At 66.6% G+C, this 56,406-nt stretch carries 54 protein-coding genes, 1 pseudogene and 1 riboswitch (2 of these 56 running past the window's edge); of the genes and pseudogenes, 23 read left to right on the top strand and 32 right to left on the bottom strand.

Features of this window, described 5'->3' with window-relative positions; all coding sequences use genetic code 11:
* Positions 1 to 123: the final stretch of an AraC family transcriptional regulator gene (locus L5G33_RS13165; protein WP_236998626.1), read on the top strand. 600 nt of this gene lie to the left of the window's left edge; only the last 123 of its 723 coding nucleotides appear in the window; its start codon lies off the left edge, out of view; its stop codon occupies positions 121 to 123.
* Between the two features lie 15 nt (positions 124 to 138).
* Here L5G33_RS13165 and L5G33_RS13170 read toward each other — a convergent pair whose 3' ends face one another.
* The gene (locus L5G33_RS13170) at positions 139 to 3,180 is read right to left on the bottom strand and encodes a hypothetical protein (protein WP_236998627.1); all 3,042 of its coding nucleotides are present in this window, start codon (positions 3,178 to 3,180) and stop codon (positions 139 to 141) included.
* A gap of 160 nt (positions 3,181 to 3,340) precedes the next feature.
* Here L5G33_RS13170 and L5G33_RS13175 point away from each other — a divergent pair, with 160 nt between their 5' ends.
* Positions 3,341 to 4,180, top strand: a complete 840-nt coding sequence (locus tag L5G33_RS13175) for an alpha/beta fold hydrolase (protein WP_236998628.1) — start codon at positions 3,341 to 3,343, stop codon at positions 4,178 to 4,180.
* A 3-nt stretch (positions 4,181 to 4,183) separates the two neighbouring features.
* Here the strand turns inward: L5G33_RS13175 and L5G33_RS13180 are convergent, their stop codons facing one another.
* A complete protein-coding gene (locus L5G33_RS13180) occupies positions 4,184 to 5,554 on the bottom strand; it encodes an FAD-binding oxidoreductase (protein WP_236998629.1) in 1,371 nt (456 codons plus the stop codon).
* 138 nt (positions 5,555 to 5,692) lie between these two features.
* On the opposite strand from L5G33_RS13180, the gene L5G33_RS13185 reads away from it, so the two are divergent.
* From L5G33_RS13185 to L5G33_RS13205, 5 genes are all read left to right on the top strand, one after another.
* Entirely contained in the window at positions 5,693 to 6,385 is a 693-nt protein-coding gene (locus tag L5G33_RS13185; protein WP_236998763.1) for a trypsin-like serine protease, read from the top strand.
* A 70-nt stretch (positions 6,386 to 6,455) separates the two neighbouring features.
* Positions 6,456 to 7,913, top strand: coding sequence for a DUF3375 domain-containing protein (locus L5G33_RS13190; RefSeq protein ID WP_236998630.1), 1,458 nt, complete (start codon positions 6,456 to 6,458; stop codon positions 7,911 to 7,913).
* The gene (locus L5G33_RS13195; protein WP_236998631.1) at positions 7,910 to 8,509 is read left to right on the top strand and encodes a DUF4194 domain-containing protein; all 600 of its coding nucleotides are present in this window, start codon (positions 7,910 to 7,912) and stop codon (positions 8,507 to 8,509) included. Before L5G33_RS13190 ends, L5G33_RS13195 begins: the two co-directional genes overlap by 4 nt.
* Positions 8,506 to 11,874, top strand: coding sequence for an ATP-binding protein (locus tag L5G33_RS13200; RefSeq protein WP_236998632.1), 3,369 nt, complete (start codon positions 8,506 to 8,508; stop codon positions 11,872 to 11,874). The genes L5G33_RS13195 and L5G33_RS13200 overlap by 4 nt, the downstream gene beginning before the upstream one ends.
* 18 nt (positions 11,875 to 11,892) lie before the next feature.
* Positions 11,893 to 12,756 (top strand): SCO6745 family protein, encoded by an 864-nt coding sequence (locus L5G33_RS13205; RefSeq protein WP_236998633.1) that lies wholly within the window; start codon positions 11,893 to 11,895, stop codon positions 12,754 to 12,756.
* Here the strand turns inward: L5G33_RS13205 and L5G33_RS13210 are convergent.
* On the bottom strand, positions 12,716 to 13,120 hold the full coding sequence (locus tag L5G33_RS13210) for a hypothetical protein (RefSeq protein WP_236998634.1): 405 nt from the start codon (positions 13,118 to 13,120) through the stop codon (positions 12,716 to 12,718). The genes L5G33_RS13205 and L5G33_RS13210 overlap by 41 nt on opposite strands.
* A gap of 106 nt (positions 13,121 to 13,226) precedes the next feature.
* On the opposite strand from L5G33_RS13210, the gene L5G33_RS13215 reads away from it, so the two are divergent.
* Positions 13,227 to 14,378, top strand: a complete 1,152-nt coding sequence (locus tag L5G33_RS13215; protein ID WP_236998635.1) for an acyl-CoA dehydrogenase family protein — start codon at positions 13,227 to 13,229, stop codon at positions 14,376 to 14,378.
* Positions 14,379 to 14,383: 5 nt separating this feature from the next.
* On the opposite strand, the gene L5G33_RS13220 is transcribed toward L5G33_RS13215, so the two are convergent.
* Both L5G33_RS13220 and L5G33_RS13225 read right to left on the bottom strand, forming a co-directional pair.
* Entirely contained in the window at positions 14,384 to 14,866 is a 483-nt protein-coding gene (locus tag L5G33_RS13220; protein ID WP_236998636.1) for a PPOX class F420-dependent oxidoreductase, read from the bottom strand.
* 11 nt (positions 14,867 to 14,877) lie between these two features.
* Positions 14,878 to 15,819 carry an intradiol ring-cleavage dioxygenase gene (locus L5G33_RS13225; RefSeq protein WP_236998637.1) on the bottom strand — a complete coding sequence of 314 codons (942 nt, stop codon included), beginning with the start codon at positions 15,817 to 15,819 and terminating at the stop codon, positions 14,878 to 14,880.
* Between the two features lie 143 nt (positions 15,820 to 15,962).
* Here L5G33_RS13225 and L5G33_RS13230 point away from each other — a divergent pair, with 143 nt between their 5' ends.
* The 5 genes from L5G33_RS13230 to poxB all read left to right on the top strand — a co-directional run bounded on the left by L5G33_RS13230 (position 15,963) and on the right by poxB (position 24,124).
* The gene (locus L5G33_RS13230) at positions 15,963 to 16,952 is read left to right on the top strand and encodes an NYN domain-containing protein (protein WP_236998638.1); all 990 of its coding nucleotides are present in this window, start codon (positions 15,963 to 15,965) and stop codon (positions 16,950 to 16,952) included.
* A 99-nt stretch (positions 16,953 to 17,051) separates the two neighbouring features.
* The gene (locus L5G33_RS13235) at positions 17,052 to 17,750 is read left to right on the top strand and encodes a DUF6319 family protein (RefSeq protein WP_236998639.1); all 699 of its coding nucleotides are present in this window, start codon (positions 17,052 to 17,054) and stop codon (positions 17,748 to 17,750) included.
* Entirely contained in the window at positions 17,743 to 18,906 is a 1,164-nt protein-coding gene (locus L5G33_RS13240) for an MFS transporter (RefSeq protein WP_236998640.1), read from the top strand. Before L5G33_RS13235 ends, L5G33_RS13240 begins: the two co-directional genes overlap by 8 nt.
* A 36-nt stretch (positions 18,907 to 18,942) precedes the next feature.
* Positions 18,943 to 22,332 carry a DEAD/DEAH box helicase gene (locus L5G33_RS13245; RefSeq protein WP_236998641.1) on the top strand — a complete coding sequence of 1,130 codons (3,390 nt, stop codon included), beginning with the start codon at positions 18,943 to 18,945 and terminating at the stop codon, positions 22,330 to 22,332.
* Positions 22,333 to 22,390: 58 nt separating this feature from the next.
* Positions 22,391 to 24,124: a ubiquinone-dependent pyruvate dehydrogenase gene (poxB, locus tag L5G33_RS13250; RefSeq protein WP_236998642.1), complete on the top strand. Its 1,734-nt coding sequence runs from the start codon at positions 22,391 to 22,393 to the stop codon at positions 24,122 to 24,124.
* Positions 24,125 to 24,135: 11 nt separating this feature from the next.
* Here the strand turns inward: poxB and L5G33_RS13255 are convergent, their stop codons facing one another.
* From L5G33_RS13255 to L5G33_RS13265, 3 genes are read right to left on the bottom strand one after another with little or no spacing between them, the layout of a single operon-like run.
* On the bottom strand, positions 24,136 to 25,557 hold the full coding sequence (locus L5G33_RS13255; protein WP_372476908.1) for an acyl-CoA synthetase: 1,422 nt from the start codon (positions 25,555 to 25,557) through the stop codon (positions 24,136 to 24,138).
* A complete protein-coding gene (locus tag L5G33_RS13260; protein WP_236998644.1) occupies positions 25,557 to 26,786 on the bottom strand; it encodes a deoxyguanosinetriphosphate triphosphohydrolase in 1,230 nt (409 codons plus the stop codon). The genes L5G33_RS13255 and L5G33_RS13260 overlap by 1 nt, the downstream gene beginning before the upstream one ends.
* Before the next feature lie 34 nt (positions 26,787 to 26,820).
* A complete protein-coding gene (locus L5G33_RS13265; protein ID WP_236998764.1) occupies positions 26,821 to 27,315 on the bottom strand; it encodes a cold-shock protein in 495 nt (164 codons plus the stop codon).
* A 219-nt stretch (positions 27,316 to 27,534) separates the two neighbouring features.
* Here L5G33_RS13265 and L5G33_RS13270 point away from each other — a divergent pair, with 219 nt between their 5' ends.
* The gene (locus tag L5G33_RS13270; protein WP_236998645.1) at positions 27,535 to 28,518 is read left to right on the top strand and encodes an ATP-binding cassette domain-containing protein; all 984 of its coding nucleotides are present in this window, start codon (positions 27,535 to 27,537) and stop codon (positions 28,516 to 28,518) included.
* Between the two features lie 2 nt (positions 28,519 to 28,520).
* Entirely contained in the window at positions 28,521 to 29,333 is an 813-nt protein-coding gene (locus L5G33_RS13275) for an ABC transporter permease (RefSeq protein ID WP_236998646.1), read from the top strand.
* Here the strand turns inward: L5G33_RS13275 and L5G33_RS13280 are convergent.
* The 5 genes from L5G33_RS13280 to L5G33_RS13300 form a co-directional block, all read right to left on the bottom strand.
* Positions 29,312 to 32,422: an ATP-binding protein gene (locus L5G33_RS13280; RefSeq protein ID WP_236998647.1), complete on the bottom strand. Its 3,111-nt coding sequence runs from the start codon at positions 32,420 to 32,422 to the stop codon at positions 29,312 to 29,314. The genes L5G33_RS13275 and L5G33_RS13280 overlap by 22 nt on opposite strands.
* A gap of 4 nt (positions 32,423 to 32,426) precedes the next feature.
* Positions 32,427 to 33,203 carry an ABC transporter ATP-binding protein gene (locus L5G33_RS13285; protein WP_236998648.1) on the bottom strand — a complete coding sequence of 259 codons (777 nt, stop codon included), beginning with the start codon at positions 33,201 to 33,203 and terminating at the stop codon, positions 32,427 to 32,429.
* Positions 33,200 to 34,228, bottom strand: a complete 1,029-nt coding sequence (locus tag L5G33_RS13290; protein ID WP_236998649.1) for a FecCD family ABC transporter permease — start codon at positions 34,226 to 34,228, stop codon at positions 33,200 to 33,202. The genes L5G33_RS13285 and L5G33_RS13290 overlap by 4 nt, the downstream gene beginning before the upstream one ends.
* On the bottom strand, positions 34,225 to 35,265 hold the full coding sequence (locus tag L5G33_RS13295; RefSeq protein ID WP_236998650.1) for an ABC transporter substrate-binding protein: 1,041 nt from the start codon (positions 35,263 to 35,265) through the stop codon (positions 34,225 to 34,227). Before L5G33_RS13295 ends, L5G33_RS13290 begins: the two co-directional genes overlap by 4 nt.
* Positions 35,266 to 35,323: 58 nt before the next feature.
* Positions 35,324 to 35,508: riboswitch (cobalamin riboswitch) on the bottom strand.
* 69 nt (positions 35,509 to 35,577) lie between these two features.
* Positions 35,578 to 36,339, bottom strand: coding sequence for a hypothetical protein (locus L5G33_RS13300; protein WP_236998651.1), 762 nt, complete (start codon positions 36,337 to 36,339; stop codon positions 35,578 to 35,580).
* Between the two features lie 198 nt (positions 36,340 to 36,537).
* Between L5G33_RS13300 and L5G33_RS13305 the strand changes: the two genes are divergently transcribed.
* Together L5G33_RS13305 and L5G33_RS13310 are read left to right on the top strand one after the other, a co-directional pair.
* Positions 36,538 to 37,443, top strand: a complete 906-nt coding sequence (locus L5G33_RS13305; RefSeq protein WP_236998652.1) for an alpha/beta fold hydrolase — start codon at positions 36,538 to 36,540, stop codon at positions 37,441 to 37,443.
* A complete protein-coding gene (locus L5G33_RS13310; protein ID WP_236998653.1) occupies positions 37,440 to 38,291 on the top strand; it encodes an SDR family NAD(P)-dependent oxidoreductase in 852 nt (283 codons plus the stop codon). The genes L5G33_RS13305 and L5G33_RS13310 overlap by 4 nt, the downstream gene beginning before the upstream one ends.
* A gap of 6 nt (positions 38,292 to 38,297) precedes the next feature.
* Here L5G33_RS13310 and L5G33_RS13315 read toward each other — a convergent pair whose 3' ends face one another.
* Positions 38,298 to 39,710 carry a WS/DGAT/MGAT family O-acyltransferase gene (locus L5G33_RS13315; RefSeq protein WP_236998654.1) on the bottom strand — a complete coding sequence of 471 codons (1,413 nt, stop codon included), beginning with the start codon at positions 39,708 to 39,710 and terminating at the stop codon, positions 38,298 to 38,300.
* Between the two features lie 74 nt (positions 39,711 to 39,784).
* Between L5G33_RS13315 and L5G33_RS13320 the strand changes: the two genes are divergently transcribed.
* Positions 39,785 to 40,396, top strand: coding sequence for a pyridoxamine 5'-phosphate oxidase family protein (locus L5G33_RS13320; RefSeq protein ID WP_236998655.1), 612 nt, complete (start codon positions 39,785 to 39,787; stop codon positions 40,394 to 40,396).
* Positions 40,397 to 40,492: 96 nt separating this feature from the next.
* On the opposite strand, the gene L5G33_RS13325 is transcribed toward L5G33_RS13320, so the two are convergent.
* The 3 genes from L5G33_RS13325 to L5G33_RS13335 all read right to left on the bottom strand — a co-directional run bounded on the left by L5G33_RS13325 (position 40,493) and on the right by L5G33_RS13335 (position 42,527).
* The gene (locus L5G33_RS13325; protein WP_236998656.1) at positions 40,493 to 40,864 is read right to left on the bottom strand and encodes an iron chaperone; all 372 of its coding nucleotides are present in this window, start codon (positions 40,862 to 40,864) and stop codon (positions 40,493 to 40,495) included.
* A gap of 86 nt (positions 40,865 to 40,950) precedes the next feature.
* The gene (locus tag L5G33_RS13330) at positions 40,951 to 41,106 is read right to left on the bottom strand and encodes a hypothetical protein (protein WP_236998657.1); all 156 of its coding nucleotides are present in this window, start codon (positions 41,104 to 41,106) and stop codon (positions 40,951 to 40,953) included.
* Positions 41,107 to 41,135: 29 nt separating this feature from the next.
* Complete coding sequence (locus L5G33_RS13335; protein ID WP_236998658.1) at positions 41,136 to 42,527, bottom strand: glycine--tRNA ligase; 1,392 nt, start codon at positions 42,525 to 42,527, stop codon at positions 41,136 to 41,138.
* 208 nt (positions 42,528 to 42,735) lie between these two features.
* Between L5G33_RS13335 and L5G33_RS13340 the strand changes: the two genes are divergently transcribed.
* Positions 42,736 to 43,140 (top strand): hypothetical protein, encoded by a 405-nt coding sequence (locus L5G33_RS13340; RefSeq protein ID WP_236998659.1) that lies wholly within the window; start codon positions 42,736 to 42,738, stop codon positions 43,138 to 43,140.
* 142 nt (positions 43,141 to 43,282) lie between these two features.
* Here L5G33_RS13340 and L5G33_RS13345 read toward each other — a convergent pair.
* Positions 43,283 to 43,498 (bottom strand): annotated as a pseudogene (locus tag L5G33_RS13345) (nitroreductase family deazaflavin-dependent oxidoreductase); the annotation flags it as partial.
* On the opposite strand from L5G33_RS13345, the gene L5G33_RS19440 reads away from it, so the two are divergent.
* Genes L5G33_RS19440 through L5G33_RS13360 form a run of 3 tightly spaced genes read left to right on the top strand, consistent with a single transcriptional unit; the run spans position 43,412 to position 44,402 of the window.
* On the top strand, positions 43,412 to 43,633 hold the full coding sequence (locus L5G33_RS19440) for a hypothetical protein (RefSeq protein WP_236998771.1): 222 nt from the start codon (positions 43,412 to 43,414) through the stop codon (positions 43,631 to 43,633). The pseudogene L5G33_RS13345 and the gene L5G33_RS19440 sit on opposite strands and share 87 nt — an antisense overlap.
* 26 nt (positions 43,634 to 43,659) lie before the next feature.
* Positions 43,660 to 43,992 (top strand): ArsR/SmtB family transcription factor, encoded by a 333-nt coding sequence (locus L5G33_RS13355; protein ID WP_236998660.1) that lies wholly within the window; start codon positions 43,660 to 43,662, stop codon positions 43,990 to 43,992.
* On the top strand, positions 43,989 to 44,402 hold the full coding sequence (locus L5G33_RS13360; RefSeq protein WP_236998661.1) for a Fur family transcriptional regulator: 414 nt from the start codon (positions 43,989 to 43,991) through the stop codon (positions 44,400 to 44,402). The genes L5G33_RS13355 and L5G33_RS13360 overlap by 4 nt, the downstream gene beginning before the upstream one ends.
* A gap of 4 nt (positions 44,403 to 44,406) precedes the next feature.
* On the opposite strand, the gene L5G33_RS13365 is transcribed toward L5G33_RS13360, so the two are convergent.
* The 3 genes from L5G33_RS13365 to L5G33_RS13375 form a co-directional block, all read right to left on the bottom strand.
* Positions 44,407 to 44,622: a DUF559 domain-containing protein gene (locus L5G33_RS13365; RefSeq protein ID WP_308191574.1), complete on the bottom strand. Its 216-nt coding sequence runs from the start codon at positions 44,620 to 44,622 to the stop codon at positions 44,407 to 44,409.
* On the bottom strand, positions 44,613 to 44,831 hold the full coding sequence (locus L5G33_RS13370; RefSeq protein WP_236998663.1) for a hypothetical protein: 219 nt from the start codon (positions 44,829 to 44,831) through the stop codon (positions 44,613 to 44,615). Before L5G33_RS13370 ends, L5G33_RS13365 begins: the two co-directional genes overlap by 10 nt.
* Positions 44,832 to 45,043: 212 nt before the next feature.
* Positions 45,044 to 45,217 carry a hypothetical protein gene (locus tag L5G33_RS13375; protein ID WP_236998664.1) on the bottom strand — a complete coding sequence of 58 codons (174 nt, stop codon included), beginning with the start codon at positions 45,215 to 45,217 and terminating at the stop codon, positions 45,044 to 45,046.
* A gap of 211 nt (positions 45,218 to 45,428) precedes the next feature.
* On the opposite strand from L5G33_RS13375, the gene L5G33_RS13380 reads away from it, so the two are divergent.
* On the top strand, positions 45,429 to 46,223 hold the full coding sequence (locus L5G33_RS13380) for a Clp protease N-terminal domain-containing protein (RefSeq protein WP_236998665.1): 795 nt from the start codon (positions 45,429 to 45,431) through the stop codon (positions 46,221 to 46,223).
* Between the two features lie 6 nt (positions 46,224 to 46,229).
* On the opposite strand, the gene L5G33_RS13385 is transcribed toward L5G33_RS13380, so the two are convergent.
* From L5G33_RS13385 to hrcA, 11 genes are all read right to left on the bottom strand, one after another.
* Positions 46,230 to 47,033 carry an isoprenyl transferase gene (locus L5G33_RS13385; protein ID WP_236998666.1) on the bottom strand — a complete coding sequence of 268 codons (804 nt, stop codon included), beginning with the start codon at positions 47,031 to 47,033 and terminating at the stop codon, positions 46,230 to 46,232.
* The gene (recO, locus tag L5G33_RS13390; RefSeq protein WP_236998667.1) at positions 47,033 to 47,803 is read right to left on the bottom strand and encodes a DNA repair protein RecO; all 771 of its coding nucleotides are present in this window, start codon (positions 47,801 to 47,803) and stop codon (positions 47,033 to 47,035) included. The genes L5G33_RS13385 and recO overlap by 1 nt, the downstream gene beginning before the upstream one ends.
* 46 nt (positions 47,804 to 47,849) lie before the next feature.
* Entirely contained in the window at positions 47,850 to 48,680 is an 831-nt protein-coding gene (locus tag L5G33_RS13395; RefSeq protein ID WP_236998668.1) for an alpha/beta fold hydrolase, read from the bottom strand.
* Positions 48,681 to 48,746: 66 nt separating this feature from the next.
* Positions 48,747 to 49,664 (bottom strand): GTPase Era, encoded by a 918-nt coding sequence (gene era / locus L5G33_RS13400; protein WP_236998669.1) that lies wholly within the window; start codon positions 49,662 to 49,664, stop codon positions 48,747 to 48,749.
* Positions 49,661 to 51,010, bottom strand: a complete 1,350-nt coding sequence (locus L5G33_RS13405) for a hemolysin family protein (protein WP_236998765.1) — start codon at positions 51,008 to 51,010, stop codon at positions 49,661 to 49,663. The genes era and L5G33_RS13405 overlap by 4 nt, the downstream gene beginning before the upstream one ends.
* Before the next feature lie 7 nt (positions 51,011 to 51,017).
* On the bottom strand, positions 51,018 to 51,563 hold the full coding sequence (ybeY, locus tag L5G33_RS13410) for an rRNA maturation RNase YbeY (RefSeq protein WP_236998670.1): 546 nt from the start codon (positions 51,561 to 51,563) through the stop codon (positions 51,018 to 51,020).
* The gene (locus L5G33_RS13415) at positions 51,560 to 52,627 is read right to left on the bottom strand and encodes a PhoH family protein (RefSeq protein WP_236998671.1); all 1,068 of its coding nucleotides are present in this window, start codon (positions 52,625 to 52,627) and stop codon (positions 51,560 to 51,562) included. Before L5G33_RS13415 ends, ybeY begins: the two co-directional genes overlap by 4 nt.
* A gap of 104 nt (positions 52,628 to 52,731) precedes the next feature.
* Entirely contained in the window at positions 52,732 to 53,499 is a 768-nt protein-coding gene (locus L5G33_RS13420) for an alpha/beta hydrolase family protein (protein ID WP_236998672.1), read from the bottom strand.
* A gap of 3 nt (positions 53,500 to 53,502) precedes the next feature.
* Complete coding sequence (locus tag L5G33_RS13425; RefSeq protein WP_236998673.1) at positions 53,503 to 54,255, bottom strand: 16S rRNA (uracil(1498)-N(3))-methyltransferase; 753 nt, start codon at positions 54,253 to 54,255, stop codon at positions 53,503 to 53,505.
* Positions 54,252 to 55,409 carry a molecular chaperone DnaJ gene (gene dnaJ, locus L5G33_RS13430; RefSeq protein ID WP_236998674.1) on the bottom strand — a complete coding sequence of 386 codons (1,158 nt, stop codon included), beginning with the start codon at positions 55,407 to 55,409 and terminating at the stop codon, positions 54,252 to 54,254. The genes L5G33_RS13425 and dnaJ overlap by 4 nt, the downstream gene beginning before the upstream one ends.
* Before the next feature lie 31 nt (positions 55,410 to 55,440).
* Positions 55,441 to 56,406, bottom strand: partial view of a heat-inducible transcriptional repressor HrcA gene (gene hrcA / locus L5G33_RS13435; protein ID WP_236998675.1) — the 3' portion only. The gene runs 69 nt beyond the window's last position; 966 of the gene's 1,035 nt are visible here — the last part of the coding sequence; its start codon lies beyond the right edge, outside the window; it ends in the stop codon at positions 55,441 to 55,443.

A 56,406-nucleotide genomic window follows, 5' to 3' on the forward strand; every position in this document is an offset into this window, starting at 1 on the left:
CGCCTACGCGAAGGCGCATCGGTGACCCACGCCGCTCGCACAGCGGGCTACGAGACCGGTTCCGGTCTGCGGAAGGCGCTGCTCCGCGAAGCCGGGATCGACGCCGATGCACTGCGCCGATAGATCTGCTTCTGCCGCCTACTTCTTCGTGGCTGAAGCGAGCGCCGCGGCACGTACGGCGACCGCGTTCGCCGTGAGCAGGTCGGCCGACACCATTCCGGGGAAGTAGTCGGCGAGGGCCGCCCACATAGCTCGCCCCTCGTCGGTCAGGCCGCCCTTCTTGAGGCAGTCGTTGGCCTGGAGCCGCGCGACGGCGGCGAACGCCATCGACTGCATCGACAGGAGCATCCACGGGTTGGCTCCGGTGTCGACGCCGTCGAGCGCTTCGTTACGTGCGGCGATTAGGTCGTACATCTCGGGCGACGACCGACGCACGTCGCGCAGCATCGTGTTCACATGCCGCGGAGCCTCGACACTGATCGGATCGGCCATCCACTCCATGCGGTGGTGGAATGCGTCGATCGTCGCGCTGGTGCGCATGTCGAGGTCGAGGACCGGCCCCGGCACCAGACGGAAGTGCTCGAACAGCATGTCGACTTGCTCGCGCCCCATGGATTCGACGGCCATCACGTTGCGGTCGAGGACTCCGGTCCGCGGGTCGCTCATGCGACCCGTTGCGAGCAGGCGGAGCAGTTCGTCGCCGCCGCGCGTGGTCAGATACGACTGGATCTCGTCGCGATCGGATGCGGCCGGGTCGACGATCGCCGACATCGCGATGGTGCAGCCGACGTACGGGTTCGGGTGCGAGGCGCTCGCCCGGTCACTCGGCGCGAACGGTTGCTCGGCGAGACCTGAACGGATGAGCAGGGCCGGGATCCGGCGCGGTGCGACGGGACTGTCGCCGAGCGCGACGAGCGACGCGGTCGGGTCGGCGGTCAGCACATCGACCGACGGCGCGGGGCTCTCCGCGTCCGCGGCCTGCTCGGTGTCGAGGAGCATCCATGCGGCGGTCAACTCGTCTGCGGCGGGCGCCGAGGACGTCGTGGCCGGGGCCGGGGCACCCCCGTCGCGGACGACAGTGGCGATCGGGGCCTCGTCGGTGCTGCCGTCCGCGGCTTCGATGACGGCGACGAGCGTGCCGCGCACCAGGCGTCGCGCGGCTTCGACGATCTGTCTGGTCGCCAAGGCGAACTCAGTTCCCGCGTGTCCGTCGGACTCCCATTCCCGAACGATGTCGAGGTCGCCGTCGAGGAGAGCGAAGGAGACGTCGACGCCGCCGGGGACGTACACGGCGAGGCGACGGTGATCGGTGGCTTCCAGGTCGATCTCCGGCAACGCGGTCTGCCACGCGGAGGGGACGCCCGCCCGTTCGAGCCGCACCAGCGCGTGCGGCGGACGCACGACCAGTTCCAGCGAACCCGATTCCCGTGCATCCGATCTCCGTGCGTCACCAACGACCGAGACTTGAGTGACCCGTTCGACGTCGGTCGGACCGAAGACCAGTTCTGCGTCGTCGACGGCGAGTCCGTGGTCGGCGGTGAGTCCAGTGGTCGATTCGGCGAGCCCGTCGGCGGCGGGCAGCCGCACGGCGGGTTCGTTGACGGCATCGAGCCCTTCGGCGATGACGGCGACACGGCGCAGATCCAACGCGTAGGAGTCACTGACGACGATCTCGTAGGTACCCAGGAGCGGCGCGTCGACGCCGTCGAACGGATCGGCGGAGGTGATGAAGTCTTCGGCGGCCCACGGATAGTCGACGAGCCAGTTCAGGTCGCCGACCCGGCGTACCCGGACCCGCCATTCCTTGACGGCGTCGCCGTCATGCGCGGGCAGGTCGACGAGCGGACGCTCACCGAATACGGGGTCGCCGTCGCGTGTGGTGACTCCGGGCAGCGGCTCGGGCAGTTCGATGCTCGGGCTCTCGGTGGGCCGTACCCGCCGGGTGGCTCCCCTGCGTCCGTCGCGGACCACGGTCAGCTCGCGGTGTCCGGCGAGGTCGAGGGTCCGCAGGAGCCATCCGTCCCACGGGCCGTTGCGGGTGTCGGTGACGTCTATCTTCTTCCGCCCCGTCCCCGCGAAGTCGGCGTCGTTGGGGACGAGCGCGACGACCTCCCCCGCGGGGAGGGTGCGGTGGTGTGACATGACGCGCCCATCGGGAGCGAACAGCACGATCGGGTCGCCCGGCAAGACGACGGGGATGGCGCGCCTCGCGCCGTTGTCGAGGTTGACGAGCACGCATTCGCGCAGTGCGGACGTCACCGGGACCACTGCGGCCTCGTCGGTTCCGACTCGAACCTGTTCGGGGGCGTCGCCGGTCCACGCTCGCCACGTCGTCGGCTCCGCTCCGGGCGGTACGACGACGTCGAGCGTGCCTTCGGCCGCGTCGTAGCGCAGTTCGGGAAACCGAGCGACGCACAGCGCGGCCGCGTCGGGATCGCCGTCGAGGAACGGCTTGCGCGCCAACCGGTCTCGCAATGTCGCGAGGATCGTCGGCGGCAGGTCGACGGTGGCGGCGGTCAACTCGGACGCGGCCCAGGTCTCGGGTTCGGCGACACTCGCGACGAGCACCGCGCAGATCCTCGCGAGGAATGTGACGGCCGTGTCGGGCGCATGGTCGAGAAGCGCGCGGAACTCGGCGGGCAGCTGCCTGCGGCGGTGACCGAAACCGGGTTCGGTCAGGTGGTCGAGCACCACCGTGCCCTGTGGCGCACGCCCGGCCGCCACATGCTGTTCGATGACGTCGACGAGAGCGCCGAGTGCATGGGCCGGGATGCCTGCGTGCAGTTCGAGCAGCCACACCGGGTCGCGGTCGCGAAGCGCTTCGATATCGCGCAGCCCGGCGGCACGAAACATGTCGCCCGCGAAACCGGTGAGCGCGGCTTCGAACGACGGGTCTCGGTCGACCCCGAGGCAGGCGGCGAATCCGTCCCAGAAGTCGGTCGAACCGTCACGGAGTGCGGCGTGGCCGACGAGTGCGGTCGCGATGAGCGCCGGATACCCGGTGATGAGCGCGAAGTGCGCGCCCGCGGGCATCTGCGACATCAACTTCCCGAGCTGGGAGTGCACGCGTCCGATCTCGTCGACCGTCGGATCGGTTTCGACGACGAGCTCCACGTCGGCGTATCGATCGCGAATACAGTTCTCGAATTCGTTGTCCTGAAGGGCCGCCGAACCGGTCATGCGCGCTTGTTCACCACACCTTTTGCTACTCGCGCCGCCGGGAGTCGCGGCGCGTCGTGAAGCCATAAGTTACCCGTCGTGCGCGCGTGGTCTCGAACCCGGACGGCGGGCTGTGGGAAGGCTCACCCGGATGCTCGGATCTGGCAGACTCGGAACCATCATGGACACCTTCACGCGCAACGGCCTCACGTTCGACGTCACCGACTCCGGGCCCGCCGACGGCGAACCGGTCATCCTCCTGCACGGTTTCCCGCAGACCGCGTCGTCCTGGTCGCAGGTCTCGGAACTGTTGACGGCGCAAGGGTTTCGCACGATCGCCCCCACACAGCGCGGCTACTCTCCGGGGGCGCGGCCGCGTGGACGGTGGCATTACCGCACGAGCGAGTTGACCGCGGACATCGTGGCGTTGATCGAGCAGACCGGTCGTGGCCCCGTCCATGTCGTCGGCCACGACTGGGGTGCACTCGTCGCCTGGTCGCTCGCCATGAACCGCCCCGATCTGGTGCGGTCGCTGACCTCGGTGTCCGTGCCGCATCCCGGCGCGTTCCTCCGGTCGATGACACGGAGCCGCCAGGCACTCATGTCCTGGTACATGTACTTCTTCCAGGTCCCGTGGCTCCCGGAACTCGTGATCACTCGAATTCGGTCGGTGCTGCCGACGGCCCTGCGACGGACCGGCATGTCGCTCGACGAGGTCGCCGTCGTCCAACGCGAGATCATCGACGACCCAAAGTTGACGGCTGGGGCGTTGACGGGCGGTCTCAACTGGTACCGGGCCATGCTGCTCGACGGGCCTACCGGCCTCACGCGCACGGTGTCGGCGCCGACCACCCACGTGTGGAGTTCCGGCGACTCGGCGCTCGCCCGCCGCGGCGCCGAACTCGCGCACGAGTACGTGACCGGCGACTTTCGCCTCGAGATCATCGACGGCGCGTCCCACTGGCTGCCCGACCAGCGGCCCGCCGACCTCGCGGCGATCATCCTCGACCGGATCAGCTGACCTCTACAGCAGCACGCCCGGGTTCAGCAGCCCGTCGGGGTCGAGAGCGGCTTTGAGCACGGTGGTGAGCTCTATGACGTCGTCGCCGACTTGGTCGCGCAGGTAGCCCTTCTTCAGTCTCCCCACACCGTGTTCGCCGGTTATGGTGCCGCCCAACGAGATCGCCAAGCTCATGATCTGGCCGAACGCGGTGTTGGCACGAGCGGTCTCGTCGTCGTCGGTCGGATCGTGGACGATCAGCGGATGCGTGTTGCCGTCGCCCGCGTGTGCGATCACCGAGATCACCACACGGTTGTCCGCGGCTATCGCCTCGACTCCGTCGATGAGAGCGGGCAGTGACGGGAGCGGCACTCCGACGTCCTCGAGCAGGAGCGCACCGAGCCGTTCGACGGCGGGAATGGCCATGCGGCGCGCCTGGGTGAACGCTTCGGACTCGACGGGATCGGACGTCGAGAAGACTTCACCCGCACCGCAGGCGGAAAAGGCCCGTTCGATGAGTTCCACCTCGGCGGTCCCGGCAGGTCCCGGCGCGTCCGACTGTGCGACGAGCATCGCGCCCGCGTGCCGGTCGAGCCCCATCTTGAGCATGTCTTCGACCGCGTTGATCGAGACGGAGTCCATGAATTCGAGCATCGCGGGCCGGATCTGCGAGGTCACGGCGAGGACGGCCTCTGATGCGGCGTGGACGCTTGCGAACGAGCCGACGACGGTGCACGCCGACGCCTGTGGAGGCAGCAGACGCAGTGTCACTTCGGTGACGACGCCGAGCAGACCTTCGCTGCCGACGAACAGTTTCGTCAACGGCAGCCCGGCCGAGTCTTTGAGTTGCTTACCGCCGAGCCGGACGGCGCGACCGTCTGCCAAGACCACTTGCAGGCCGAGGACGTAGTCGGTGGTGACGCCGTACTTCACGCAGCACAGCCCGCCCGCGTTTGTGGCGACGTTTCCGCCGATCGAGCAGATCTCGAACGACGACGGGTCCGGCGGATACCAGAGGCCTTCCGCTGCAGCCGCGGCTTTGACCTCGGCGTTCAACATGCCCGGTTGCGAGACTGCGGTGCGCGTCGCGGTGTCGATCGTCAGGTTCCGCATCTTCTCGGTCGAGATCGTCACGGCGCCGTCGACCGCCGTCGACCCGCCCGACAGGCTCGTCCCTGCGCCGCGCGTGATCATCGGCACCCGGTGTTCGGCGCACCAGCGGACCGTGGTCTGGACGTCTTCGGTGGTGACGGGCCGGACCAGCGCGAGCGGGGTGCCCGCGTCGGGGTCGTTGGCTCTGTCGTACCGGTATGCCCCGAGGATGTCGGGGTCGGTCACCACCATTCCGGGAGCGAGGGCAGCGGACAGGCTCGACAAGTCTGAACTCGACAACATGCCGCCAACGGTATTCGCCATGTCTGTGCGACGCGTTGCTTCGCCTCACTTTGCGACGCCGTCGCCTGTGTTTGAATCGTTACCGAGCCGGCCGGGGGTCGGAACTCACTACCCGAATGGAGTTCTGTCAACGTGAAGATGATCAAACGTGTCCTGGTCGCGGTCGCCGCGGTCGCCGCCACTGTGGCGCTTGTACCCAGCGGACCTGCTGAGGCCGCACCGCGCGCCACCGTCGGCGGTGGTTCGGGAATCATCGTCGCAGGCAACGCACTGTGCACCATGACCGCGGTCGGGCATGACCGCACGGGTCGTTTGGTCGGGCTCACCGCTGCTCATTGCGGCGGCATCGGCAACACCGTCCAGGCCGAACGCAACCGTAAGGCTGGTGTCATCGGCTCCATCGTGACCCGCAGCAGCAGTCTCGACGTCGCGGTCATCGCGTTGAATTCGTCGCGCGTGAAGGCCGTCCGCCAGGTCGGCAAGGCGCGCATCTCCCGCATCGGCTCCTACCCGAAACCGTTCTCGAACGTGTGCAAAGCCGGTCGCACCACCGGGTTCACCTGTGGCCCGACCCTCGTCCACGACGGTAACGCCGCACTCAACTACGTGTGCGCCGACCACGGCGACTCGGGTGGTCCGATCATCGTCGGCGGTCGCCTCGTCGGCATGCTGAACGGCGCGCTGCGCGTCGCGGGCGCGGGCACCCCGTCGATCCCCTGCGTCGATCCCGCGTTCCCGGTCTACAGCCCGATGATCGCGACGAAGATGACCGACATCCTGGGGCCTCTCAACAAGACGTCAAGGGTCGGATCGGGTTTCCGACTCATCTGATGCCTTGAGTTGCACTTCAAGCGCGCACCGCGACTGACCCGTCGCGTCGGGCAGTCGCTACCCTGACCCAGTGCAATTCGACGAGATCGTCGCCGTGCGGAAATCCAGCGCGGCGTGGAGGCTGCTGCGCGCGGACAACGCGCCGCTGGTTCTGTCCTTCCTCGGCCGCGTGTTCGTCGACGACAACATCCGCGAGATCTCCGAGTCGGGCCTGATCAGCCTGCTCGACGACGAGCTGTATGCGCTCAACCGACGACTCGGTGAGGACACCTATCCTCGAGCGCCGAAGGCGTATCTCGACGAGTGGGCGTCGCCTGCTGCGGGCTGGCTGCGTAAGTACTACGTCATCGACAGCGACGAGCCGCACTACGATGCGACGCCCGCCGTCGAGCGCGCCGTCGCCTGGTTGGCGTCGCTGCGCGAACGTGACTTCGTCGGCACCGAGTCCCGGTTGAACACGGTCTTCGATCTGCTCCGGCAGATGGTGTACGGCACCAACACCGACCCCCAGGTTAGGCTCACCGAGCTGCGGCGACGACGTGCCGAGATCGACGCGGAGATCGACGCCGTCGAACGCGGCGAGGTGAGTGTCCTCGACGCGACACGTCGCCGCGACCGCTACCAGCAGTTCAGCGAGGTGTCCCGCGCACTGCTCTCGGACTTCCGCGAGGTCGAAGCCAACTTCCGCGCTTTGGACCGGCAGATGCGTGAACGCATCGCCACCTGGCGCGGCACCAAGGGTGAGCTCCTCGACGAGATCGTCAACAATCGCAGCATGATCGCCGACTCCGATCAGGGCCGCAGCTTCCAAGCCTTCTACGATCTGCTCCTGTCGGCGGACCGCCTCGACGAGCTCGACGAGCTCGTCCGGGACGCACAGTCGTTCTCCGAGGTCGCGGACGACCGAATGGCCAACATCCACCACGACTGGCTCGACGCTGGCACCCGCGCCCAGGACACGGTCCGCCGGCTGTCCGAGCAGTTGCGGCGATTCCTCGACGACCAGGCGTGGTTGGAGAACCGCCGCGTCATGGATCTGCTGCGCAATATCGAGGCGTCCGCGTACGGGCTCCGCGAGGACCGGATCGACGACTTCTCGCACGAGGTCGATTCCCCATCCCCCACCGTCGTCCTGCCGATGGAGCGCCCCCTGTACCGACCGACCGCGACCGTCGACGTCGACAGCGACGACATCGAGTACGGCGAGCCAGAAGGCGATTCGGACGCATTGTTCGAACAGATCCACATCGATCCGTCTCCGCTCATCGACGAGGTCCGACGACGTCTGCGCCGCCACGACCAGGTCACCCTCGCGGACGTGCTCGCCGAGTCGCCGTTGTCGCAAGGGCTCGCCGAGCTGATCACGTACATGTCGCTGGCCGACGAGAGCTTCACCAGGATCTTCGACGAGGGCACGACCCAGCACGTCAGGTGGACCGACGAGTTCGGCGACCGTCGCACCGCACGCGTCCCCCGCGTCATCTACACACGGCCACGGCCGTCGACCCCAACGGAGGAGACACCATGAGCCGCACCGTCCCCCGCGACGAGCTGAACCTGTCGTTGGCGGTGACCTCGCTGATGAAGGGCGTCGTCTACCGCGATTCGGCGGAGACTACGTGGCAGCATGTCGTCGGACTGCCCGCGCAGGTCAGCGACTATGTGGCGACGCTCGGTCTCGCCGTGGTCATCGACGAGGCGGAAGGGTATGCGTTTCTGCGGTCGCGGGACGACGACGAGCTCGCCGAACTGGGGATCCCTCGTTTGGTCGCCCGCCACCAATTGCCGCTGCACACGTCGCTGCTCCTCGCGCTGCTCCGCAAACGGCTCGCCGAACACGACACGACCGATGCGGGCAACCGGCTGATCCTGACCGGCGACCAACTGCGCGAGCTGCTCACGCCGTTCTATCCGACGACGACGAATGAAGCGCGCACGGTCGATCAGACCGACACCGCGATCCGCCGCGTCACCGATCTGGGATTCCTGCGCCGGATGCCGGGGCAGGACGGGGAGTACGAGGTCCGACGCGTCATCAAGGCGTTCGTCGACGCGCAGTGGCTCGCCGACTTCGACGCCCACCTGGTCGAGTACGCCGATATCGCACGGGAGGAGACGCGATGACGGGACTGTTCGCCGCAACAGAGTTGGAGAGCACGGAGTCGTCGGGGTCGGGTTTCCGGCTGCAGAAGTTCCAGGTGTTCAACTGGGGGACGTTCGACCAACGTGTGTGGACGCTCGATCTCGCGGGCGAGAACGGATTGTTGACCGGCGACATCGGCTCGGGCAAGTCGACTCTCGTGGACGCGCTGACCACGCTGTTGATGCCTGCACACCGCGTCGCCTACAACAAGGCTGCCGGGGCGGAGTCGCGTGAGCGCGATCTCCGCTCGTATGTGTTGGGCCATTACAAGTCTGAACGCAATGACGCGTCCGGCGCGTCACGCCCGGTGGCGTTGCGCGGCATGTCGAACTATTCGGTGATCCTCGGCGTCTTCGCCAATGAGGGGTACGACGAGACGGTCACGCTCGCACAGGTGTTCTCGATGCGCCACGATAGCGGGCAGCCGGAACGGTTCTTCACCGTCACCGACCGGGCGCTCGACATCACGGCCGACTTCGCTGACTTTGGTACCGATCTCCGTGCCCTGCGGAAACGTCTGAAGGACACCGGAACCCGCATTCACGAACACTTCCCCGAGTACGGGCGCGACTATCGGCGCAGCCTCACGGTGCGGTCCGAGCAGGCGATGGAGCTGTTCCATCAGACCGTGTCGATGAAGGCGGTCGGCAACCTCAACGACTTCGTTCGAGACCACATGCTCGAACCGTTCGACTCCACCGGGTGGGTCGACACGATGGTGGCGCACTTCGAGGATCTGACGGCTGCGCACGACGCCGTCGTCTTGGCCCGGCGCCAACTCGCCGAACTCGAACCGCTGTTGGCCGACTACGACAAGTACACGAGCCACATCGAGATGTCCGCGGAGATGCGGGAACGGCGCAGCGCCCTTCGGTTCTTTTTCGCGGATCGCCGACGCGATCTCCTCGAATCCAGTCTGGCCGAGTCAAACCGTGAGATCGTCGCCACCCGCACCGCGTTGGAGGAGGTCGACCGCGATATCGCCGACTTGCGGATCGCGCTGCGCGAGTTGGAACTTCGGCAGGCCGGCCTGGGCGGCAACGACATCGCCGCGTTGGAGGCCCAGATCGTCGAGGCGCAGCGCCAACGCGATGAGCGCGCGGCGGCCCACGAGCGGTACACGGGACTTCTCGACGATTCCGGGCTCGCGCCGGTCGCCGAGCGCGGCCAGTTCGAGCAGCGACGCACCGAGGTCGCCGATGCAGTCGAGGCGTTGGACGCGGAAGTCGCCGACGTCGCGAACGGCATCACCGAGCTCGTCGTCGACCGACGTCAGATCGACGGCGAGGGCCGACGTGTCGCGGGCGAGATCGCGAGCCTGCGTGGCCGGACGAGCAATATCCCCGAACGTAACCTGCGGATGCGCGAACTGATCTGTGGCGGGGTCGGACTGACACACGACGAGCTCCCGTTCGTCGGTGAGCTGATCGGTGTCCGACCCGACGAGAGCCGTTGGGAGGGCGCCGCCGAGCGCGTACTCCGCGGGTTCGGCCTGTCGCTTCTGGTGCCGGCCGCCCGGTACGACAAGGTGTCCGCATGGATCGACGCCAACCACCTCGGCGGTCGCCTCGTGTACTTCAAAGTGCCCGAGCGTGTCTCGTCGAAGACCGTGTCGACGCCTCCGGCGAACGCGCTCGTCCACAAGCTCGACATCAAGGACGGGCCGTTTTACACCTGGGTGGAGCGGCGACTCTTCGAACGGGCCCGGCACGAGTGTGCTGAGACCCTCGACGAGTTCCGGAACGCCGACTACGCGGTAACCGTCGCCGGTCAGGTCCGGTCGGGCGGCGGACGACATGAGAAGGACGATTCGCAACGCGTCGACGACCGCCGCAACTATGTGCTCGGCTGGAGCAACGAGCAAAAGGTCAACGCGCTGTTCACCGCCGGGCAGCGCGTACAGGACGATCTGAACCGGATCGATTCGGGGATCGAGGAGCTGGAGGATTCGCGTCGCCGTCTGATGAATCGTCGTAACGCGCTCACCGGGCTTGACGCGTACCCGAGTTTCGATGCGCTCGACTGGGAGTCGGCGGCCGCACGCGTCGCCGAGCTGACGGACCGCAAGACCGAGTTGGAGCAGTCGTCTGACGAGTTGGCGGCGGTCACCGAGTCGGTCGCGTCGACGCGGGATCAGTTGTCCGTCGCCGATGCCACACGCGATGGCCTTCGCGACAAGGTGTCCCGGCTGGAGATGTCCCGAAACCAGGGTGAACAGATCCGAGAATCGGCGCGACTCGTGGCTGCCGAACCGGGCTCGGAGGAGGCCACGACTCATTTCGACGCCATCGCGGAGTCGATCGGCGACGTCGATCTGACCGTCGACACGTGCGCCGAACTGGAGGCTTCGCTGACGGAGTCGTTGACGGATGCGGCCGAACAGCACACGTCTCGCGCGGGCACGTTCTCGACGCGCGTGGTGAATCGGATGTCGGAGTTCAACCGCAACTATCCGATTCTGACGACCGAGTTCGATCCGGACATCGCGTCGGCGGACGAGTACCGTGAGCTGCACCGTCGCCTGGCGCACGACGATCTGCCTCGGTTCGAGAGCGACTTCAAGAACTACTTGAACACGAATGCGATTCGCGACATCGCGATCTTCGCGGCGAAGCTCAACAAGGAAGTGCATCTGATCGGATCAAAGATCGACACGATCAACGAGTCGCTGTCGGGGATCGAGTACAACCCCGGACGGTACATCCGCCTGGAAGTGAACCCGAGCGCGTCGCAGGAGATCAAGGAGTTCCGCGCCGACCTGCGGCGGTGCAGCGACGGCGAGATGGAGATCGGTGCCGAAGAGGAGCAGTACTCGGAGGAGAAGTTCCTCCTGGTGAAGGCGATCGTCGAACGGTTCCGCGGCCGGGAGGGTTTCGCCGATGTCGACCGGCGGTGGACCGAGCTGGTCACCGATGTCCGAAACTGGGTGACCTTCGCTGCGTCGGAACGCTATGTGGAGGATGACGAAGAGTACGAGAACTACACCGACTCCGACGGCAAGTCGGGAGGACAGAAGGAGAAGCTCGCCTACACGATCCTCGCAGCGTCACTGGCGTACCAGTTCGACCTGAAGTGGGGTGCGACGAGGTCCCGCGACTTCCGTTTCGTCGTCATCGACGAGGCGTTCGGCCGCGGCTCGGACGATTCGGCCCGGTACGCGCTCTCGTTGTTCGCGAAGCTCGGGCTCCAGCTGCTCATCGTCACTCCGTTGACGAAGATCTACACGATCGAGCCGTTCGTGTCGGCGGTCGGCTACGTCGAGAACCGCGGCGGCAGCTACTCGCAGCTGCAATGCCTGACGATCGAGCAGTACCGCGAGACGAGACGAGCACGTGAGACTGTGTGACCTGGCACAGTGGAGGACATGTCTTCTGATACCGCTGCTGCTGTCGCCCGCCGAGCCTATGAGAGCCTCGAGCCCTTCCACGTCGTCGCGTACTTCAATCCCGGTGTCGGGCGCGCTCAGGACGCTCTCGGGTTAGACGGTCACGCCTTCTATGTCGGTGGGCGCGGTGCGCCGCTCGCGGGTGCTCCCGCTTCGCTGGTAGCTGCGACCTTCTACAACTTCTCGCCGACGCTGATCGCGTCGGCGTGGACTGCTGCGAGCGCCCGCGGCCTCGACGCAGTCGACGCGAGTCGCTACGAGATGCTCGACGAGCAGTTCCGCGCGATCTTGGGCGACGACTGCGAACGTCTCGCCCCCCTGGTCCCCGAGTTTCAGACGATCGTGGACGCTTTGCCGTTCTCCGGCCGCCCACTGGCCGCGGCGTGGGCGTCGACTGTCGTCCCCGACGAGCCCCATCTCGCCTTGTGGCGGACGTGGACAATCGTCCGTGAGTGGCGCGGTGACAATCACATCGCCGAACTCGTGTCGCACGGGCTCGACGGCATCGACGCGGGCGTCTTCCATGAGTCAGATCTTCCCGACCCGGCCACTCGTCGGCGGGTCTTGGGCAAGAAGCTCTTCCAGCTGACTCGCGGATGGTCCGATGACGAGTGGTCGGAGTCGGTGGAGCGGCTCACGGCACGCGGCCTGATCGAGCCGGCGGGCGACGGCAGCCGACTGACGGATACCGGTTTCGCCGTCTACCAGGAGATCGAGGATCGTACGGACGCAGTCTCGGGTGCCGCGCTGCCCGACAGCCTCGCCGATCTGGTCGATCGGACCCGTCCCTTCGTCAAGAAGGTCATCGACGCGGGCCTGCTACCCGGGACGAAGAAGAGCTGACCGCAGAACGGCGGCTCGCCGTCTTCCTCGGCGGTGACGAGCCGCGCCGCTTCGGCGCATGCGCGGGCGTACCGCCGGCGAGACCGGATCCGGTGCGCGTGCTTGGCCTGCGTGCGGGTACGAGCCCGTTCCGGTCCCGCGCGACATTCGCGAACACGTCGACCACCCGACGGTCCACCGCGTCCAACCCGACCTCGGCCTCGACGGCCGCCGCAGACAGCATCGCGTAGATCGCCTCGAACCGCAGAAACATCAGGAGACCTTCTCCCGCGTGCGATGCCTGCAGCACTGCACCGTCAGCCTTCCCGCCGATCCCGATCGGCCGCAGGCCGACCCTCGCCCACACGCTATCCGACATCGTCATCACCCCTCCCCGGGCGGCGTGAGTCTTGTGATTCCGCCGTCTGCACGGCCACGCGCATGCGACCATCGCTACTACTGACGTCCAGCACGACTGGGAGGGAATCCCCTTGAAGCGCACCATCTTCGGCGATGAGCACGAAGCATTCCGCGATACCGTCCGCCAGTTCTTCGAGACGAAGGTGACGCCGCAGTATCCGGACTGGGAGGCCGCCGGGCATCCACCTCGCGACTTCTACCGAGAGGCAGGCGCTCTCGGCATCATCGGGATACAGGTCCCTGAACAGTTCGGCGGAGCCGGCGTCGAATCGTACAAGTTCAACGCTATCGTCACCGAACAGGCCGTCCGGGCGCACATCAGCCTCGGACCGTTGCGCGTCCACATGGATCTCGTTCTGCCGTACCTGCTCGAGTACGCAACCGACGAGCAGAAACAGCGATGGCTGCCGGACTTCGTGACCGGCGATCTCGTCACCGCGATCGCCATGACCGAACCGGGCACCGGCTCAGACCTTGCAGGCATCCGAACGACGGCGCGACGCGACGGTGACGAGTACATCCTCAACGGCGCGAAGACGTTCATCACCGGTGGCTACAACGCCGATCGCGTGCTGGTGGTCGCGCGCACCTCTCCGGCCGACCCGGACAACCGCCGAACCGGTTTAAGCATCCTCGTCGTCGACACAACGAGCCCGGGATTCGAGGTCGGGCGGATCCTCGAGAAGATGGGACTCAAAGCCCAAGACACCTGCGAACTGTCCTTTTCGGACGTGCGCGTGCCCGCCGCCGACCTCCTCGGCGACGAAGGCCGGGCATTCGCGTACCTCGGACACAATCTGCCGCAGGAACGTCTGACGATCGCCGTCGGTGCATGGGCCGCTGCTTCGCACGCCGTCGAACTGGCCAGGGACTACACGTCCGAGCGCAACGTGTTCGGTCAACCCGTCGCATCGTTTCAGAACACGAAGTTCGTGCTCGCGGACTGCGCTGCGGACGTCGCAGCCGGGCAAGCCTTCCTCGACAACGCCCTTGAAGCGCACGATGCGGGTGAACTGACCGGCTCCGACGCCGCCGCGTTGAAGCTGTGGATGACGGAGATGCAGGCCCGGGTCGTCGACGAATGCCTGCAATTGCACGGCGGATACGGCTACATGTCGGAGTACCCGATCTCTCGCCTGTACGCCGACGCCCGGGTGAGCCGGATCTACGGCGGAACCAGCGAGGTCATGCGGTCGATCGTCGCGAAGTCTCTGGGGATGTAGCGAACCTACTCGGCCGCGTCCAGCCGCTCGGCGACCTCCGCGGGAAACCCTCCGGTCGCGATCGGCCCCCACCGAGTCGGCGTGATGCGGATCAGCGACTTGTTCTGGAGCCGCATCGCAGCGCGGTACTCGTCCCAGTCCGAATGCTCCCCCGCGATGGCACGGAAGTAGTCGACGAGACCGTCCTCGGCTTCCGGCATGTCCAGCACCTCAGCCGTCCCGTCCACCTGCACCCACGCGTCACCGAACTTGTCCGACAGAACGCACACGCTGACGTGTGGGTTCCGTTTCACGTTGACGGCTTTGGCCCGTCCCGGGTAGGTGGCGACAACGATTCGACCACCCGGGTCGACCCCCGCCGTGACCGGCGACATCTGCGGGGAGCCGTCGTGGCGCGATGTGAGGAGAATCAGCTGGTGCCGCCTGCGGACGAAGTCCAAGAGTTCGGCGAGATCGACGGAGGATGCGGTCGCGACAGTTCGTCCCATACCGTCCTACTCTACGGACGACTCGGCGGCGCTCCGCCCGGTTTGCCGGACCCGTTCGGCGGCGGACCGCCGGGACCGCCGGCTCCACCAGGTGCTGCGCCGGCCTTCGGCTCGGTCCCGGTGTCGACGCCGACGTGGAGCATGGCGGTATAACCCGACACCGCATTGCCGGTGAGCGACGCGAGCTGCGACTTGCCGCCGTCGTCACCGAACACGTTGTCGCTCGCCAAAGTGATCTGACTGAGGTTCTCCGCCGACCCCGAGTAGGTCGACCGCGAGTAGACGGCGACACAGGCCTGTTGAGGCAACGCCAGTTGCGATGTCGCGATCGCCTTGGTGTGGTCGGTGATCGAGGTGACGTCCGGGTACACCTCAAAATGGATGTGCGGCCACCTGCCTGAATAGCAGCCTGGGAAGATCGTCGTGAACGTCACCGAGCCGCTGTCGTCGACCACTTGCACGCCGCGCAGGAAGGTCTCGTCCTCGATGCCTTCCCCGTACATCGAGTATTCGCCTTGGGCGGTGCAATGCCAGGCATAGACCGCGGCGCCCGTGAACGGCTTGTCTCCTCCCGCGATGTCGGTGACGTCGAGGGTCACCCGCAACGGCACGCCGTCGACTCTCGTGCCGCCGCCCAGGCTGGACCGAATGTCGCTGCGCACGATGCCCGTTCGATTCAACACGTCAGGCCCGTTCGAGCCGTCGCCTGGGTACGGACCCGCCGTCTCGTCGGGGATCTCGCCTATGGTCGTGGCCGATGACGAGGTCGACGCACCGGTGTCGCTCGACCCGCTCGAACAAGCTGCCAGAAGCGCCGCCGCACCACCGGCGCCGATGAACGCCAACACTTTTCGACGGGTCGACAGAGTCTGCAAGTCGAACGCGGCTCCCTGATCAACGACGGGTTCGTCTGGCCGGTGCAGGGGTCGTCCTTGGTAAGTCTTGTCAGTCATGAGTCGATAATGTCGCAGCAGGCTCCGAGCAGGCTCGACAATCGCTGTGAGGTCGCTGTAGGTGCGGGGACGACAGTCACAAAGACATGTCCGCCTCACTGAAGTCCCTGATTCGACACCTCGGCCGTGACACAGTGAACGCCATGCGATCGACTTGTGCTCTGTACATCGACGCCGGTTATCTTCTCGCCGCTGCGGCGACCAGAGTCACCGGGACGTCGCTTCGCAGCGGCATCCACGTCGAGTACGTGAAACTCATCGAGTCCCTGGTACGCACCGCAGAGAAGCAATCCGGCCTCCCGCTGCTCCGTGTCCACTGGTACGACTCGGCCCGCAACGGCGTCCCTGATGCACGGCAGGAACGGATCGGCGAGATCCCCCGCGTCAAGCTCCGCCTCGGTCGGTTCGGCATGGACGGCGAACAGAAGGGCGTCGACCTCCGCATCGGACTCGACCTCGTGACACATGCCCGCAACGACGCGTCCGACGTCTTCTTCCTCATCTCCGGCGACGACGACCTCACCGAAGCCGTCGAAGAGTCACAGGTCCACGGCATCCTCGTCAACCTTCTCGCCGTCCCGATTCGCGACGGCAAACCGCACGGCGTCAGCAGGCATCTGATCCGAGCAGCAGACGACATCCACACGATCGACGGTTCGACGATCGACGACGCGGTCGTCAAGATCGAACAACCCCCCGTACCCGAGGACGGCGGGCCCGAACCCGCGGTCCTCGCTCCCAAACCCGGCCCGAAGCCCGGCCCGCCTGCGACGAAGACGCCGCTCGACGTGGCGGTGGCCGCCCGACACCAGCCCGAACCCTGCCGCGAACCGACCGAAGTGCTCGCCTACAGTTCGTCCACAGGTTCCACCGGCCTCGTGATGCCCGGTTACGAAGCCGACGTGAACGACGACATCGTCGACGGCATCGTGGCTCGCGTGCTCTCGTCCTTCCGCGAAAGCGCAACTCCCGAAACGATTCTCGCGCTCGAACGCGACAAGCCGTCGATACCCCGCGACATCGATCGGGCGATGCTCCTCGACGCATCCGACGCCCTCGGCATGTACGACCTCGACGACGGCGTCCGCTTCCGACTCCGGGCCCGCTTCTGGGAAATGTACAACGCCTCGTGATGAACGCGTAGACGAGCCACGAGTCGCACACCCGTGCGAAACCGTCGTCGTGGTGTGAGAAAATGGGGCAGCACCGGAACTCCACGAGAAGGACCAGCCATGCCTCCGCGCCGCCGCTCTACCCCCGGGGCCGAATCGTTGACCCCAGACGACCTGACCAAGCTGGCTACCGCGTTGGCCGACGGACGACGAGCCACCGTGTACCTCCGTGAAGCGGTTCCCAGTCTCGGCCTCGACGCCGGAAGCTCCGCGAAGGTCGTGTCGATCGCGGGCACCACAGTCACCGTCCGTCCACGCGGTGTCGACGACGAACTCCCGTATGAGGCAGACGAACTGCGGATCACCAAGACCGCTCCCCCGCGGCCGGAGCCGGCGAAGAAGCCCGTGCGGCGGAAGGCGTCGACCACTCCCGCCCCGGTGAGCCCAGCCCCCGTGAGCCCAGCCCCCGTGAGCCCAGCCCCGGTAACCCCAGCCCCGGCAGCCGCCGAACCGGCGGCGAAGCCGCGACCGCGTACCCCCAAGAAGGCGACGCAATCGTTGACCGTCACGATCCACGGCAACGCCGACAACGAGTGGTCCGTCGCATTGACCCGCGGAGCGAAGAAGCCTCAGCGATCGCGCCCCGTCACCCCGGAGTCGGTCGACGCGGCGATCCGCGAACTCGGTGACGCCACCGCCCGCGACGCCGTCACATCAGTGTTGAACGCAGCCCGCGAAGAGGCCCAACGCCGCGTCGAAGAACTCAGCCGTGAACTGGCGGCCGCCAAGGAAGCCCTCGCCGCCCTCGAGAATGCCTAATTCATCCAGACGAGACCTGCTCGTCGTCCTGGCACTCTTGTTCACCACCGGATGGGCGACGAACCACTTCGTCTCGATGATGCCCGTCCTCCACGACGACGTGCACATCTCCGACGCGGCACTCGAAGGAGCCTTCGCGATCTACGCCGTCGGACTCCTGCCCGGCCTCCTCACCGGCGGAGGGCTCTCCGACCGCATCGGACGCCGCCGGGTCGTCCTCCCTGGCGCGACCGGCGCCGCACTCGGCAACCTGTTGATGCTGCTGTGGCACACCGAACCCGGAGTCTTCGTCGGACGTTTCGTCGTCGGTCTCGGTGTCGGACTCGCCGTCAGCGCAGGCACCGCATGGTCGGCCGACGTCGGAGGCACCCGTGGAACCGTCCTCGCGGGAATGACCCTCACCTCCGGTTTCGCGGTCGGACCCCTCGCCTCCGGGCTCATCGCCCAGTTCACCGACGGCGCCGCACTGGTCGCTCCGTTCGTCGTCACCGTCGTCGCATCACTGGCGGCAGTCGGTGCGGGGTTCTGGACCTCGGGCGCATCGACTCAGCTCGACCTGCAGAAGCCACTCTCGGCTGCGCCCGACCACCAGGGGAAGAGCTTGGCCCGAGCGCTTCTCACGGGAATCCCGATGTCGCTGTGGGTGTTCTCCGCAGTCTCCGCGTCGGTGGTGACGATGGCTGGCCGGATGAGCGGCTTCTCCGGCCCGTGGGTCCCCGGCGTCGCCGCAGTTCTCGCGCTCGGATCAGGCGTAGTCAGCCAGACCCTCGCGCGACGCGCCGGATGGGGCCCGCGCACGGGCATCGCAGGTGCACTCCTGGCCGCGGCGGGATTCCTCACCGTCGCAGCCGGAGGCTCCAACCCGTCGCCTGCCGCGTTCCTCGTCGCGTCGATCGTCCTCGGCGGTGCGTACGGCCTCTGCCTTCGCGAAGGCCTGCTCGACGTCGAGACCTACGCTCCCGCCACACGACGTGGACTCGCGACCGGCGTCTTCTACGTCGGCACATACCTCGGGTTCGGTTTGCCGCTCCTGATGCGCGCCATCGAGCCGTCGGTCGGCATTATCGCCCCGCTCGTCGTGATCGCCGCACTCGCCGCCGCCTGCGCCGCGGTCCGCACAAGCCAGATCAGGTCCGGCCTCCTGGCCGGGCGCTGACCGGCCACGCCCGACCCCCGGATAGGCTGCACAGCGATGGCCACCGCCCACTGGACTCCGCAACAGACGTCGCAGATCCTGTCGTTCTTCGACAAGGGAAGCCTGTCCCGCGGCCGCGGCTACGCGCGGGCCGGGCTCGTGCACTCGATCGCCTGGTCCGGTAATACGCTGTCGGGCCGATCCGAAGGCAGCGGCGGCAAGACCTACGCGTGCAGAGTGAAAGCCGTGTTCGACGGCGCACGCGCACAAGTGACCGCGACCTGCAGCTGCCCGGTCAGTATCTACTGCAAACACTGTGTCGCCCTCATCCTGACGGCGACCGACGGCAGCAAGTCGGAAGCGCTGCGACCGGCGCAGCCCCCGAGACCGCCTGCCGGAGCTCTCGAACTCAGCCGCTGGCGGACCCTCGTCACCGAGATCACCACGCCGGTGAGCACCGCCGAGTCGACCGTCGACCGTGGACCGGAACTGCCGCTCGCCCTCCAGTTTTCGCTCGACCTCGATGCTCGCGGCAACCGTCGCGTCTACGTGCGTCCGATGACGCACGGCGCACGTGGCAGATGGGTCGCGTCACGGGTCACGTGGAAGTCGCTGCTGACCACGCGCCGCCCCAGCGACAACCACGACCCCGCAGCGCTCGCCCTCCTCGTCGACATCGGCGGGATCCTCGCCGCTCGCACACAACGGTCCACCCCGCCGGACACGCTGCCGGTGTCGTCAGCACCATCGCGGATCTGGCCGGTCCTCGCCCAAGCCGCCGATGCCGGTATCGAATTCATCGGCACAGGCGGCTGGGGGCAACCGCAGACCGTCGCGTTCGACGCAGGCATCACGACGGGGCTCCACGTCGAACGGATGCAGAATCACCTCAACGTCGGAGTCGAAGTACTCGTCGGAGGTCGGGCCGCCGCACCCCCGCACGTGCATCTGATCGGCTCCCCGCGACCACACGGTGTCGCCGTCCTCGTCGACCGCCATCTCAGCCTCGGCCCAGTGGCGACCCTGACGTCGTCGGAGGCGAGGCTCCTCGCCGACCGCACCACCGTCACCGTCCCCGCTGACGAGGTCGACGAGTTCCGAGCCTCGCTCGACCACCTGTCCGCAGGTCGAGCGGTCACCTTCGGCGACGATGTTTTCCCGCCGACCGACGTCGACGGTCCACACCCCGTCCTGGTCGTCGACTTCTCCGAGCACGGCGCCACCACACGGTGGGAGGCCGAGTACACCGCGGACGGCGAGTCGATACGTGCCGCCGCGGACGACCACACGAATCCGCGCCAGGTGCGGCGCCGCGCAGACGAACAGAAGATGTGGGCTGCACTCGGCCCCGAACTCGCGATGGTCGCCGAGGTGTACGGCGACTGGTTCGACGAAGCCTCCGAACATCTCCTGCGGCGCATCTATCAGTCACCGCGACGAGACGAGACGACCGAACTCGTGGAACTTCAGCGACGACTCGCCGAAACTCCGACCGTCGCAGCCGCATTCCAACTGCTCCCGGTCGACCAGTTCGTCCGCGAGTGGTCACTCGACCCGATCGAGGCCGCAGTCCTGTCCGGCGACGTCCTTCCCGAGCTCGTCGCCGGCGGCAACGTGAGTGTCGACGTCGTCGGCGACCAGCCCGACTACCGGCGCCCCGACGAGGAACCGACCCTGCGGTTCAGCGGCGATGCGACCACCGACTGGTTCGACCTGTCGATCACCCTCGACGTCGACGGACGGCAGCTGCCGATCGGCGACGTCATCGCCGCGCTCGCCCGCGGCGACACCCACATGCTGCTGCCGGACGACACCTACTTCCCGCTCGCCACCCCCGCACTGACGGCACTGCGCGAACGTCTCGACGAAGCCCGCGAACTCGGGGATCTCACCGGCGACGGCGTCTCGTCGTCGACGCTCAACGTCACGTTGTGGGAGGAGCTGCTCGAACTCGGAGTGGTCGACGAACAGCTCGCCGAGTGGAAGTCTCGTCTCACCGCGCTCGCGACCGCGAAACCGCCCACCCCGATCACCCCGCCGAGCGACCTGAACGCCGACCTGCGCGGCTACCAGCGCGACGGCCTCGACTGGCTCACCTTCTTGTGGGACAACGGACTCGGCGGCATCCTCGCCGACGACATGGGCCTGGGTAAGACATTGCAGACCCTCGCCCTGTTCCAGCACGTCATCGACGACGACCCGGACGCCCGCTTCCTGGTGGTCGCGCCGACCTCGGTCGTCGGGAACTGGGCGGCCGAAGTCCGGCGCTTCGTTCCCGGATTACAGGTCGTGACCGTCACGTCCACCGAGAAACGTGCAGGCCGCGCCCTCACCGAGCAGGTCGGCGACGCGCAGATCGTCGTCACCTCGTATGCGCTGCTGCGGATCGACTACAGCGTGTTCGCTGACCTGGCGTGGTCGGGGATGGTGCTCGACGAAGCGCAGTTCGTGAAGAACCACGCGTCGAAAACCCATCAGGCGGCACGACGTCTGCCCGCACGGTTCAAACTCGCGATCACCGGTACGCCTCTGGAGAATCGGGTGATGGAATTGTGGTCTCTGGTGTCGATCGTCGCACCGGGCCTCTACAGTTCGCCGAGAACGTTCAAAGAACATTTCGCCGACCCGATAGAAAAGGGCGAGGAACCCGAACGACTTGATGTCCTTCGACGACGTCTGCGTCCGATCATGTTGCGCCGCACCAAGGGTCAAGTCCTCGCGGATCTGCCCGCAAAACAGGAGCAGTTGCTTCCCCTCGACCTCGGCGCCGAACACCGCAAGGTCTACGACCGATTCCTCGCCCGCGAACGCCAAAAGATGCTCGGCCTCCTCGACGACTGGGAAGGCAACCAGATCAGGATCCTGCGGGCGCTGACCCAACTCCGCCAACTCAGCCTGCACCCGGGGTTGGTCGACGAACAGCATGCGGCACTCGAGTCGACGAAGATCACCTACCTGGCCGAACAGATACCGATCCTGACCGCCGAAGACCACAGCGCACTGATCTTCTCCAGCTTCACCGGATTCCTGCGACTCGTCGCCGCTCGGTTCCAGCGCGACGGGATCGAGTACAGCTACCTGGACGGCACCATGTCCGCGACGAAGCGCGCCGAACAGATCGAGCAGTTCATGGCCGGTGACACCGGCGCGTTCCTGATCAGTCTGAAGGCGGGCGGTTTCGGCCTCAACCTGACGGCAGCCGACTACTGTTTCATGACCGACCCGTGGTGGAATCCAGCGGCCGAAGCACAGGCCGTCGACCGCGCCCACCGTATCGGCCAGCAGCGCGCCGTGACCGTCTACCGCATGGTGTCGACCGGCACCGTCGAAGAGAAGGTCGTCGACCTGCAGAACCGCAAGCGCGAACTGTTCGATGCACTGATCGACGACGGCGCGGCCTTCTCCGGAAAGATCACCGTCGCCGACGTGCGCGGCCTGTTGGAATGACCCTGCGGTTCAAGCGAGCGCGTGTTGGCTAGGCCAAGGCGGCGTACCTTTGGATGCCATGAGCTACACCGTCGCTGACCTGATCGTCGAGACCATCGAAGCCGCCGGAGTGCAACGGGTCTACGGCATCCCCGGAGACTCACTCAACGGGTTCACCGATTCACTGCGCGAACATCCGCGCGTCGGCTGGCAGCACGTCCGCCACGAGGAGGCGGCCGCGTTCGCGGCGTCGGCCGAAGCCGCGATGACTGATTCGCTCGCAGTGTGCGCGGGCAGCTGCGGGCCCGGCAACCTCCACCTGATCAACGGCCTGTACGACGCACACCGTTCCCGGGTACCGGTGCTCGCGATCGCCGCGCAGGTCCCCGGAGCGGTGGTCGGCACCGGATACTTCCAGGAGACGCACCCAGAGAGCATCTTCGCCGAATGCAGCGCGTACTGCGAGACCGTCAACACCGTCGACCAACTGCCGTACGTCCTTGATATCGCGATCCGCACCGCCGTCGAGCAGCGCGGCGTATCGGTCCTGGTGATCCCCGGAGAACTGTTCCTCACCGAGTTCGAGCGACCGGACCGTGTCGCACGGATCCGTGCGGCCCAGTCGGTGGTCCGGCCGAGCGAGGAGTCGCTGGCGATCGCGGCCGCGCAACTCAACGAATGCGACCGTGTCACGATCCTCGCGGGCGCAGGCGTGCAGGGCGCCCACGACGAGCTCGTCGCTTTCGCCGACGCGCTACAGGCGCCGATCGTCCACGCCCTGCGCGGCAAGGAGTTCGTCGAGTACGACAACCCGTACGACGTCGGGATGACCGGGTTGCTGGGCTTCTCCTCCGGCTATCGGGCCGTCGAGCACTGCGACACGCTGGTCATGGTCGGCACCGACTTCCCGTACTCGCAGTTCCTGCCGTCGGACGCGTACGTGATGCAACTCGACATCCGCGGCAACCAGATCGGCCGACGTACCCGTGTCGACCTTCCGCTCGTCGGATCTGCTCACGACACGCTGCCCGCACTCACCGCGTTGATCAACCCCGATCGCGATGGCAAGCACGCCTCCAAGTCGCTCGAGCACTACCGCCGCACCCGTGCCTCGCTCGACGACCTGGCCACACCGTCCGACCCCGGAGATCCGGTCCACCCGCAGTATCTGACCAAACTCGTCTCCGACGCCGCCGACGCCGACGCGGTGTTCGTGCCGGACGTCGGTTCGCCGGTCGTGTGGGCATCCCGCTATCTGGAGATGAACGGACGGCGACGGTTGATCGGGTCGTTCAGCCACGGCTCGATGGCGAATGCGCTGTCGCAGGCGATCGGTGTGGCGTCGGCCTGCCCCGACCGTCAGGTTGTCGCGCTGGCCGGCGACGGTGGGCTGTCGATGCTGTTCGGCGAGCTCTTGACCCTCGTCCAGGCGAAACTGCCGGTCAAGGTGGTCGTGTACAACAACTCGTCGCTGAACTTCGTCGAACTCGAGATGAAGGCGGCGGGCTTCCTCACATTCGGCACCGATCTGGAGAACCCCGACTTCGCGCGCGTCGCCGACGCCATCGGCGTCCGAGGCTTCCGCGCGATCGACTCGCAAGATCTGGCGCAGACCGTCGAGGACTTCCTCGCCTACGACGGTCCCGCGCTCCTCGATGTGCGAACGGCCCGGCAGGAGTTGTCGATTCCGCCGTCGATCTCCGCCGCCCAGGCGAAGGGCTTCGCCCTCTACGCGTTGCGAACTGTCATGTCCGGTCGCGGCGACGAACTCCTCGACCTCGCCGAGACCAACCTGCTCAAGCGTCTGTTCTGAGCCAGTCGCGCCTATAGCTCGCTCAACAGTGCCTTCTTCTGGACCTTTCCCATCGCGTTGCGCGGGAGCTCGTCGACGACGCGAACTTCGCGGGGACGTTTGTGGGCGGAGAGTTCCGCAGCCACCGCGTCGATGAGGTCGTCGGTCCGAGCAAGATCGCCGACGACGAACGCGACGATGCGTTGTCCGAGGTCCGGGTCTGGCACCCCGACGACCGCGGCCTCACGAACACCGGGCTGCGACACCAGCACGTGCTCCACCTCCCCCGCGCCGATCCGGTAGCCGCCGGACTTGATCATGTCGACCGACTCTCGGCCCGCGATCCGATGGAATCCGTCGGCGTCGATCGCCGCGATGTCGCCGGTACGGAACCAGCCGTCGCCGGTCGTCACCTTCGCGGTCGCTTCCACATTGCCGAGGTAGCCGTCGAACACGGTCGGCCCGGTCACCTCGAGTTCGCCGAGCGTCTCGCCGTCGTGCGGGGCCAGCCGTCCATCCTCACCTCTGATCCGCGTCTGCACACCGGCGATCGGCTCACCGACCCACCCCGGGCGTCGCTCACCGTCCGCGCGGATAGACAGCGTGATCACCGTCTCGGTCATTCCGTACCGTTCCACGGGCGCCGTGCCCGTGAGTGCGGTGAGCTTCTCGAACACTGGGACGGGCAGTGGAGCGCTCCCGGACACCAGGAGCCGGGCAGACGAGAGTGCTCGTGCCGCAGCCGGATCGTCGCATATTCGGCTCCACACGGTCGGCACCCCGAAGTACAGGCTCCCGCCTGCTTCGGCGTAAGCGGCTGGTGTCGGGCGCACGGTATGGATCAGCGGCGAGCCGACGCGCAGCGCACCGATCATTCCGAGGACCAGACCGTGCACGTGGAAGAGCGGGAGCCCGTGGACCAGCGTATCGTCGGCGGTCCACTCCCAGGCGTCGGCAAGTCCGTCGATGGACGCCGCCAACGCGCGACGCGGGAGTCGGACGCCTTTCGGCTTCCCCGTGGTCCCCGAGGTGTAGACGATCAGGCCGACGGCCGCCTCGTCCGGCTCGTCGAAGACAGCATCGCCGCGCGCCCCGACATTGATGTCGTGTCGCGCCAAATCCGAGCCGCCGTCGGCGTCGGTGTCGGCGTCGCACAGCCACATCTGGGCACCGCTGTCACGCAGGATGTACGCACGTTCGGACTCACCGGCATCCGCCGGGACCGGCACGGCGGGCACCCCAGCCAGGAGCGCCCCGACCACGGCGACGACGGTCTCCATGCTCGCGGAACCGTTGACCGCGACGGCGTCCCGGCCTGCGACGGCCTCTGCGACCACCGAGGCCGCGCCGAGCAGTTCCCGGCGGGTCAGAGCGACCTCGCCGACGCGCACTGCGTCCAGATCGAGATCGTCGGCGAGCGACGCCAACAGTGGTCCGTACACGCGAGCCTCCATTAACCCAGGTGTGCCTGCACCTCGGCACTCGATTTGTCCAAGCGTTCCAGTCGTCCTTCGGTCATGGACGCGATCTGATCGACGACGACGCGCACCTTCTCGTCGTCGTTCTCCGCGCGTTCCCAGCGGGCGACGAAGAACGGGTCGAGACCGCCCGGCGATGTCACCAACAGCATTTCGGCGACCCGATGGATGCGTTCGCGCTGACGGTCCTGCCGTGCGCGGTGACGCGGATCGGAGAAGATGAAGCGCAGCGCGACGGTCTTGAGGACCGCGACCTCGGCGGCCACACCGTCGGGGACAGACAGGTCTGCGTCGTACCGGCATACCGGCCGGTCGTCGACCACTGCGCGCGTCGACGCAATCGTGGTGGTCGCGAACCGACCGATCAGTTCCGACGTGAGTCGTTTCAGTCGGACGGACGCGTCAAGCGAGCCGTCGTACTCGCCGAGCGCGACGAAGATGTCCATCTCCGACAGGCGTTGCGCGGCGTCGACGAGCGGGGCGGGATCGTCGCCGCCGAAGTATTTCATGCCGAGCTCTGCGAGCTCGGTCTGGTCGTCACGAGACCCCAACTGGCGCAGATCGATCCGTCCGCCGATCACACCGTCCTCGAGGTCGTGAACGGAGTAGGCGACGTCGTCGGACCAGTCCATGACCTGTGCCTCGAGGCAGCGGCGGCCCTCGGGGGCGCCGTCGCGCACCCACGCGAGTGCGGGCTCGTCCTCGACGTACGCACCGTACTTGCTGCCGGGAGCCTGACGCGACCACGGATACTTCAACGTCGAATCGAGTGATGCGCGCGTCAGATTCAAGCCAGCACTCTCGCCGTCCGGCAGCAGCGCTTTCGGCTCCAGTGCCGTCAAGATCCGCAAGTTCTGGGCGTTGCCCTCGAACCCGCCGTGATCACGCGCGACCTCTTCGAGCGCACGTTCGCCGTTGTGCCCGTAGGGCGGGTGACCGATGTCGTGGGCGAGCCCGGCCAATTCGACGAGATCCGGGTCGCAGCCCAGACCGACCGCGATACCGCGGCCGATCTGGCCAACTTCCAACGAATGAGTCAGTCGCGTGCGCGGGTTGTCACCCTCACGCGGACCGACGACCTGCGTCTTATCTGCGAGACGCCGAAGCGCTGCCGAATGCAGCACTCGGGCGCGGTCGCGCGAGAAGTCGCTCCGATGCTCGGCGGGTGAATCGGTGTCGGCGAGCTTGCGCCCTTCGACCACCATCCGCTCCACATCGTGGGCGCCGTACGCGGCCGAATTAATCGTTCGACCACCCGCGCGAAGCAGCCAAGTCGAGGATCCGCGAGCGGATCGCGGTGATCTGGCGTGCCGTCAGGTCCGGCGACGAGTCGAGCAACAGCTCGGTGATCTCGTTCGACAGCGGGCCACCCGCGTGACGTGGACGACGCGGCGCACGGTCGTCGCGGGCACTGCGGTCGTTGCGGTCGAAACGGTCGCGACGATCGCCTCGATCCCGGTCGCCGAACTTGCCGCGGTTGTCGTCGCGGCGATGAGCCCGCTCCGCAGCGGGGTCGCCCGCCGGAGCCTCCTCGGTCACCTTGACGTTCGTGGCCTTCGAGCCACGGTCGGTGCTCTCGACGTCGAATTCCACGACCGCGCCCGGGCGCAGCAGGTTCTCGTCGATGCTGATGTCGTTGATGTGCAGGAACACGTCGTCCCCGCCCTCTTCCGGTGCCAGGAACCCGAACCCGCGATTCGAGTCGAAATGCACAACCTTGCCGCTGACAGCCACCACAAACTCACTCTCTGTCGAACGTCTCCATCACGGACCCCTTGCCCGTGCGACGATCACTGCCGTCTACTATGCCTCATCCTGGCTCCTGCTCGTAGCCGAAACACCTGGCCTAGACGCGGATCACGTTTGGCGATCCGAACGCCGAGCGAGATCCGTGTAAGCACACGTCAGTCCGACGACAGCGCCGTGTAAGAACCGGGGCGCATCGTCGTCGGCATGACTACGACACTCTCGGCACAGACAGCCGCCGCCAACCAGGGCCCGGCCGCTGATCTCGCGATCGATGCACGCGGACTCGTCAAGCGATTCGGTTCCACGAAAGCGGTCGACGGCGTCGACCTCGCCGTCCCGCCAGGCTCGGTCTACGGCGTCCTCGGTCCCAACGGCGCGGGCAAGACCACGACGGTCAGCATGCTCGCCACCCTCCTGCGCCCCGACGCAGGCAGCGCGAGCATCTTCGGACACGACGTCGTCCGCGAGGCCGTGTCCGTGCGTTCGCTGATCGGCGTCACCGGACAGTACGCGTCGGTCGACGAAGACCTCAGCGCTCGACAGAACCTCATGCTCTTCGGGCGTCTCCTCGGTAAGTCGCGCGCCCAATGCCGTTCGCGTGCAGACGAACTCCTGGCCGACTTCGCGCTCGAGGAAGCCGCGGACAGGCCGTTGAAAGAGTTCTCCGGCGGCATGCGACGGCGCCTCGATCTGGCCGCGAGCCTCATCGACACGCCGCCACTGCTGTTCCTCGACGAGCCGACCACCGGACTCGACCCGCGGACCCGCGCCCAGATGTGGGAGACGATTCGCAAGCTCGTCGCCGACGGCTGCACCGTTCTGCTCACCACCCAGTACCTCGACGAAGCCGACCAACTCGCCGACCGGATCGCCGTCATCGACCGCGGCCGGGTCATCGCCGACGGCACCGCCGACCAACTCAAAGAATCGGTCGGAACCAGCACCCTGACCATCACGCCGACCGACCGCGACCATGCACCCGCGGTAGCCGAACTCGCCGAGGCGGTACTCGGTGAGGTCGCGGTCCTCAGCGCCGAAGCCGCCCGCGTTACCGCACCGTTGCACCGCCAGGACCTCGTGCCCGATCTCCTCGTCGGGCTCCGCGACCGCGGCATCACCGTCGACGAGATCGCCGTCTCCAAACCGAGTCTGGACGAAGTGTTCCTGACCATCACCGGAAAGAACTGACCATGACCACCACTCTCATCGCGACCGACACGATCCGCGAACCTCGACGTTCGGTGACTCTCACCGAGACCGTCCGCCAATCGTTCTCATTCGGCTACCGCGGCCTCATCAAGATCGCCCGCAACCCCGAACAGCTCTTCGACGTCGTGCTGCAACCGATCATCTTCACGCTGATGTTCACCTACATCTTCGGCGGAGCGATCAGCGGCGACATCGCGAGCTATCTGCCGGTGATCATCCCCGGCATCCTCGTCCAGACGGTCATCACGACGTCCATCGTCACCGGAACGCAACTCCGTGAAGACATGAACAAGGGGGTGTTCGACCGGTTCCGGTCCCTGCCGATCGCTCGGATAAGTCCGCTCGCCGGCGCTCTCCTGGCCGACGTCGTCCGATACCTGATCGCCACCGTCATCACCTTCGCGGTCGGTTTCGCGATGGGTTGGCGACCCGAGCCGCTCGGCGTCCTCGGATCGGTCGTGCTCGTCCTCATCTGCAGCTTCGCCGTGTCGTGGATCTTCGCGCTCATGGGCTGCCTCGTGAAGAAGGCCTCCGCCGTGCAAGGCGTCTCGATGTTGATCATGTTCCCACTGACGTTCATGTCCAACGCTTTCGTTCCCGTCGACACCATGCCGGGCTGGCTACAGAGCTTCGTCAACGTGAACCCGATCAGCCATCTGATCACCGCGATCCGCGAACTGTGCAACGACGGCCACGTCGGCACACACGTCGTGTGGAGCCTGGTGGGCGCGGCAGTCCTGACCGCCGTGTTCGCGCCGCTCGCGGTCCGTGCCTACATCCGCAACGCCAAGTAGCCGAGCGCTTCGTCGAGAGCTCGTCTGCGCGCCAACCGGTGCGCAGACGAGCTGATCCGTTGCCACTCGTCGGCGTCGCACCCGGACAGGTTCTGCGCGTCGACGAGCAGTTCGTGAAGCGCCGGATAATCGTGCCGCGCGCCGAGGCGCAACGCCAACGCCATGCAGCGTGCCCCGACCTCGTCGCCGGGCGACGCGATGCACGCGAGCACGCCGACCGTGAATACGACTCCGGCCGTCTGGGGAACGTCGATCCATCCGATGTCGGCGGGTGCGAGGACTCCAGCGAGCCCGTCGACGTACTGCTCGGCACGGTCGCAGGCGCCGACGCGGATCAGCCCGGCGATCGCCGCCGTCACGGTGCTGAGGACTCCCGGGTCCAGGTGCACGGTGCTCTGGCCGCCCACTAACAGGTCTGCGGCACGACACAGCAGCGCGGCGACGGCTTCGTCTGACCCGGTTCCGCTGATCCGCTGGTATTCGGCGAGCACCGTCATCGTCCCGGCGACCGACTCGGCGCTCCCCTGCGGTGTCGGGTCGTCCGGCTTCCAGCCGTCGGTCAGCTCATCGAGACGCGCTCGCGCCCCGTCGACGTCACCGAGCGCCAACAGAGCCGCGACGATGTAGACGCCGACCTGCTGTGCGTCGTCGTCGGCTCCGAGTTCGGCGAAATGCACGGCAGTCCGCTGGTACAGCTCCAGCGCCCTCGCCCACTGCCCCTGCTGCCCGAACAGGCTCGCCGTCGTCATGTCGGTCATCGCGGCAGCGAACGAGTCCGACGCCCCGGCCGCCGCGGACACTTCGAGGCTGTCGCGCAACGCCCCGTCGAGATCGCCGATGTTCTCCCGCACGTTGAATCTGATGCTCAATGCCGCCCAGCGAACCAGGTCCGGACGTCCGGGCTCCAAGGCCCGCAACATGATCCGGTAGGCGGCGGACATTCGCCGCGCCAACAGGACCGCGGTGACGAACTCTGTCGGGTCGGTGTACGTCATCTCCGGTATGTGCAGACGGCGCAGAATGCACATCGCCCGCCCGAGAGGCCGCCGAGCAGCGATCGGCGTCAGGTGCACCGCCGACACGACAGCCGTCAACTCCCACGCTTCGTGGAGTTCGCCGACGTCCCCGGCCGGGATCGGCAGCACCTCGACCACACGCACCGCCCACGACGCTGCTTCGGCGTGCAGTCCGCGGCTCGCCCAGAACGCGGCGATCACCGGGAAGACGGTCACGATCGTCTCGGCGTCCGAGGTGTCGAGCGCACGGCGCAGCACCCACACCAGGTTCTCGGCTTCGGCCGCAGTCTCGGAGACGAGTACCCGATCGGGCTCCTGCCGGTACCGATGCCGCAGGTCGTCACAGACCAGTCGCGCCCACTCCGCCATCGCCGCGACGACGGTCGCCGTCTCCCTGGCATCGTCGAGACGTTCTTCGCCGAACTCGCGCACCATCTCGAGCATCCGATATCGGGTGCGTCCGCCGCCTTCGTGAACCTGCAGCAACGACTGGTCCACGAGAGCGGTCAACGCGTCGGTCAACGCCACTCCCGACATACCGGCCGTAGGTTCGGCTGCGACCGTCGAGAAGCCGTTCGGAAACAGGCACGTCCGACGCAGGACTGCCCGAGCCTCATCGTCGAGCAAGTCCCAACTCCACTCGATGACGGCCTCGAGTGTGCGGTGGCGGTCGGGGGCAGTACGGTCGGCCGACCGCAACAGCGCGAACCGTTGGGTGAGGCCTGCGACGATGTCGTCGACACCCATCACCCGGATTCGTGCGGCAGCGAGTTCGATCGCCAGCGGCAGTCCATCGAGTTGGGCGCACAGCATCGCAACGGCGTCCGGGTCGAGGACGATGTCCGGGCGCACCGAGCGGGCCCGCACCGTGAACAGTTCGACAGCCGCCGAGGCCGCTCCCTCGGTCTGCAGTACGGGAAGCTGATAGACCTGTTCCGCAGCGATGAGCAGCGGCGACCGGCTCGTCACGAGGACGCGCAGGTCCGGCAGTGTCGCGATCAGCTCGCTCGCCAGCGCGGCGGCCCCGTCGATCACCTGCTCACAATTGTCGAGGATCAGTAGGGTGTCGCTGCCGCGAAGCGCGTCACCGAGCCGCTGAAATAGGTCGCCGACTAGTCGCGGCACCGCGCTGGTCCGCACATCCGATTCACCCACTCCCAGTGCTGCCGCGACAGCGCCGACGAGGTCGGCCGCGTCCCGCACCGCGGCGAGCGGCACGAAGTACACCGACGTCCCGCCCCCCGAGAAGACGTCGCCGACCGCGGATGCGATCGATGTCTTGCCCACCCCGCCAGGGCCCTGCACCGTCACAACCCGGTGCTCGGCGACGAGCCGGGTCAACGCGCCGAGGTCGTCGTCGCGGCCGATGAGCGCTTCGGTCCGCAACTTCGGGGTGCGCGGCCCGGAGTTCGTGGTGCCGGTGAGTAGTTCGGCGTTGAACGCCGTGGCCTCGACTCCGGGGTCGGCGCCGAGTTCCTCGGCGAGCGCGCGCCGCAGCCGCGCGAAGACGGCGAGCGCCTCCGACGGCCGTCCGCCGCCGGCGAGCGCACGCATCCACATGACGTGCGCCGCCTCGTCGATCGGGTCGGCTTCCGCGCGCGCCGCAGCGATCTGTTCGGCCGTCGAGTAGTCGCCTGAGGCGAGCGCGTCGTGCATGCGACGGTCGTCGATTCGCACGCGTAGGCGCTCGGCCTCCGGACGCACCTCGTCGACGGGCTCGCCGCGGAAGAACGACACCGCCCCGTTCGGATCGCCCTGCGCCAGAGCCTGTTCGGCGAGGACCAGGTCGGTGGTCGCGCCGTCGAGTCGGTACCGTCCGTCCGATCCACTGATGGAGACGAGCGTCCGTAACCGGGATATCTGGGTGTGCAGAGCCGCCTGCGGCGACTTCGGTGCGTGCTCGCCCCATACGTCGTCGATCAGTCGGTCACTCGAGATCGGCCGGTCGGCCGCCGCCAAGGCGACGAGCAGGCGCTTTGCCCGCACTCCGGGCACGTCGCGTCCGTCGACGGTGACCGGACCGAGTAGCCCGATCACCTGCACGGCACGCGGATTCGGGGTGTCGGACGGCATCGACTCAAGCGTAGTCCGCCCTGCCGACCCGAACCCACACTCCGTCGTCGTCGACGATTCGCGCCCGCACATCGAATACCTCGCCGATGACTTTCTCGGTGATGGTGTCGCCCGGCGTCCCCTCCCCGACCACACGTCCGCCGGCCAGGACGATGATGCGGTCGCAGAACATCGCGGCGAGGTTCAAGTCGTGTACGGCGATGATCGCCGACGCGTCGGTGCTCCGGACGTGCGTGGAGACTAGCTCGAGCAGACTCAGCTGGTACTTGATGTCCAGGTGGTTGGTGGGCTCGTCGAGGATCATCACCTCCGGCTCCTGCACGAACGCCCGTGCGATCTGCACACGCTGGCGTTCGCCGCCCGACAGCGAGCCGTACCGCTCGTCGAGCATGCCGTCGATCTCCGTCTCCCTCGCGACAGTCTGGACGATCTGTCGATCCCACGCCGATCCGACGGCCCACGTCCGACGATGCGGTGTCCGCCCCAACGCGAGAACGTCGACGACCCGTGGATTCTGATCGGTGACCGCCGCCTGCTCGACGAACGCGACACGCTGGGCGACCCTCCGCCGCGGTAGCTTCTCGATGTTCGTCTCGTCGAGCCGCACGCTGCCGCGACTCGGCTTGCCGAGCCCGGCGAGCAGGCGAAGCAACGACGACTTGCCCGACCCGTTCGGCCCGATCAGCCCGACGACTTCCCCCGGAGCCACCGCCAGGTCGACGTCGTCGAGGATCCGCCGACTGCCCACATCCCAGCCGACTCCCTGCGCCCGAAGAATCATCGGCGCCCCTGACGGATCAGAACCACCACGAACGCCGGGACGCCGACGATCGCGGTGATGACCCCGATCGGCAGTTCGCGCGGCGCGATCAGCACGCGTCCGGCGACGTCGGCCCACACCAGGAACAGCGCGCCGATGATCGCCAGAGTCGGCAGCATCACGCGGTGTCGGACACCGACGATCGCGCGCGCCGCATGCGGCAGCACGAGACCCACGAAGCCGATCGCACCGGACACGCTCACCACGACCGCGGTGATGAGGGCGGTGACACTCAGCAGCAGCAGTCTGGTCCGTGCGACGTTGATGCCGAGCGAAGCCGCCGCGTCGTTGCCGAACGCGAACGCGTCCAACGCACCCGACGACAGCAGACAGATCACGAGACCGGCGACAGTCACGATGCCGCACACCGCTACTTCGGTCCATGACGGCGACGACAGCGAGCCCAGCAACCAGAACAGAACGCCGCGCGTCTGCTCGGCGTCAGCCGAGGTGTAGACGATGAACGACGTCAATGCCGAGAACAACTGGGTGGCAGCGATACCGGCGAGGACTACCCGGTCGGTGGTGTCTCCAGCGAGACGAGCGAGCAGCAGGACCAGCGCGAAAGCGGCGAGCGCCCCGACGAACGCGCCTCCCGCCATGCCGATCACACCGGCTCCAAAGCCGAGGAGGATCACCGACACCGCGCCGACCGACGCACCCGATGAGACACCGAGGACGAAGGGGTCCGCGAGCGGGTTTCGCAACAGCGACTGGAGCACACCGCCGCAGACGGCCAGGCCTGCGCCGCACGCCGCCGCGAGCACCGACTGTGGCAGTCGCAGCTTCCAGATGATCGACTCCTCGAGCCTCGACAGTCCGGAGTCGCCGCCGAACAGTTCGGCGCGCACCGACGATCCCACGTCCGTCATGCCCAGACCGGACGGCCCGATCGTGATCGCGAAACCGATCGATACGAGCAACAGCGCCAGCCCGCCGAACCAGAGTGCGACGACGGTGCCGAGCCGCGTCTGCACCCCGTTCACGTGCCCAGGCCGAGCTTCTTGAGTCCGTCCGCGACGTTCTGGATCCCGTACACGGTGCGCAGGGACGGGTTCATCTCCGCACCGGTCGCAAGGATGTATCGCTTGCTTTTCACCGCGTCCATCTCGCGGGTGACCGGATTCGACTCCAAGAAGTCGATCTTCTTCTGCGCCGATTCACCCGACTGCGTGTCGCGCGTCAAGTCGCCGATCACGAGGACCTGCGGGTTGCGGCTCGCGACCTCCTCCCACCCGATCTGCGGCCATTCGTCACGCGTGTCGTCGAAGACGTTCTTGAGTCCGAGCGCCTTGCTGACGACGCCCGGGGCTCCGCAGCAGCCTGCGATGTACGGCGACTCCGAGTCGGAGAACCAGTACAGGACCGTCGTTCCCTCAGCGTGTACCGAATCCGAAGCGGCCGTCACACGGCGCTTCAGATCGGCGACCACGTCGGCGGCCTTCTCTGAAGTTCCGGTCAGTTCTCCGAGCTCGATGATCTCCTTGTAGACGAGGTCGAGCGTGAAGTCGGTGCTGCGCGAACCGTCGCCCACGGTGTCCTCTTTGCCTTCGCAGTCCGACGGCGCGAGATAGGTGGGGACGTCGAGTTCGGTGAACCGTGCACGCGGCGCCGTGCCGCCCTTGTCGAACGTCGACCCGAACGACGCCGTCACGAGGTCGGGTTCCTCGGCCAGCACGGCTTCGAACGACGGCCAGTTGTCGTCGATGCGCTTGACCTTCTCGTTCGCCGACGCCAGCGACGGCAGGATCGGGTCGGTCCATGTCGCGGTCCCCGCCATGCGGTCGGCGAGCCCGAGCGACAGCAGCACTTCAGTGGTGCCCTGATTGAGCGAGACGATGCTCTGCGGCGGCGCATCGACGGTCACGTCGTCACCGCAGTTGGCGAGTGTGACCGGAAAGCCGTCGACCGCCGATGCATCGGGCGACGACGTGTCGCCGGATGCGCCGCATCCGGCGAGGAGTGCGATGGATGAGGCGAGAACGGCAGCGCCGAACAACGGAGCACGGGAGAGGCGAGACATCGGGTCCTTCAGGGCCGCGAGCTCAGAACGCGAAGCTCGTCTGCGGATCCCGCGGGGGTTCCTCCCGCGCGAGCCAGCAGGTCTTCGGACTCGAGGTCTACCGCTGTCGGACGTCTTCCCAGGCGTGATCACCCAGTGACGTCGTTGTCCGATGCGTCGCTCTCACCGCTGCGCGTCAGTCCCGGATTCGCACCGGATTCCCTTACCCGACTGATCGAGTGCGCTGGCACGGACGATCATAACTTTCCGGTGGACACGACTGTGCCCGGGACCTTCGTGACGGTGGCCCCGGGCACAGAATCGGTGTGCTCGCTATTTGGCGGTCGCGATGCCCAGCGACGGGAAGAAGAAGCACGTCGCGTCGCCCTTCTTCACCGTTCCGTAGATCGCGGAGAGGACGGTGCCCGCACCGGTGTCGACGAGGCCGCCGCGGACGCCGTTGGACGGGAGGATGTTCAAAGCGGTCTTCAACGGTGAAACCGCACCGTCCGCGAGGGCTTTCGGCACGCCGGCAGCGGCAATCCGCTTCGCCACCGCGTCGAGGATGGTGTCTGACAGGCCGCCCATGGGTTCACCGAGTCCACCCTTGAACGTGTTGACGTTGAACCAAGCCACACGCATCCCGGACTTATCGCCGGAATCGTTGATAAGACCCACCGGCACGAATCCGTACAGAACCTCACCCTTTTTCACAGCATTGAGGTCGTGGTCCGTGCCCAGCACGTTGAGTGTCAAGTCGCCGTTCTTAATCCCCAACAACGGCAGGTCCGGCAGGCCAGGCGTCTTCGGCCCCGCGACTGCGCCACCGACGGCCAGCGGGAACGTGAAGTCCGTGCAGGCTCCGATGGTCGGGGTGAACGGCGTGATGCCGAGCTGTTTGAGGACAGCGTTCGCGGCTGCGATGCCGTCGATTACGCTCGCGGCGTCGTGGGGTTGGGGCTGAATCGAGTCGAGCGCGGCCTTCGCGGCGACTGCATCAGTGCTGGGTGCGGCCTGCGCGGCAGGCGCCCCGACAGCGCCGGCGAGCAGGGCCGCAGACGCCGCCACAGCGGCGAGTGCGAGACGAATCTTCATGGGAGCTCCTGAGAATGGGAATGCGAGCGGGAGAGCAGCTCTCGCCTGCAACTAAACACCCGCACATTCTCAGGTATCTCGCAATAGCGGTGATTAGTCCGTTTAGAGGACATGCGGCTCCGCTGAAACCAGCGGACCATCTGTGGCATAGTGACCCGGACTAGAACTTGTTGCAGTTCAATGGTTCAAAGGGGCTCCATGGCGAAGCAGCGACGCGACCTGGGCACTCGGCTGCCCGCTTCGGTTCGTATCCGGACGATCGACGTGCCGGACGGCCGAATGCTGCATCTCCCCGGTCGCGGCACCACCTTCATCACTGACACGCCGGGCCCCGCCGACGACGCGCCTGCGATCCTGCTGCTGCACGCCCTGTCGACCACAGGACGCCTCAGCTGGTTTCCCAGCATCGATGCACTGTCACAGCGGTTCCGTGTCATCACCATGGACCAGCGAATGCACGGTCGCGGGATTCACACCGACTCGTTCACCCTCCAAGACTGCGCTGACGACGCTGCTGCCGTCCTCGACGAACTCGGCATCGACACGGCGATGATCGCCGGCTTCTCCATGGGATCCCTGGTCGCGCAACTCGTCTGGCGGGCGCATCCGAACCGGGTCGGCGGACTCGTCCTATGCGCGAGCGCGGACCGGCTCCAGTCGAAGTTCACCGAACGCTTGGTTCACCAGAGCGTCAGCGCATCGGTGCTCGCCACCCGCCGACGCAGTCTGGAACGGCGCCGCGACTTCGAACAGATCGAGCCGCGCAACGACATCCACCGATGGGCACTGTCCGAGTTCCGCTCCACCCGGCCGCTCGCGGCGGCGCACGCCCTCGCTGCGATCGGCCGCCACCACAGCAGGCCGTGGATCGGCGAGATCGATGTGCCGACGGCCGTCGTCGTCCCGTTGCGCGACAGGGCGATTCCGCCGAAACGCCAAAGGCAGATGGCCGCGCGGATACCCGGTGCGACGCTCCACGAAGTAGATGCGGGCCACGCGTGCTGCGTGATGAACGCCGACGCGTTTGTGCCCGTCCTGACCGAGGCCACCACCACCGTTCTCGCCCGATGGACTGAGAACCGATCGCTAGGAGAAGCCCCGTGACCACGCCAAGGATCGCCGTCGTCACCGGAGCGTCCCGAGGCGCGGGCAAAGGCATCGCACTCGCCCTCGGCGCCACCGGCGCCACCGTCTATGTGACCGGTCGGACCACCACGACGGGCGAGTCCGCCCTGCCCGGAACCGTCGCGGACACCGCGGCCGAGGTGACTCGCCGCGGCGGGACAGGCGTCCCGATGATCGTCGACCACGCCGACGACGCACAGGTGGCCGCCCTCTTCGAGCAGATCCGCTCCGACCACGGACGAGTCGACATCCTCGTCAACAATGCGATCACGTTACCGCCAGCCCTCACGAAGAAGGGGCCGTTCTGGCGCAAGCCGCTCGACCTCACCGACCTGTTCGACGTCGGGATGCGATCGGCGTACGTCGCCACGTATTACGCTGCTCCCCTACTCACTCCCGGCGGGCTGGTCGTGAACACGTCGTCGTTCGGCGGGACCGCCTACATGCACGGACCGGCATACGGTGCGGGCAAGGCCGCTGTCGACAAGATGGCGCACGACATGGCCGTCGACTTCCGGCCGTTCGAGGTCGCCGTCGTCTCCCTGTGGATGGGTTTGCTCAAGACAGAGCGAACGGTGGCGGCTTTCGACGCGAACCCTGAGATGTACTCCGGCCTCGCGGCAACAGCCGAGTCGGTCGAGTTCCCCGGCCGCATCATCGACGCCCTGCACCGCGACCAGGGACGTATGGACCGCAGCGGACGCGTCCTGGTCGGAGCCGAACTCGCGCAAGAGCTCGGCGTCGTCGACGTCGACGGCAATCGGCCGCCGTCTCACCGACCCTTCCTCGGCGACCCGCCGACGTTTAGCGACGCTGTCATCGAATAGGGCGGGTCAGCCGACGCCCTGGCTAACCGCGTCGGTCAACTTCTGCAGTTCCTCCGGGAAGTGGACCACCAGCTTCTCCGGGTTCCGCACGCTCTGCTTGGCAGCGATGATGCCTACGTGGACCACGCCGTTCTTCGACAACACGGTGATGTTGAGCCCAGCGCCGTGCATGACCGGCCCCAACGGATACATGCCGACGATCTCCGCGCCGACGAAGTACAGCGGCATCGGCGGGCCGGGCACGTTCGAGATCACCAGGTTGTGGATCACCGGATGCTTCTCCGCCAACCGCATGCCCGCGTAGGCGCGCATCGCGAGACCGAACGTCCGCGGCGCGGCGAACTCCGCCCAGTCCTGCAGGGTGTCCGCCCCGATCGCCTTGTGGTGGTTCTTGGCGTTCTTGTTCGACTCGGCCATTGACGCGAGTCGCTCCATCGGATCTTCGATGTCGGTGCCCAACCGCATGAACAGCGCGGACACTTTGTTCGCGCCGTTCTCCCGTTTGGACTCCTCGCGCACCGACACCGGCACCGACGCCATGAGCGTGGTGTCCGGCAACTCACCGCGCTCCCGCAGATACTCGCGCAGCGCCCCGCCCGCGACGCTCAACACGATGTCGTTGACGGTGGCCCCTGTCGCCTTCCGGACCGCCTTGATGTCGTCGAGCGACAGATCGGCGATCGCCACCGTCCGATGGCCGTCGATCGTCCCGTTGAACGAAGTGCGAGGCGCAGTGAAGGGCGGGGCCATCGTCGTACCGGCGAGAGCCCGGCCGATCGTGTCGGAGATCAAGTCGATGGACGGCTGCACCAGCTTCGGCAACGCTAGCGGCCGGCCGAGCGTGTCAAGCACGCTGCGTCCCATCAACTCCAAACCGCCCGGCCCCCTCTCGTTTCGGCCCAGGTCGGCCGGGGCCAACGCAGGTGAATCCGGTTCGAGGCTGCACAGGTATGAGATCAGGTTGGCGCCGGACGCACCGTCGACCGTCGAATGATGCATCTTGGTGATGACGACGACTTCTTCTCTGCCGTCACGGTCGTGGTAGCCCTCGATCACGAGCATCTCCCACAGCGGCCGCCCACGGTCCATCGGCAGCCCGGCGAAGTGTCCGGCGATCTCCATCAGCTCGTCGTAGCCCGCCGGTGCGGGCAGCGCCATCCGGTGCACGTGGTGGGCGATGTCGAAGTGATCGTCCTGCACCCACACCGGATGTCCGAGATCGAGCGGGACGCGGCGGAGGCGACGCGTGAACGGCGGCAGCTTCTTCACACGCTCCTCGAGCGTCGCGCGAAACTCCTTGTACGAGTATCCGTTCGGCATCGTCGACGTGTCGAGGACGATCACCGCGCACACGTGCATCAGTTGCTCGGGGGTCTCCAGATACAGAAAGCTGGCGTCGAGGCCACTGAGACGATCCATGGACGTGGACGATACCGCAGAAATAGAACATGTTCCGTCGCTTGATCTCGAAACGATCAGGAACACTGGTGGGTATGGCAAGCCGGTACCAGACAATCGCGTACGGCGACGCGACGCGTGCCCGGCAGCACGCGCCACGCAGCGCCGAAACCCCACCGCTCAGCAGTGACGACGGCCCGCAAGAGCTCACCTCCCGAGAACTGCGCATGCTCACATCGGCGTTTCAGTTCCACCTCGCGACCGTCACCGAATCCGGCTGGCCGTACGTCCAGTACCGAAGCGGCCCAGTCGGATTCGTTCACCATCTCGGAGGCAATCAGATCGCGTTCGCGGACTTCCGAGGAAATCGCCAGTTCGTGTCGACGGGCAACATCGACGCCGACGGCCGGGTCGCACTGTTCGTCGCCGACTATCCGCTCCGCAAACGCCTCAAGGTGTTCGGGCGCGCCGTCGTCTCGGACGACGCTCATCTCCTCGAACGACTGCGTCACGTGGACGACGGGGTGATCTCGGCCGTCTGCGAACGCAGCATCGTCATCGACATCGAAGCCTTCGACTGGAACTGTTCGCGCAGTCTCGTCCCCCAGTACACCGACGTTCAGGTGCGCGAGCGCGTGCAGCCCTACATCGATCGCATCACCGAGTTGCAGGACGCGGTGGCCGCGCTGAAGGCGCGGCTCGCCTGACGTGGTTACCGTCGCGTGTGAACACCTTCGCCTCACTCCTGCCCTTTTCAGCGGACCTGTGATGCTTCGTGAATGGCGTCCACAGAGAATGCGGCGCTACATCCACTTGACTCCCTCGATTTCGTACTCGCGCACGCGGTACTCGAGCATCCGCCGGACGAGATCGACGGGCACCGCAGTACCGTATGGCAACGCAACAGTTCCTTTGCCGGTTTGGAACGCGGCGAGCTCATCGGCGAAAGCCGCACGAGTGCTGGGCGTGAAAGCCAGACTGGCATGCTTGGAGTGGCCGCTGAACATGAATAAGATGACGCCATCACGGTGGACATACGCCGGATGGCTCCACTTGAGCTGCTCGCCAGCCGTCGGCACGGCAGACCAGAGCAACGTGCGAATCTCTCTGAGGTGGTCCTGCGCAGCCGTGGGGAAGGCCTCAATGTACTCGTCAACAGTCATGGGCTTCGCCATGACCTCAGCATGCCATTCCCGACCATTCAGTACTCCGCTCTCGAACTGAACCGCGCCATCGACTGATGTGTGCGGGGCGAGCGGCTCTACCGAGTCCGCTCCCGGTAGAGCCATGCGCCGAGCACAACCAACCAGATCGGCACGACGATGCCGAACATCAGCCACTCGCCCTGGCCAGCCATCATTCCTGCGGCGATGAGCATCAGCACACCACTGACGAGCATCACGATCTTCGGGCTCATAGCTTCCTCCGCGACGAGTCGAGCAGCGCTCAGACGCCGATGAGCTTGCCGCCGAGGTAGTCGACTACGTTGTCCAGGGCGACGCGCTCCTGACTCATCGTGTCGCGCTCGCGGATGGTCACCGCCTGGTCGTCGAGGGTGTCGAAGTCGACGGTCACGCAGAACGGTGTGCCGATCTCGTCCTGGCGGCGGTAGCGCTTGCCGATGCCCTGCGCATCATCGAAGTCGATGTTCCAGTACTTGCGCAGTTCCGCGGCGAGATCGCGTGCCTTCGGCGACAGCTTCTCGTTGCGCGAGAGCGGCAGGACCGCGGCCTTCACCGGCGCGAGTCGACGGTCCAGCTTCAAGACCGTGCGAGTATCGGTGCCGCCCTTGGCGTTCGGCACCTCCTCGTCGGTGTAGGCGTCGACGAGGAACGCCATCATCGAACGGCCGAGGCCCGCCGCAGGCTCGATCACGAACGGCGTGTAGCGCTCGCCGGTCGCCTGATCGAAGAACGACAAGTCTTCACCGGACGCCTCGCTGTGCGTCGACAGGTCGTAATCGGTCCGGTTGGCGACGCCCTCCAGCTCACCCCATGGGTTGCCGCCGAAGCCGAACTTGTACTCGACGTCGACGGTGCGCTTGGAGTAGTGCGACAGCTTCTCGGCCGGATGCTCGAACAACCGCAGGTTCTCGGGGTCGATACCCAAGTCGACGTACCACTGGAAGCGGGCATCGATCCACTGCTGATGCCACTGTTCGTCCTCGCCCGGCTTGACGAAATACTCCATCTCCATCTGCTCGAACTCGCGGGTACGGAAGATGAAGTTGCCCGGCGTGATCTCGTTGCGGAAGCTCTTGCCGATCTGCGCGATGCCGAACGGCGGCTTGCGGCGCGCCGTGGTCATCACGTTCTTGAAGTTCACGAAGATGCCCTGCGCGGTCTCCGGACGAAGGTAGGCCAGGCCTGCCGCGTCGTCGACGGGCCCGAGGAACGTCTTGAGTAGACCGGAGAACGCCTTCGGCTCGGTCCACTGACCCTTGACGCCGCACTCGGGACAAGCGATTTCCGACATCGGAACCGAGTCGGAATCGTCGATGCCCTTCTTCAGCGCATACGCCTCCTGCAGATGATCTTGGCGCTGACGCTTGTGGCAGTTGGTGCACTCGATCAGCGGATCTGTGAAGACTTCGACGTGGCCGGACGCCTCCCACACGCGGCGCGGCAGGATGACCGACGAGTCGAGACCGACGACGTCTTCGCGCGAGGTGACCATGGTGCGCCACCATTGGCGCTTAATGTTGTCCTTCAACTCCACACCGAGCGGACCGTAGTCCCAGGCGGACCTGGTTCCGCCGTAGATCTCACCGCAGGGGTAAACCAGACCGCGCCGCTTGGCGAGGTTGACGACAGCATCGACTTTGGACTGGACAGCCACGGTTAACTGATCTCCACGACGTAGGGGGTAAGGGGTACCTGTACAGGGTAGTCGTTGGTCGCGTCTTCACGTCGATCGCATGCTTCAGTGACTGAATGCGCCGTGTCATCCGAACGTCCGAATAGAGAAGTTTTGTCGTAGGTGCGTCGTAGGTTCATCTCACTCGGTCGAGCAGCCCGCCCGACCGGACACTCCCAAGGAGCCCCCCATGAACCTCTTCACCCGCCCCGTCATCCGCGTCTGCATCGCCGTCACCGCTGCTACGGCGGCGCTGGTGCCGGCCGCCGCTCTCGCCTCCGCGAGCCCGAGCGACCCGACCGTCGGCGACACCGTTCGCTATGTGTTCTACAGCGACTACCAGTCCAACGAATCACTCACCTATTTCGACGCCGACAACGAGATTCAGACGATGGAGAACCCGACGCTGCCGTCGGACGCCAGCGAGAAGGGTTGGTACTACGGCTCGCTCACCCTCACGTCCCGTTCCACGTACCAGCTCGCCGGCAGTTCCATCCAGACGAGCGGCTACCGCGCAGCGTGCCGGGTATACGTGAACGACACGCTCGTCGCCTCCGATTCGGCCAGTGGACGATACGCGGTCGCGATCTGCTGAGACGCCTACCGCCGTCGAGGGCGATTTCGACGTAGGGGATCGCGTCGATGGCGAGACCGGTGGCTTCTTCGATGACACCTGACAGTTCGTCGTAGGCCTTCGGCGACCGCTGACGGTATCGCTCGATCACCGCCCGGCCCTCGTCTGCCGACAAAACGCTGGCGGTCCCCGGCCGTCGGCGGGCGAACCCGATACTGATCCAGCACCGGGGTTCGGCGACGAGGTTGCGGTACCACTGCGACTTCTCGCCGAACCCGGACGCAAGAATCACGTGATCGTCATCGGGCCGTTCGACGCATTCGAGGACGACGAATCGGCTCTCGCCCGATACGCGACCGATGTGCTCGAGCAGCAGCACTCGCGTACCGAACAGGAAGCCCAGCCCGGCACGGAACAGCGGGATCGGCGACCGCACCAACCATCGCGTCCGCAAGAGTCTCGCGCCCACGCTCATGACATCGACGGTACCGCCGATCACGCCGCTGCGAAATGAAAACCACTTCCTTTAAGATGGACTTCATGTCCTCCCCGACCGCGCCCGCCGATCTCGTCGACGACCACTCCGCCCACTCCGCCGCGAGCGATCTGCTGCGCGCACTGTCGGCTCCAGCGCGCGTCGCGATCGTGCTGAGCCTGCAAGACCGCGCGATGTGCGTCCACGAACTCGTCGACGCGTTGCACCTCAATCAGCCGCAGGTGAGCCAGCATTTGAGTGTTCTGAAGCGTTCTGGTGTGGTGGTGGGGACGCGCCGGGGTCGCGAGATCGAGTACGCACTCGCCGACGACCACGTCGCACACATCGTCGTAGACGCTCTGGTACATGCCACGGAACGTCGGGAAGGACAGTCGTGAGCACCAAGCCCGCGAAGCCGGTGACCGGTCAGCGCTCCACCAAGCAGCGCGCGGCGATCGCCGACGTCCTGTCGGCCACCGACGACTTCCTTTCCGCACAGCAACTTCACGACAAGCTGCGCGACCGAGGTGAGTCCATCGGACTGACCACCGTGTACCGAAACCTTCAGGCTCTGACCGAGGCCGAACAGATCGATGCGATCTGGGACGGGTCGGGCGAGACCCGCTACCGCCACTGCTCGTCCGAGCACCACCACCATCTCGTGTGCAGGGTGTGTGGCACGACGGTCGAGGTGCAGGCCGACCCCGTGGAACGGTGGGCGTCGAAGATCGCATCCGAGAACGGATTCTCCGACATCACCCACACCGTCGAGATCTTCGGCACCTGTGCCGACTGCGGAGTCCGCTGAGCGTTCACCGGCGAATTCGGTGTCGGTCTCGCCTGGTGACCTCACGTACGTCCGCCAGTACACCGCCCCAGTCGTACAGGACGTCGTCGTACGTGAGGCGGAGGGTGAGCCATCCGTCGATCAGCGCACGTCGGTCGCGATGGTGGTCGCACTCGTAGTCCTCCCTGCTCGTGTGGTGACGCATACTGTCGCATTCGATGAGCAGCCTGCCTATCCGCATGTCTGCATGCCCGACCCCTTTATGAGCGGTTGAACGACGGCGTCGTAGCCCACCGATTCGAACCTGACGCGCGCGATACTCTCGGTGCCCGACCGCGACATGGGCTCCACCCGGGCGAGCCATCGACCGACGATGGCTCCGATTCTGCCCATCTCCGACCGCAGTTCGCCGACACCGACACCGGACGAGTTCAGGTACGAGTCAGCCACAGCGATCCACTCGTCTTGCGCCAAGCAACCACTCGCATACTTCAGCGCAACCGGAGCGAGATCGACGGCCCGGTCAGCCGAGTACACCGGACCCGCGATCGGCCGGCACGCCACGTTCTTTCCTCGCTGGTGCTTACTGCGCCGCAGGTGCGGCATAGAGTGATGTCCCGGCGGAATCCACAGGCCGTGGAACGCCAGCGCATCCACACATGTCAGCCCCCACCGTCGCGGACTGCGGACGCCACGACCCGGTCGTGCAACCGCGTGGCATACCACCGAGGTCGCAGCCGGGTCAGGTCGCCGTTGGCGAGCATGCGCGCAATCACTTCGTCGTCGAAACCCATCTCGACCAGCTGCTTCTTGATGTAGGCCCCAGAGTCCTTCATACAAGGTCAGACGCACCGACACCCGACGCGGTTCCACGAACCGAATAACCTGCCCACGGACCCTTCGTCGAATAACCGGCCGCCACACTCGCTTCCGAGGGCATCTTTCCCTCGGAGCCCTCTGAGCCGCCCACCTTTCCGCACGCGGACACACATAACGTCCGTCAACCATCGGTTGACGACCAGAGATCGTCAACCTACAGTTGACGACATGGTATCCAGCACACCCCGACCCAGCACGCCCCCATCCAACACACCCCTCAGCCCTCCCGTCCGCCTCGACGACCTGATCGACGCGATCAAGACTGTCCATCACGATCCCCTCGAGCAACTCAGCGATGCGGTCCTCGCCGCAGATCACCTCGGCGAGGTTGCCGACCATCTGATCGGACACTTCGTCGACCAGGCTCGACGCGGCGGAGCCTCATGGACCCAGATCGGGGCGAGCATGGGGGTCAGCAAGCAGGCGGTCCAGAAACGATTCACACCGAAGGCCCCTGGAATAGCGAGTGACCTCGACCCGTCGCAGGGCTTCAACCGCTTCACGCCTCGGGCCCGGAACCTCCTGGCCGCCGCGCACAATGCAGCGAGCGCCGCAGGAAACCCCGAGGTGACGTCCGCGCACCTCGTGCTCGGGCTGGTCGCCGACCGTGAGTCGCTCGCGATCGCCGTGCTGAACCGACTTGGCCTCGATGCCGACGCTCTCGCTGAATCGGTCCGCGACACACTCCCCGACGCCGTCGAGGTCCCCGACCTGATCCCGTACGACACCGCGGCGAAGAAGATCTTGGAACTGACGTTCCGACACGCTCTTCGCCTCGGCCACAACTACATCGGCACCGAACACATCGTTCTGGCCCTGTACGAGGACGAGAACGGCTCCGGCCCGCTGAACGATACCGGGATCACCGCGGACCGATTCGAGGCGAGCCTCGTCGAGCTGCTCGCCCAGTACACCGCAGACCAAGACTCCGCAGTCGGGGACACCGCAGTCGGGGACGACTGACGTCTGTCAGGCGCTACCGAAGCGGCGGTCGCGCTTGGCGTACTCGAGGCACGCGTCCCAGAGATCGCGGCGGTCGAAGTCGGGGAACAGCTTCTGTTGATAGACCATCTCGGCGTAGGCACTCTGCCACAGCAGGAAGTTCGACAAGCGCTGCTCGCCCGACGGACGCAGGAACAGGTCGACGTCGGGCATGTCCGGCTCGTCGAGATGCCTGGCGAAACTCGACTCGGTGATTCGGTCCGGGTCGATCTCGCCGCGCGCCGCTCGACGTGCGAGTTCGCGGGCTGCGTCGACGATCTCGGCGCGCCCACCGTAGTTGACGCACATCGTGAGCGTCATGACCCTGTTGTCCTTGGTGAGTTCCTCGGCCACCTCGAGCTCTTTGATGACACTCCGCCACAGGCGTGGGCGGCGCCCGGCCCAGCGGACCCGCACGCCCATCTCGTTCATCTCGTCACGACGACGACGGATCACGTCCCGGTTGAAGCCCATCAGGAACTTGACCTCCTCGGGACTCCGCGACCAGTTCTCCGTCGAGAACGCGTACGCCGACAGCCACTTCACGCCGAGCTCGATGGAACCGCACACCGAGTCCATGAGGACGGCCTCGCCCCGCTTGTGCCCCTCGGTCCGCGGCAGCCCGCGTTCCTGCGCCCACCGACCGTTGCCGTCCATAACGAGCGCGACATGCTGCGGCACGAACTCGGCCGGAATGTTCGGCGGAGTCGCCCCCGACGGATGCGGATCCGGCGGACGGACAGCTATCGACGGAGCGCGAACAGCGGACGAGTCGCGGGAGAATCGGGCCATCAGACAACCTGGTCTTCCTGCGCCACCGATCGGTGCGGCGCATGTCGTTCGATGAGCGGCAGCGTCCGGAGCTGGCGCTCCAGGTGCCATTGGAGATGAGCGGCGGTCAGCCCCGTCGCCTGGCGGCGCTGCGAGTCGGTGGCCTCGGACACGTGATCCCATTCGCCGCGTGCGAGCGCCTCCATCAGATCGAGGACGCCGACCGACGGCGTCGCCGCGCCCGCTGGGCGACAGTGCACGCACACGGCCCCGCCAGCCGACACGTGGAAGGCTCGATGCGGCCCCGGCTGTGCGCACCGCGCGCACACGTCGAGCGCGGGCATCCACCCGGCGGCAGACATGGCGCGAAGCAGAAACGCGTCGAGGATCCACTGCCGTTCCCGACGGTTCTCGGCGAGAGCCTGCAATGCGCCGACGGTCAGCCGGTGCAGTTGTCTCGCCGGAGCGCGTTCCTCGCCCGCCAGCCGCTCGGCGGTCTCCAACACCGCGCACGCCGTCGTGTACCGGCCGTAATCGGAGGCGATGTCGTCGGAGAACGCGTGCAGACTGTGCACCTGGGTGACGATGTCGAGGTTGCGTCCCGGATAGAAGTGGACGTCGACGTGCGCGAACGGCTCCAGACGCGCACCGAACTTGGACCGCGTCCGTCGGACGCCCTTGGCCACCGCCCGCACCAGTCCGTGCTCGGCGGTGAGGAAGGTGATGATGCGGTCGGCTTCGCCCAGCTTGTGCTGACGCAGCACCACCGCTTCATCGGAATAGAACCTCACTGAGACATTCTCTCATCGGCCTCGGACAAACGTGGGATCGACTCACTCAGGTCGTCCTGACGAAGTCCGCCAGTTCCGCCGCAACCCGCTCGGGTTGGTCCTCGGGAAGTAGCGTCCAGGAGTCGGCGACCTCCACGAGTCGCGCGTTGGGGAACTCGCCGACCATTCGCCGCGCATGGCCGATCGGCATCATCGTGTCCTCCACCGCCCACAACAGCAGGACCGGCCGGTCGAAGCGGACCACTTCGTCGTGCCAAGCACGCAAGACGGCCTTCGACGGTGCGCCGGTAGCGAATTTCGCGAGATCGCGGCGGATCGCGGCGTTGCGCAGGGCGGGCGCGAACCAGTCATCCATCACGTCGTCGGGAATCGCCTTCTTGGCGAGCCCGCCGTACGCCAGCCGACCATGCCGGAACAAGGCAGTCCGCGTGACCTGCATGAGCAGCCATGCCCCGCCCGGCACCCGGCACAGCGCAGACGCGGGACGGGCCGGTTTCGGCGGGAAATTATCGAACGCTTCGCACGACGCCAGCACCAGCCGACCCAGACGGTGGTCGCGCTCTTCGGACACGATGAACTGCCCGCCGCCCCAATCGTTCAAGACCAGCGTCACCTCGTCCAGATCGAGCGCTTCGAGGAAGTCCGCGATCACGTTCGCGACACCCGCCTGGGACAGATCGGCGTCGGGCTTCATCGGACGTCGGTGCGCACCCAACGGCCACGTCGGCGCGATACAGCGGAAGCCGGTGAGTAGCGGGATCACCGCGCGCCACTGCGTCTCGTTCATCAACAGTCCGTGACCGAACACCAGCACCGGCCCGTCGCCGCCGGTGTCCGTGTAGTCGATCGGGCCTGCGGGTAGATCGATCGAGGGCATGGGTCCACCGTGCGCCTATGGGACGGCGATGTCCAGGGGGCGACACTCCGCCCAGTCGCAGACCGGTCAGAAACCGAGGCGGCCCAACTGCTTCGGGTCGCGCTGCCAGTCCTTGGCTACCTTCACGTGCAGGTCGAGGTACACCTTGGTGCCGAGCAACCTTTCGATCTGGCCGCGGGCGACGGTCCCGACCTCCTTGAGACGGGCGCCCTTGTGGCCGATGACGATACCCTTCTGGCTGTCCCGTTCGACGAACAGATGCGCGTACACGTCAACCACGTCCGAGCCGTCGCGCGGGACGACTTCTTCGATGACGACGGCCAGCGAGTGCGGCAGTTCGTCGCGGACGCCCTCGAGAGCCGCCTCGCGGATGAACTCGGCCATCAGCACCTGCTCGGGCTCGTCCGTCAGTTCACCGTCGGGGTAGAACGCCGGCCCCTCCTCGCACAGTGAGACCAGCACGTCCGCCAGCGTGTCGAGCTGCTTGCCCGATTTCGCCGAGCAGGGCACCACCTCGGCGTCGGGTCCCATCAGCGCCGACAACGCCATCAACTGTTTGGCGACCTTCTCCGGCCCCACTCGGTCGATCTTGGTGACGACTCCTACTTTGCGGGTCTTCGGCGCGACGGTCTGCACCTGGTCGACGATCCGGCGATCGCCAGGACCGATCGCCTCGTCGGCCGGGATGCACACGCAGACCACGTCGACCTCGGAATAGGTGTCGCGTACCAGGTCGTTGAGTCGCTGCCCGAGAAGGGTCCGCGGCCGGTGCAGCCCCGGGGTGTCGACAAGGACGAGCTGCGCGTCCGGACGATTCACAATGCCACGGATCGCGTGCCGCGTGGTCTGCGGACGGTTCGACGTGATGGCGACCTTGTCGCCGACGAGCGCGTTCGTCAACGTCGACTTGCCAGTGTTCGGCCGGCCGACGAAACAGACGAAGCCCGAACGGAATTCGGGTTGCGACGACGTGGGGTTGCTCAAGCGGTCTCTCCGATCGATGTGTCTTGCGTTTCGTGCAGCGTATCGTCTTCGCCCCACTCCTCGCGGACACCGTCAGTCGGCTTTTTTCTGGCACGTCGCACGACGACGGTCGTTATCCGTTGGCGGCCCGACTTGGTCGGGCCTCCTTCGGCCGTCATCTTGAGCCCGTGCGACTTCACTTTCGCGCCGGGCAGCGGCACGCGTCCGAGCCGCAAGCCGAGGAGACCACCGACGGTCTCCACTTCGTCGTCGTCGATCTCGATGCCGAACAGATCGCCGAGATCCTCTACGGGGAGTCGAGCCGAGACCCGATACTTGTCCTCCCCCAGTTTCTCGATCGGCGCGACCTCGTCCGTGTCGTACTCGTCGGAGATCTCACCGACGATCTCCTCGAGCACGTCCTCGATCGTGACGAGGCCCGCGATCCCGCCGTACTCGTCGGCGAGGAGCGCCATGTGGTTGCGTTTGGCCTGCATGTCTTCGAGCACGTCGTCGAGCGGTTTGGAGTCCGGGATGAACTCGGCCGACCGCATCACCGCGCCGACGTCGAAACCGACGACGGGCAGTTTCGGCAGCATCTTCTCGACGAGGTCCTTGAGGTAGACGACGCCGACGACGTCATCGGGGTTCTCGCCGATCACCGGGATCCGAGAATGGCCCGACCGGACCGCGAGGCTCACCGCCTGGTTCGCGGACTTGTCCGACTCGATCCACACCATCTCCGGGCGCGGCACCATCACCTCACGGGCGTTCGTGTCGCCGAGTTCGAACACCGACTGGATCATGCGGCGTTCGTCGTCGTCGACGACGCCCTGCTCCTGCGCGAGGTCGACGACCTCGCGGACTTCCACTTCCGTGGCGAACGGACCGTTGCGGAAGCCCTTGCCGGGAGTGAGCGCGTTGCCCACGAGGATCAGCATGCGGGTCACCGGACGCAGCAGCACGCCGATCGCGGTCAGGACGGGCGCCGCGATCAGAGTAATCGAGTAGGCGTGCTGCCTTCCGAGCGTGCGCGGTCCGACACCGACCGCAACATACGACACGCCGGTCATCACGAGGATCGTGACGGCGAGGCCCCAGCCGGTGCCGAGCCCGTCGACTGCGGTCGCTGCGACGAGGCCGATCGCTGCCACTTCGCCGAACACGCGCAGCAGGACGGCGAGACCGACGTAGGTCGCTCGTCGCTCGAGAACGGTGCGGAGTCGTTTCGCGCCGCCGCGGCCCTCTTTGACCATGTCGTCGACGCGTGCGGCAGACACCGTCTGCAGCCCCATGTCGACGGCCGCGAATAGTCCTGCAACGGCGATCAGAGCTGCGGCTCCGATCAGGAAGATCACATCACGCATCACGAGGTCAGCGTCCACCTGTGTCACCCGAGAAGCCAGTGTTGCGCAGGAGTCTCGCATCGCGTTCGGCCTGCGCCTGGAGTCGAACACGATCGTCGCGCGCCGAATACCAGTCGACGATGATCTGACCTTGCAGCCCGAACATCTCCTTCTCGTCTGCGGGCTCGGCGTGGTCGAATCCGAGAAGGTGAAGGACGCCGTGGACGGTGAGGACAGCGAGCTCGTGTTCGAAGCTGTGCCGCTGACTCTTCGCCTGCTGCGCCGCGAACTCGGGGCAGATCACGATGTCGCCGAGCATTGCAGGCCCCGGGTCGGACGCGTCGGGGCGTCCACCGGGCGTTAGTTCGTCCATCGGGAAGCTCATCACGTCGGTCGGCCCCGGCAGGTCCATCCACTGCACGTGCAGATCGGCCATCGTCTCCGAGTCGGCCAAGGTGATCGACAGCTCGGCGCCCCGATGGACTTCCATCCGCGCCATCGCGAAACGCGCGGCTTCGATGACGAGCTGTTCGGGCACGTCAACTCCCGACTCGTTGAAGAGTTCGATGCTCATCGGCGGTGTCCTCCGTCGGTTCGGCGCATGCCGTCCCTCCTGGCGGCGCGGTTGCCGCTCGCCACATCACGCGGACCCGCTGCGCGCACTGCTTCTTCGGCCCGACCGTATGCGTCGACGATGTCGGCGACGAGACGGTGACGCACGACGTCGGAACTGGTCAGCTCGGCGAAGTGGATGTCGTCGATGCCGTCGAGGATGCGGGCAGCGATTCGCAGTCCGCTCTTCGCGCCGCCCGGCAGGTCGACCTGGGTGACGTCGCCGGTGACGACCATCTTGGCGCCGAACCCGAGCCTGGTGAGGAACATCTTCATCTGTTCGCCGGTCGTGTTCTGGGCCTCGTCGAGGATGATGAAGGCGTCGTTGAGGGTGCGGCCACGCATGTACGCCAGCGGCGCGACTTCGATGACCCCCGCCTCCATGAGCTTCGGGATCGCTTCGGGATCCATCATGTCGTGCAGCGCGTCGTACAGGGGCCGCAGATACGGGTCGATCTTCTCGCTGAGAGTGCCCGGCAGGAAGCCCAGCCGCTCCCCCGCTTCGACTGCGGGACGCGTCAGGATGATCCGCATGACCTCCTTGTTCTGCAACGCCTGGACGGCCTTCGCCATCGCGAGATACGTCTTGCCGGTGCCTGCGGGACCCAGGCCGAAGACGATCGTGTTCTTGTCGATCGCCTCGACGTAGTGCTTCTGGTTGAGCGTCTTGGGCCGGATCGTCTTACCGCGCCGCGACAGGATGTCGAGGCTGAGCACTTCAGCGGGCGACTCGTTCGACACGGACAGGATCGACAGACTTTGGCGGACGAGGTCGGGGGTGAGCGTCGTACCGCCGCGCACCACCTTGACCAGTTCGGCGACTACTCGCTCGGATGCGGCGACGTCGGCGGGTGCACCCTTGAGTGTGATCCGGTTGCCGCGGACGTGGATGTCGGCGGGCAGTTGTGCTTCCAGGGTCCGCAGGTTGACGTCCGTCGCGCCGAGAAGTCCTACGGCGAGGTCTTGCGGGACCTCGATCCTCGAGGTCGCCGCCGCGTCGGCCGGATCGCCGTCCGTCTCACTCATTCGGCCTGCCACTCACTGAGTTCGTCACTCCTACGTTCGTCGTTTGATCCCGCACATGCGGGGGTTGTCTCATTCTATCGCCGGGCCGCCCGACGGGCATCGCGTTAAATCCCCAGCACACGCAGCGTCTGCCGGCTGGCCGCCGACCGCGGGTCGACGAATGCGTCGTGGCCTTCGCCGGAAACTTCATACAGGACGGCGCTCTGGCCTCGCCCCTCGGCCTCGGCGACGTAACGCCTGCTCATCCCGATCGGCACCGACTGATCGTCGACAGTGTGGACCACCGCGACCGTCGAGGAGAACGGCTCCTGCTCCGACGGCGACGCCTCACGATAACGGTTCGGGATCTGCGCGAACGGCGCACCCATGAGTGCGACGACCGACGGCCGGTCGAACGCGCCGGTCTCAGTGAAGTCGAGCACCGGCGACTGTGCGATGACCGTGCCGAAGGCGAACCGTTCGGTGGCGGCACCCAGACGTGCCGCCGCATAAACGGCGAGCTGGCCGCCTGCCGAATGCCCGAGGATCGACGCGTGCTTCCGGTCGACGGTGATCTGCGCCGTCGCCAGCTGATCGGTGACCGGACCGTCGAGTGCGCTGATCGCGTCGACGACGTCACGACCGGTGGTCGGCCAGCCACCGCCGGCCTCGCCGACCCGGCGGTACTCGACATTCCACACCACGGCGCCGCGTTCGGCCAACGCTCGCGCGATGCCGGTGTAGACGACGAGCGAGTACTCGGTCGACCAGTAGCCACCGTGGACGAGGACGACGAGCGGGGCGCTTCCGGCGCCGCGCGCGGCTTCTCCCGGCAGGTAGAGATGACCGAACGTGCTCGGCGCGTCGCCGTACGCGATCTTGATGCGGCGCACCGGTTATCGACTCCAACGGTCGGTGACCGCGCCGAGCGCGCCGAGTGCCACCGCGCCTGCGGCAGCGGTTCGCAGCACTTCGGGTCCGAGGACGACGGGCTGTCCGCCGAGCGCCGTCAGATCGGCGATCTCGGCGTCGTCGAGGCCGCCTTCGGGGCCGATCACCACAACGATCTCCGAGGCCGTCGAGAAGTCGATCGAACGGAACGGCGTCGATCCCGTCTCGTGCAGCAAGGCGACGACGCCGCTGTCGCCGACGACTCGCGCGCACCGTTCGCGCACGTCCATAGTGGTCGCCAGATCGGTGACTTCCGGGATCCACGGACGTCGTGCCTGTTTGGCCGCGGTCGCCGCGGCGGACCGCCACTTGTCCACGCCGCGTTCGGCTTTCGACCCCGCCCACCGCGCGACGCACCTCGACGCCTGCCACGGAACGATCACGTCGACGCCTGCCTCGGTCATCAGGTCGACGGCGAGTTCGGCGCGTTCGGATTTCGGCAGCGCCTGCACGACGGTGACGAGCGGTTTGGGCCGCGTCACGAACTCGACGCGTCCGGCACGCACCGTCAACCGCTCTTTGCCCGACGTTCCGAGCACTTCACAGTCGGCGAGGGTGCCCCGGCCGTCACCGAGGACCACCGTCTCGCCGCGCCTGATGCGTGTCACGGTGACCGCGTGTCGGCCTTCCGAGCCAGACACCGTCGCCTCTTCGCCAGCGGCGGGGACGTCGTCGACCCAGAAGAGCGGTGGGGTCATCGGCCTGCGAAAGCGTTGCGCAGTTTGGAGAACAGTCCGCCCGAGCCGGCTGACTTCGACGTCGCGCTGACGAGCTCAACGTCGTCGTCGATCGCCTCGCGCAGGCCGGTGAGCAGTTCGGTCTGGGTGGCGTCGAGTCTGCGCGGCACCACGACGTCGAGGTGTGCGTGCAGGTCTCCCCGCATGCCGGTATTCAGGTGCGGCATGCCGTGGCCACGGACCTTGACGACGGCTCCCGGCTGGGTTCCGGGTGCGACGGTGACCGTGGCGACGCTGCCGAGGACGGTCGGCACCTCGATCTCGGTGCCGAGTGCGGCGTCGACCATCGGGACGCGCACCGTGCAGTGCAGGTCGTCGGCGTCACGCACGAACACGTCGTCGCTCGCCTCGCTTACCTCGACGTACAAGTCGCCTGCGGGCCCTCCGCCCGGGCCGACCTCGCCTTGCCCGGTGAGTCGGACACGCATGCCCTCCTGGACGCCCGCCGGAATCTTGACAGTCAGGGTGCGGCGGGAGCGGACGCGGCCGTCGCCGCCGCACTTGAGGCACGGGTCGGGGATGGTCTCGCCCGCACCGCGACATTCGGGGCATTCGCGGACCGTCATCACCTGACCGAGGAACGACCGCTGCACGGCCTGGATCTCGCCTGCACCCTTACAGGTGCCGCAGGTGACGGGCTTGGAGTCGCCGCGCGTACCGGAGCCGGTGCACGAATCACATAGGACGGCGGTGTCGACGGTGATCTCCTTGCGAGCGCCTTCGGCGATCTCGTCGAGGTCGAGCGTGACGCCGACGAGTGCGGCTTCGCCGGGTCGGACGCGTCCACGGGGGCCGCGCCCGCCACCGAAACCGCCGCCTCCTCCGCCGCCGAAGAAGGTCTGGAAGATGTCGCCGAGTCCGCCCGAACCGAACGGGTCGCCGCCGAAGCCGCCCGCGCCCGGCCCGGCGAGGGGGTCGCCGCCCGCGTCGACCACGCGACGCTTCTCCGGATCGGAGAGCACCTCATACGCAGTCGTCACCTCTTTGAAGCGGTCTTCTTCGTCGGGGTTGACGTCTGGATGGAGTTCGCGGGCGAGCTTCCGGTAGGCACGCTTGATCTCTTGATCTGTCGCGCCCCGGGAGACGCCGAGAGTTCCGTAGTAATCACGAGCCACAGCGAATACAGTCCTTACGCTTCACATAGTTCTATCGGTCGGCGAGCACTTCACCGACATATTTCGCAACTGCTGCGACCGACGCGATTGTTCCCGGATAGTCCATCCGGGTGGGTCCCACCACACCGACGCTGCCGAACACCGTGCCCGAAGCACCGTACCCGGTCGAGACGACCGACGTGTTGCGCAGGTTCTCGGTGTTGGTCTCCTCACCGATCTGGACGGTCACCTGGCCGGTGCGTTGGGTGTGCGCGAGCAGTTTGAGTACGACGACCTGTTCTTCGAGTGCTTCGAGCACGGTGTCCATCCCGCCGGTCGCCGGCGTGAAGTCGGCCGCCGATCGTGCGAGGTTCGACGTCCCACCCAACACGAGTCGGTCCTCCCCGCGTTCGACGAGAGTCTCGACGAGAACCGTGGCGATCGTGACGACTGGCTCTTGCAGTTCCGGCGGAGCCTGACTGGCGAGGTCGGCGACGGCGACGGACGCGTCTTCGAGGCGTTGACCGTCGAGCGCCTGCGAGAACATGGTGCGCAGTCGAACCAGCGTGTCGTCGTCCGCCCCTTCACGGAGGGTCACCATCCGCTGTTCGACCCGACCGTTGTCGGTGATGACGACCAGCAGGAGGCGAGTCGGGCTGAGCGCGACCACTTCCAGGTGCCGGACGCGCGCTGTCGACAGCACCGGATACTGAATGACTGCGACCTGTCGCGTGAGCTGGGCCAGCAGTTTCACGCTGCGACGGAGCACGTCGTCGAGGTCGACACCGGAGTCGAGGACCGACAGGATGGCACGCCGCTCGGCCGCCGACAAGGGTTTGATCTCACTGATCCGGTCGACGAAGAGTCGATATCCCTTGTCGGTGGGCACGCGTCCGGAACTCGTGTGTGTCTGCGTGATGTAACCCTGCTCTTCGAGCACGGCCATGTCGTTGCGGACGGTGGCGCTGGACACGCCGAGCTGGTGCCGGTCGACAAGCGCTTTCGATCCGATCGGTTC

Source organism: Gordonia liuliyuniae (assembly GCF_021738805.1).
GTDB classification, from domain to species: domain Bacteria; phylum Actinomycetota; class Actinomycetes; order Mycobacteriales; family Mycobacteriaceae; genus Gordonia; species Gordonia liuliyuniae.

What these genes read in the sequence shown, in the direction of transcription:
- L5G33_RS13170 (WP_236998627.1), bottom strand. Translation starts at nt 3,180, where the DNA reads ATGACCGGTTCGGCGGCCCTTCAGGACAACGAATTCGAGAACTGTATT.
- L5G33_RS13175 (WP_236998628.1), top strand. Translation starts at nt 3,341, where the DNA reads ATGGACACCTTCACGCGCAACGGCCTCACGTTCGACGTCACCGACTCC.
- L5G33_RS13180 (WP_236998629.1), bottom strand. Translation starts at nt 5,554, where the DNA reads ATGTTGTCGAGTTCAGACTTGTCGAGCCTGTCCGCTGCCCTCGCTCCC.
- L5G33_RS13185 (WP_236998763.1), top strand. Translation starts at nt 5,693, where the DNA reads ATGATCAAACGTGTCCTGGTCGCGGTCGCCGCGGTCGCCGCCACTGTG.
- L5G33_RS13195 (WP_236998631.1), top strand. Translation starts at nt 7,910, where the DNA reads ATGAGCCGCACCGTCCCCCGCGACGAGCTGAACCTGTCGTTGGCGGTG.
- L5G33_RS13200 (WP_236998632.1), top strand. Translation starts at nt 8,506, where the DNA reads ATGACGGGACTGTTCGCCGCAACAGAGTTGGAGAGCACGGAGTCGTCG.
- L5G33_RS13205 (WP_236998633.1), top strand. Translation starts at nt 11,893, where the DNA reads ATGTCTTCTGATACCGCTGCTGCTGTCGCCCGCCGAGCCTATGAGAGC.
- L5G33_RS13210 (WP_236998634.1), bottom strand. Translation starts at nt 13,120, where the DNA reads ATGACGATGTCGGATAGCGTGTGGGCGAGGGTCGGCCTGCGGCCGATC.
- L5G33_RS13220 (WP_236998636.1), bottom strand. Translation starts at nt 14,866, where the DNA reads ATGGGACGAACTGTCGCGACCGCATCCTCCGTCGATCTCGCCGAACTC.
- L5G33_RS13225 (WP_236998637.1), bottom strand. Translation starts at nt 15,819, where the DNA reads ATGACTGACAAGACTTACCAAGGACGACCCCTGCACCGGCCAGACGAA.
- L5G33_RS13230 (WP_236998638.1), top strand. Translation starts at nt 15,963, where the DNA reads ATGCGATCGACTTGTGCTCTGTACATCGACGCCGGTTATCTTCTCGCC.
- L5G33_RS13235 (WP_236998639.1), top strand. Translation starts at nt 17,052, where the DNA reads ATGCCTCCGCGCCGCCGCTCTACCCCCGGGGCCGAATCGTTGACCCCA.
- L5G33_RS13240 (WP_236998640.1), top strand. Translation starts at nt 17,743, where the DNA reads ATGCCTAATTCATCCAGACGAGACCTGCTCGTCGTCCTGGCACTCTTG.
- L5G33_RS13245 (WP_236998641.1), top strand. Translation starts at nt 18,943, where the DNA reads ATGGCCACCGCCCACTGGACTCCGCAACAGACGTCGCAGATCCTGTCG.
- poxB (WP_236998642.1), top strand. Translation starts at nt 22,391, where the DNA reads ATGAGCTACACCGTCGCTGACCTGATCGTCGAGACCATCGAAGCCGCC.
- L5G33_RS13255 (WP_372476908.1), bottom strand. Translation starts at nt 25,557, where the DNA reads ATGGAGGCTCGCGTGTACGGACCACTGTTGGCGTCGCTCGCCGACGAT.
- L5G33_RS13260 (WP_236998644.1), bottom strand. Translation starts at nt 26,786, where the DNA reads ATGGTGGTCGAAGGGCGCAAGCTCGCCGACACCGATTCACCCGCCGAG.
- L5G33_RS13270 (WP_236998645.1), top strand. Translation starts at nt 27,535, where the DNA reads ATGACTACGACACTCTCGGCACAGACAGCCGCCGCCAACCAGGGCCCG.
- L5G33_RS13275 (WP_236998646.1), top strand. Translation starts at nt 28,521, where the DNA reads ATGACCACCACTCTCATCGCGACCGACACGATCCGCGAACCTCGACGT.
- L5G33_RS13280 (WP_236998647.1), bottom strand. Translation starts at nt 32,422, where the DNA reads ATGCCGTCCGACACCCCGAATCCGCGTGCCGTGCAGGTGATCGGGCTA.
- L5G33_RS13285 (WP_236998648.1), bottom strand. Translation starts at nt 33,203, where the DNA reads ATGATTCTTCGGGCGCAGGGAGTCGGCTGGGATGTGGGCAGTCGGCGG.
- L5G33_RS13295 (WP_236998650.1), bottom strand. Translation starts at nt 35,265, where the DNA reads ATGTCTCGCCTCTCCCGTGCTCCGTTGTTCGGCGCTGCCGTTCTCGCC.
- L5G33_RS13300 (WP_236998651.1), bottom strand. Translation starts at nt 36,339, where the DNA reads ATGAAGATTCGTCTCGCACTCGCCGCTGTGGCGGCGTCTGCGGCCCTG.
- L5G33_RS13305 (WP_236998652.1), top strand. Translation starts at nt 36,538, where the DNA reads ATGGCGAAGCAGCGACGCGACCTGGGCACTCGGCTGCCCGCTTCGGTT.
- L5G33_RS13315 (WP_236998654.1), bottom strand. Translation starts at nt 39,710, where the DNA reads ATGGATCGTCTCAGTGGCCTCGACGCCAGCTTTCTGTATCTGGAGACC.
- L5G33_RS13320 (WP_236998655.1), top strand. Translation starts at nt 39,785, where the DNA reads ATGGCAAGCCGGTACCAGACAATCGCGTACGGCGACGCGACGCGTGCC.
- L5G33_RS13325 (WP_236998656.1), bottom strand. Translation starts at nt 40,864, where the DNA reads ATGGCGAAGCCCATGACTGTTGACGAGTACATTGAGGCCTTCCCCACG.
- L5G33_RS13330 (WP_236998657.1), bottom strand. Translation starts at nt 41,106, where the DNA reads ATGAGCCCGAAGATCGTGATGCTCGTCAGTGGTGTGCTGATGCTCATC.
- L5G33_RS13340 (WP_236998659.1), top strand. Translation starts at nt 42,736, where the DNA reads ATGAACCTCTTCACCCGCCCCGTCATCCGCGTCTGCATCGCCGTCACC.
- L5G33_RS13355 (WP_236998660.1), top strand. Translation starts at nt 43,660, where the DNA reads ATGTCCTCCCCGACCGCGCCCGCCGATCTCGTCGACGACCACTCCGCC.
- L5G33_RS13365 (WP_308191574.1), bottom strand. Translation starts at nt 44,622, where the DNA reads ATGCGGATAGGCAGGCTGCTCATCGAATGCGACAGTATGCGTCACCAC.
- L5G33_RS13375 (WP_236998664.1), bottom strand. Translation starts at nt 45,217, where the DNA reads ATGAAGGACTCTGGGGCCTACATCAAGAAGCAGCTGGTCGAGATGGGT.
- L5G33_RS13380 (WP_236998665.1), top strand. Translation starts at nt 45,429, where the DNA reads ATGGTATCCAGCACACCCCGACCCAGCACGCCCCCATCCAACACACCC.
- L5G33_RS13385 (WP_236998666.1), bottom strand. Translation starts at nt 47,033, where the DNA reads ATGGCCCGATTCTCCCGCGACTCGTCCGCTGTTCGCGCTCCGTCGATA.
- L5G33_RS13395 (WP_236998668.1), bottom strand. Translation starts at nt 48,680, where the DNA reads ATGCCCTCGATCGATCTACCCGCAGGCCCGATCGACTACACGGACACC.
- L5G33_RS13405 (WP_236998765.1), bottom strand. Translation starts at nt 51,010, where the DNA reads ATGCGTGATGTGATCTTCCTGATCGGAGCCGCAGCTCTGATCGCCGTT.
- ybeY (WP_236998670.1), bottom strand. Translation starts at nt 51,563, where the DNA reads ATGAGCATCGAACTCTTCAACGAGTCGGGAGTTGACGTGCCCGAACAG.
- L5G33_RS13415 (WP_236998671.1), bottom strand. Translation starts at nt 52,627, where the DNA reads ATGAGTGAGACGGACGGCGATCCGGCCGACGCGGCGGCGACCTCGAGG.
- L5G33_RS13425 (WP_236998673.1), bottom strand. Translation starts at nt 54,255, where the DNA reads ATGACCCCACCGCTCTTCTGGGTCGACGACGTCCCCGCCGCTGGCGAA.